Here is a 54,527-nt window from a genome sequence, read left to right as displayed (position 1 = left end):
TACGGCAAGTTCAAGTACCACGAGCAGAAGAAGGCTGCCGAAGCGAAATCGAAGCAGAAGGTCATCGAGGTCAAGGAAATCAAGTTCCGGCCGGGTACCGACGAAGGCGACTACAACATCAAGATGCGCAACATCCGGCGTTTTCTTGACGAGGGCGACAAGTGCAAGATCACGCTGCGCTTCCGGGGGCGCGAGATCACGCACCAGGAACTCGGTCTGGCGCTGTTGCAGCGCATTCGTGAGGATCTCGGCGACGCGATCGTGGTCGAGCAGTTTCCGAAGCTCGAGGGCCGGCAGATGATCATGATGATCGCGCCGGGCCGCAAGAAGGCGGGTGGCGCGGCAAAACCGGCGGCTGAGTCGACAACCGCACCCGCCGCGGCCTGAGCTGAAGAGATAGAAGGATTCGAAGGGATTTCGCCCTTGTCAGCACTCCAAGGTGCAGGCAAGGGCGGGATAAAGAAGTGTCTCGGGGCCAACAAGCCCGTGGAATATCCGCGGCGCCTCACGAGCACAAACTAAAGGAGCATTCACATGCCCAAAATGAAGACCAAGAGCAGCGCGAAAAAGCGTTTCCGCGTTCGTCCCGGTGGCACCGTCAAGCGCGGTCAAGCCTTCAAGCGTCACATCCTGACCAAGAAGACCACCAAGAACAAGCGTCACCTGCGTGGTGCAACGGCAGTGCACGAGACCAACATGGTTTCGATGGCCGCCATGTTGCCCGGCAGCGGCATTTAATCCAGACGAACAAGGAGTACACACATGCCTCGCGTCAAACGTGGTGTAACGGCTCGCGCCCGCCACAAGAAGGTTCTCGCACTCGCCAAGGGTTTCCGCGGTCGCCGCGGCAATGTCTTCCGCATCGCCAAGCAGGCGGTGATGAAGGCAGGCCAATACGCCTACCGTGATCGCCGCACCAAGAAGCGCGTGTTCCGCCAACTGTGGATTGCCCGTATCAATGCCGCTTCGCGCGAACTGGGCCTGACCTACAGCCAGTTCGCCAACGGCATCCGCAAGGCCGGTATCGAGATCGACCGCAAGGTCCTGGCCGATATCGCCGTGCACGACAAGGCCGCTTTTGCCGGCATCGTGGAGCAGGTCAAGGCCAAGCTGGCTGCTTGATCCTGCACAGCGGGTTGCCGTCTTCCGGGACAGCGGCCTGCGCCCACGGCACAAGGGCTGGCGCTTGAAAGGGCTCCAGCCCTTTTTTCTTTCACCTCGAAGTATTCCCCATGAACGAGTTGGACTCCCTGGTCGACACCGCACGTGCTGCCTTCGCGAAGGCGAAGGCCCCGGCCGAACTCGAGAACGCCAAGGCGCAGTTCCTCGGCAAGGCCGGCCGCATCACCGAGTTGATGAAGGGCATGGCCGCGCTCTCCGTCGACGAGAAGAAGTCGCGCGGCGCGGCGATCAACGTTGCCAAGCAGGCCATCGAGGCCGCGCTCACCGAGCGCCGCCAGCAGCTGGCCGACGAGGAACTCGCCGTCCAATTGCGTGCCGAGGCGCTCGATGTCACATTGCCCGGCCGCCAGCGTGCGCCCGGCGGCCTGCATCCGGTGAGCCGCACGATGGAGCGCATCGAGGCGATCTTCTCGAGCATGGGCTTCGATGTCGCGGACGGTCCCGAGATCGAGAGCGACTGGCACAGTTTCACCTCGCTCAACAACCCGCCGAACCATCCCGCGCGCTCCATGCAGGACACTTTCTACGTCGACATCAACGGCGAAGACGGCATCCCGTACAACCTGCGCCCTCACACCAGCCCGATGCAGGTGCGCTATGCGCATCAGCACGTCAAGAAGTACGCGGCCGAGTTCGAAGCCGCGGCGGCCGACACCACCGGCACGGTCAAGGCGCCCGAGATCCGCGTGATCGCGCCGGGCCGTACCTACCGCGTCGACAGCGACGCCACGCACTCGCCGATGTTCCACCAGTGCGAGGGCCTCTGGCTCGGCGAGAACGTGAGCTTCAAGGACCTCAAGGTCGTGTTCACCGACTTCTGCCGCACCTTCTTCGAGACCGACGACCTGGTGCTGCGCTTTCGTCCGAGCTTCTTCCCGTTCACCGAACCGAGCGCGGAGATCGACATCCAGTTCCAGACCGGCCCCCTGGCCGGCCGCTGGCTCGAGGTCTCGGGCGCGGGCCAGGTGCATCCGAACGTGGTGCGCAACATGGGCCTGGACCCCGAACGCTACATCGGCTTCGCCTTCGGCATGGGCCCGGACCGGCTCACGATGCTGCGCTACGGCGTCAACGATCTGCGCCTGTTCTTCGATGGCGACCTGCGCTTCCTGAGCCAATTCCAGTAAACAGAGAACGAGAACGACGAGATGCAATTTCCAGAGTCCTGGTTGCGCGAGTTCTGCAACCCGCCGCTTTCCAGCGCAGAACTGGCGGAGACGCTCACGATGGGCGGGCTCGAGGTCGAGGAGCGCCGGCCGGTGGCGCCGCCCTTCACCAAGATCGTGGTCGGCGAGATCAAGGAAGCGGGTCCCCATCCCAACGCCGACCGGCTGCGCGTGTGCCAGGTCGACGCGGGGCAGGGCAGCTTGCTCAACGTCGTGTGCGGTGCGCCCAACGCGCGCGCCGGCATCAAGGTGCCGCTGGCGCTGGTCGGCGCGGAGCTGCCGCCGGGCGATGACGGCCAACCTTTCCTGATCAAGCTGGGCAAGCTGCGCGGCGTCGAAAGCCAGGGCATGCTGTGCTCGGCGCGCGAGCTCAAGCTCAGCGAAGACCACGGCGGCCTGCTCGAACTTCCGGCCGATGCGACCGTAGGCGCCGACGTGCGCGAGGTGCTGAAGCTCGACGATTCGCTGCTGACGCTCAAGCTCACGCCCAACCTGGCGCACGGACTGAGCGTCTACGGCATCGCGCGCGAGCTCGCGGCGTTGACCGGTGCACCGCTCAAGACACCTGCCATCGCCCCGGTGGCGGTGGCATTGAAGGACAAGCTGCCGGTCCAGGTCGCAGCCCCCGATCTGTGCGGCCGCTTCTCGGGCCGCATCGTCCGCGGTGTCGATACGAAGGCCGCCACGCCGGCGTGGATGGTCGATCAACTTGCGCGCTGCGGTCAGCGCAGCGTGTCGCCGCTGGTCGACATCTCGAACTACGTGATGTTCGAGTACGGGCAGCCGTCCCATATCTTCGACCTCGACAAGATCCACGGCGGCCTCACGGTGCGCTGGGGCAAGCCGGGCGAACAGCTCAAGCTGCTCAACGGCAACACGGTCATGGTCGACGAGAAGGTCGGTGTGATCGCCGACGAGCGCGGCGAGGTCGAATCGCTGGCCGGCATCATGGGCGGCGATGCGACGGCGGTGTCCGACGACACCCGTAACATCTATGTCGAGGCGGCCTTCTGGTGGCCCGAGTCCATCCAGGGCCGTTCGCGCCGCTTCAATTTCAACACCGACGCGGGGCACCGCTTCGAACGGGGCGTCGACCCGAGCCGCACGGTGCAGATCATCGAGCGCATCACGCAGCTGATCGTTGACATCTGCGGCGGCCAGGCCGGCGCCATCGACGACCAGACACTGCGCCTGCCGGAAGCCAAGCCCGTCACGCTGCGCGTGGCGCGTGCTGCGCGCGTGATCGGCATGCCGCTCACCCAGGCCCAGTGCGGCGACGCGCTGCGCCGGCTCGGCCTGCCCATGGAAGAGGGCGAAGGCACGCTGGTCGTCACGCCGCCGCCGCACCGCTTCGACCTGCAGATCGAAGAAGACCTGATCGAAGAGGTTGCCCGCCTGGTCGGCTACAACAACCTGCCGACCATGGCCCCGCTGGCACCGATCACCGCGCGCGTGCGGCCCGAGGTCCAGCGCAGCCGCTTCGCCGTGCGCCATCGCCTGGCCGCGCTCGGCTACCAGGAAACCATCAACTTCAGCTTCGTCGAGGCGCACTGGGAGCAGGAGCTCGCCGGCAACGCCAACCCGATCAAGCTGCTGAACCCGATCGCGAGCCAGATGAGCGTGATGCGCTCGTCGCTGATCGGCTCGCTGCTCCAGGCGCTGAAGTTCAACCTCGATCGCCGGGCGCCGCGCGTGCGCGTGTTCGAGCTGGGCCGCGTGTTCCTGCGCGACGACGCGGTCGTCACCACCGACAGCACCGTGAAGGGCATCCACCAGCCCATGCGCGTGGCAGGCCTGGCCTGGGGCGATGCCGAGGCCGCGCGCTGGGACGGCAAGGCGCAGCGCGTCGACTTCTACGACATCAAGGGCGACGTCGAAGCGCTGCTCGCGCCCCTTGTGCCGAGCTTCGAGGCGACCGAGCATCCCGCGCTGCATCCGGGCCGCGCGGCCCGCGTGCTGCTCGACGGCCGTGCGATCGGCGTGGTGGGCGAACTTCACCCGCGCTGGCGCCAGACATGGGAGTTCGCCCAGGCGCCCGTGCTATTCGAGCTCGAACTCGATGCCGTCATCGCGCGGCCGCTGCCCGAAGCCCAACTGGTGCCCAAGCACCAGGCGGTGGAACGCGACATCGCCGTCGTGGTGGCCGAAGCGATCACGCACGATGCGCTGATGCGCACCATCCGCGCGGCCGCCGATCCCGGCTTGCTGCGCGACGCCGTGCTGTTCGACATCTACCGGCCGCCCGTGGCGCGCGACGGCACTGTCGCCCCTGGAGGCCTGGCGCAGGGCGAGAAGAGCATGGCCGTGCGCCTGAGCTTCAATAGCGACAGCGCCACTCTGACCGACGAGCAGGTCGAAGCGGCGGTGGCCACGATCCTCGAGCAACTCAGCGCGCGGCTTGGCGCGCATCTGCGGGTATGAACGCCATGGAATTCACGCTCGAAGTCCTCGAAACGCCCGCGCTCACCAAGGCGCACCTGGCCGACCTGCTGTTCGAGCAGATCGGCCTCAACAAGCGCGAATCCAAGGACATGGTCGAAGCCTTCTTCGACCTGATCGCGGCCAGCCTGATCGAAGGCACGGACGTCAAGATCTCGGGCTTCGGCAATTTCCAGATCCGCGTCAAGGCGCCACGGCCCGGCCGCAATCCGCGTACCGGCGAGGCCATTCCGATCGGCGAGCGCCGCGTCGCCACCTTTCACGCCAGTGCCAAGCTGAAGGAACAAATTCACGGCAGCATCGGCGAAGAGGGGCCGCAAGAGGTGGAGTGGAGTCTCGGCGCCGAATAGTGCTTGGTCGCGCGCGGTGCGTGGAGTAATCTCTAAGGTTTCCCTCGCACCGTCTTGATTTCAATGGAGAAAACGCTCCCACCGATTCCCGTCAAACGCTACTTCACGATCGGTGAGGTCGGCGAGTTGTGCGGCGTCAAGCCGCACGTGCTGCGCTACTGGGAGCAGGAGTTCACGCAGTTGCGCCCGATGAAGCGGCGCGGCAATCGACGCTACTACCAGCACCACGAGGTGCTGATGATCCGCCGCATCCGCGACCTGCTCTACGACCAGGGCTTCACCATCAGCGGGGCGCGCAACAAGCTGCAGGAAATGGTCCAGTCGGAGCGCGACCGCCGCAAGGCTGGCGAAGTGCCGCTCGAAGGCATGGAGGCGGTCGAGATCGATCAGGAAGAGTTCGAAGCCGCACTCAAGGAAGGCACGGATATGCCGCAAGGCGCAGACCGGACCATCGATCCGTCGCAGCTGCTCCACCTGCGGCGCGAACTGTACGAAATTCGCGAACTGCTGACACCAGGTCACTGAAAACGCACGGCTATAATCGAACGCTTCGGTGTGTGGCGCAGCCTGGTAGCGCACTTGCATGGGGTGCAAGGGGTCGAAGGTTCGAATCCTTTCACACCGACCAACAAAACGTCCAAGGGCGTCCGGTTTCATCCACCGGACGCCCTTTTTCATTGGGGGACTGGGCGAATCGCGTCCGGAGGCATACACTGGAATCCGATGGCTGCCAGCGCCAAGTGGGGGTACAAGAGGGGGTAAAAACCGCCTGAGCCCCACGCACGGCAATTTTGTACCCCCACCCCCGGAGGTAGCCCAATGCCGTTGACCGATGCCCAGTGCCGCAATGCGATTTGCCCGCCGGAACGGAAGCAGGCGCGCTACGCCGACTCAGGTGGCCTCTACCTGGAAGTCTCTGCGTTGGGCTCCCGTCGCTGGTTCTGGAAGTTCAGGATCCAAGGGGTTGAGAAGAAATTCTCCTTGGGGCCGTATCCCGGCGTAGGCCTCGCCGCGGCGCGTAAGGCGCGTGACGCGGCCAAGGCGCAGAAGGCGGCCGGAATCAACCCCATTCAGGCGAGGCAGGTCGTCAAGCTCAAGGCGGCCGCGAACACCGGCGATACCTTTCGAGAGACGGCACTCGAGTGGTTCGACAAGCACCATGCGCGCTGGAGCGGCCACTACGCCACACGCGAGAAACGGAATCTGGAAAAGGATCTGTTTCCGTATTTTGGGGCGCGCCGGATCAGCGAGATCGAATCGATCGAACTGCTGGCGGCCCTGCGCCGAGTCGAGGAGCGCGGGGCTCTTGACGTGGCCGGCCGCGTGCTGATGACAGCGCGCGCCGTGTGGCGCTACGCAGTGGCTACCGCACGGGCGCCGCGCGATGTCACGGCTGACCTCAAGGGCGCACTTACTCCCCGCAAGAAGCGGCACTTCGCGGCCATCACGGATCCGGCTCAACTGGGCGCGTTGATCCGCGTCATCCGCGGCTATCAGGGTGGCGCCATCGTGCGTACGGCGCTGCAACTGGCACCCATGCTCTTCCAACGCCCCAACGAACTGCGCGGGGCGGCCTGGGCCGAGATCGAACTCGATCAAGCGCTCTGGACGGTGCCTGCAGTGCGGATGAAGCGGCGCATCGAGGGCAAGGAACGCGGCGATCCGCACCTGGTGCCCCTTCCCAGGCAGGCCGTGGAGTTGCTGCGCAAGCTCCACCCCATTACGGGTCATGGTGCGCTTGTCTTTCCGGGCGAGCGTAGTCATGAGCGGCCTATTTCGGACAACACCTTGCGTGCGGCGCTGCTGACCTTGGGGTACGGCCCGACCGTGCAGACGGTTCATGGCTTCCGGGCGACAGCCCGGACCTTGTTGGCCGAAACGCTGGAGATCGACCCGCTGGTGATCGAGGCCCAGTTGGCGCACGCCGTCAAGGACGCCAATGGGCGGGCCTACAACCGTACGCAGTACCTCAAGCAGCGCACCGTGATGCTCCAGCGGTGGGCAGACTATCTGGACGTGCTGGCTACCAAGGCGGATTCTCCACTGGCTGAATTGAAAACGGCCGCATGAGAACGGCTCCCCTCGGGTGTTAGCACGGCATCTTGCTGGCGTCGTTCTTGCCACCCCGCCCTTCAATGCGATACGGCGTCACGAAGCTCGCCGAGATCAGCCGGGCGTCCAAACCCAGCGCAAGGGAATATCTGCAAAACGGGCCCGAGCCTTGCATGACCTGAAGCCATGAAGCAACTCGGCCTTGGCCTGAACCTGTCGACGAAGAAGACGCGCAAGCGCGAGTTCCTCGAAGAGATGGAGCGCGTGGTGCCGTGGGCAGCGCTGGTGCAGATCGTCGAGCCGCACTGCCCGCGCGCGAAGACCGGCCGTCCGCCGTTCGCGGTGGAGACGCTAATGGAACTTCTCGGATTGGCGGAGGGCACGCCGCCTCTCCACGAGGCAGGCCACCGTTCCGCGACGCTCATTGGAGATGAGTTCCGGCGAGCTGAGGCTGCATGGAGATGGGCCAGAGCGCTTGCTTACGGTTCTGCGCAAAATTCGGACACCTTGGACAGGATTGTCGCGCTAGCGACCGAGAGCATCGAGATTGCCGCGCGCTTAGACATCAAGGAATCGGCTGCCGGCGCGGCGCTCGCGCGCTCGATTGCGTCCGCCGCGCGGAAGCGCTGGGATGAGGCGCGCACGGCGGCACGCGAGGCGTGGCAAGTCTTCGAGCAGATCGAGGACGAGTGGGGAGGGTTTCTCGCGCGCCGGGAAGGTCTGCGCGCGCTGATCGGCGGGGGTATTGAGCCGGGAACCATCAGCGCGGCGGATTTCGACGAGTTGAGCCTAGAGGCCTCCAAAGCTTTGCCATAGACAAGGCCCCCGGACTTCGCCCCCTCATCAAGTACGAAATTGCGCTGGCCGCCGTTTACTTCGACACCAAACTCGCGATCGAATGCGCGCCCGACGCTCGCGACGACGCAAGCTCCAAGAACACCCGGTCATCGGGGAGATGGCTGAGCGGCTGCTCAAGAGCCTCCGCACGTAGATGTTGTCATCGACGACCGAGAGACTCGGTATCGTCGATATCTCGGTCTTGAGCGGTGCTCCGCGACTTGCACCTCGCTCTTCAGGGATGCTGTACCTTTGACGTGGCGGGCGGGATTCCAAGCGATCGCCGCATCCATGCTGACATGGGCCGGTCGGGGGCCAGTACCTGCTCCATGGTGGCCTGGGCCTGGTCGATCTGCCGGGCGGTGCGAGCGGCTTCGGTGGCGAGGCGATGGGCTTCCAGCACGTCGAGGCCCGTGAGTTCGTAGCCTTGCCCCATGGACATCCAGTGCAGTGCTGCCAGTGCGGCTTGCATGGCAAAGCCGGGTTGCTTGACCAGGTGGTCGCGCGCGGCACGCGTCAGGGTCTTGGGGTCGCAGGGCGAGGCCCACGCCAGGGCGGTCGCCCGGTTGAACAGTTTCAGGGTCTTGGCAGTGGCGAACCACTTGCCGGGCTCACCGGGTGTCGACGCGACGAGGTGGCCCAGCAGTCTGTCGTGTGCCAGTTCGGGGTACTTCTTCGCCAGCACCCTGAAGGTCGATAGGTTGGAGTTGGCTTGGTTGGCCAGCAGCGCGTATCGATTGAAAGCTTCTGCGCGCCGGCCCGCCTTCAGCAATGCGTCCTCGGCGAAACGCGCCACGGTTTCCTCGCCGGTGGTGCTGCCCGCTCGATCGCGCACGTAGGCGATGGCCTCGTCGACCTGGCCGCGCGCGACGAGCACGCGGGCGCCCCAGACCAGGTATTGCCAGATCGGGCGGGGATCCATCGCCAGCAGTTCCAGCAGTTCGTCGTGGCGGCCAGCCTTGAACAGCGCGCTGTAGCACGGGGTCGTGCCCGCGAAGAAGGCGTAGGTGCCGCGATGGCGTTCGCGCAGCACGCTGCGCTGGATGGGCAGCAACTGGTCGGCCCAGCTCGATGCGAGTTCGGGTGTCGCGCAGAGATCGCCCCAGTGGTCGCCCAGGCACTCGATGTAGGGTGGGTCGTCCTCCTGGATGGCCTCGAAGAGGCGGTCGAGCCACTTCTGGCGTACGGCGGTGTCCACCGGCGCGCCGCCGATGAGCGGCACCAATTCCTGGACGGCAGCGCAGGTGGTGTTGCCTAAGGCACCGGTGGAACTGTCGACCTGATTCAGGGCCGGGGATAGTTTCTCCAGAAACAGGACGGCGCCCTCGGCCGCGGTGGCCGGATCTTGTCGGGCGACCGTACTGCCGAAGCGACGACTTTGGGGTCTTGCTGGAATCGATTCAGCAGAAAGGCATCCGGGCGCAGGACCTCGATGCCCAGGTCGGCGAGCTTGCGGACACCGAAGTCGCGGATGTTCCGGGTGACGAGGCTGACGACCTGGGCGCCGGGATAGAAGTCGCCGGCCAGGATGGCCCCGGCGCAGGCGGCGACGTGGATGTCCTTGGTGGACCGCATCGCGGGGGCAACGCTGGCGAACTGTGCCTGGACTTGCTGCGTCGGGACCTCTGCTTGTGGCAATGCGGCCCGCATGAGTTGTTCGTGGCGACGCGCCGATTCCGCATCCGGCTTGCGGCCGGTGTCGACGAGCGCACGACTCAGCTCGTCGAGGATCAGTGGGCTCCAGTGCAGGCGGATGAGCCCCAGGTAGTCCAGGTGGATCAACAGGCCGCGGGTGGTCGCGCCGAACAGGGTGTCGGCGTCGGCGACGACAGGGATCACGAATCTCAGCTCGCGAAGATTTCGCTGTCGAGGTCGGCGCCGAGCTGGCCCAGGGCCTTGCGGCGTCGAGTCTGCTCTTGGCGGTGCCAGGCCAGGACGGCGGATTTGAGGACGCGTCGCTGGTTGCCCACCTGCTGGTGCAGGGGGATAGCGCCGGCTTCGATGCGGGCCACGATGTAGGGGCGAGAGACACCGACCAGGTCGGCCGCTTCCTGGGTGGTCAGAACCGGGTCGGTCGCTGGTGCGGACCTGGGGGCGGAGGCCTTGCGGGTGCTGCCGCTGATCGCCGGGTGCTGGAAGAGCCGCGCGAAGTCGCCCTTGATCAGCCGCGTTGCCTGGGGTGTCAGCTTGACATGGCGCCGCACAACCTCGACCAAAGGATCGAGGTCGATGTTCACCGACAGTGCCGGGGCGGCGTTGCGCGTAGCGGCCTCGATGGACTTGTGGGCGGTCTTCATGGTACCGAGTGTATCAGCCTTACTCGAAATACTCGAATTCCACGAAACAGCGATCCAGGTTGGCGCTGGGTGAGTGGCGCGTGGTGGCGGATACGGTGTTGCTGCTGATGCCCGATCTCGGTGGGCCAGGGCGTGTCCCCGCGGTGCGGGGGCCGGGCTGTTGCGCTGCGCGTCGAGCCACCGGCGATGCCGGCATCTCGACCCTGACGGGCTGCCATTCCTCACGCAACACGGCCAGGCCGGCGCAGCCGGCTGAAGCACGCGGCGGCCCTTTCCCGTGCCCGGGGATCGCGGGCCCTGATTCCTTCACGCTGCGCGTGAACGAGGCCCGCTTGGCGAACTGGCCGGCTTGCAGGTCGCTGCGCTCGCTGCGGCGCCGGCCAGATCGCCACCCCGGTCACCCGCCATGCCCGGTGCCGGGCCGCTGAATGCCGCAGGCAAGGAAGTGCTCGCAGCGGCTCGACCGCCGCGCCAGTCGCTCGCCTTCGGCTCCCTTGGTGGCACGTCGGCCGCGGAGGCGCCGCTGCTCGTGGGCGTTCGGTCGCCTTCGCTGCAACCGCTGCGCCAGGCAAGCTGGCACATCGGCCGCGACGCTGCGTCGACCACGGGGGGGCAGCCCGTGCGCCAGTCGTCCCACCGCGCTCCCCCCACAAGCCCCCGTCAACGGGGTGAGGGGGACTTGTGGGGGGATCTTCAAGCGGTGGGCCGGGAAACCGGCTCACTGCTTCGGCTGCGAAGAACCCCACCCATCCCCAACCCCTTCCCATGAGGGAAGGGGCCATGCCCACCCCCCGCCCGCCCGTGGGCGGGAGCGAGGGAGTCCGAGCGAGAGGATCAGTTTTCAGGGAACCCGGATCGGGGCCCGGCTGATGGCTCTCGATTGGAGAACACCATGGCAAACGTCCAAGTCATCCAGCGACACGCGCACCTGGCAGGCGCCGTCAAGCTCGAATTCGTCAACGGCCGCGAGGGCAAGATCGCCAAGGCGGTGCTGACCGCGATCAGCAACACGCGGCGCGGTTCGGGCGAGACGCGCGAGGAGGAGTCCACCGCGATTCAGTGGACGCTGTGGGGCAAGCAGGCCGAGAACGCGGCCGAGTACCTGGGCAAGGGCTCGCACGTCAACATCGTGGGCCGCCTGCGCAACAACAACTTCGAGAAGGACGGCGAAACCGTCTACGGCATGGCGTTCACGGCCGAGGAAATCGACTACCTCGACAGCCGCGCCGAATCCGAGGCGCGCCGCAACGGTGGCCACGGCGCCGAAGGCAGCGCGAGCAGCGGCGAGCAAGCCGCGTCGGCCGGCACCACCACCCGCAAGCCGCACAACGCGCGCCAGCCGGTGCACGCCGCCGCCTGAACCCGCATCGGGCGGGCGCCATGGTGGTCCGAAGGTGCCGTTCATCGTTCCGGGCAATCAGCTCTACCTGCCAGACCTCGGTCTCGACCTGCGTGAATACTTTCGCCGGCGCGCTCCAGCTGCGGAAGCGCTGAGTCCTTCCGCACAGGCCATGCTGATCACGGCACTGCTTCACCAGCCGTGGGAACCCGAGTGGCAACCTTCCAAGGTGGCAATAGCCTTGGGCTACACGCCCATGACGCTGTCGCGCGTGGTGAAGGAGCTGACCGCGGCCGGGCTCGCGAGCGTGCACGCTGTGGGCCGCGTGCGCCTGCTGCGCATGGAAGGCCCTCCAGAGCAGGTCTGGGAGCGGGCGAAACCTGTACTGCGAACACCCGTCAGGCAAACGGTGTGGGTTGCCCCCGAAAGCGTCCTTGCCAACGTGCATGGCCGTTTGGCCGGGTTGAGCGCGCTCGCACGGTACTCGATGCTGGCCGAGCCCAAATGGCCGGTGTATGCGATGACGGGCTCCGATTGGAAGGCAACCACGGAGGCAGGCATTCGGGAGCTGCCTGAACCCGTCGCCGGCGCGCAGGAATGGCAGTTGTGGAGCTACAGCCCGGCGTTGCTGCCGAACGCCGCCACGGTAGACCCGCTTTCCCTGACGCTCAGCCTGCGGGACAACACCGATGACCGGATCCAGCTTGCGCTGGACGAACTGAAAGGACACCTACCATGGTGAGAGGGCTAGACGTTTTCAAGGAATGGTTCGCGGCCTACGCCGACCAGTACGTTCTGCCAAGGTGGACGCCAAGGATGTGCGCAAGCACCTCAACGATGTGCTGCGCCTCTCGCAACTGCTGGCGCCCGCCACACGCATTGCGCTCGACAGGAAGGTCGGGGAGGACATGGCGCGGTTCCTGACCGCGGTGGCCGCCGACACCACCATCGATCCGAAGGCGCTGCAACTCGGCGCTGTCACCGTCGCCGAACTGGTCGGACGGATCGCCCAAGCTTATGAAATTGAACTGCCGGCACAGGCGGTGAAGTGAGAAGGGGGAGGTGGCATGGCCTTGTTCAAGGACTGGTGCGCCGGTACCGCAGACAGACAAGAAGAAGACCATCCGCACGTATATGGCGGGCCCTGCTGCGGGGGCGGCGCGCCGCGGAGCGCAGCAGCAGCGATCGGCGCGGCCCTCCTCCGCCGACCATCCCATGGGGGCAGGAGGAGTTCAAACCAAAAGCTGCAAAAAATTCAATCTAAGTTGAAAACCGACAGCCGTCACTTAATCCCGGCGTAGTACTGATGCGTCATGCTTCAGACTGACAGTCGTTCGGCGCTGGTGCTGGTAGAGGTGGCTTCGGCGCCCGACCGAATTGGGCGGCATCCTCGATGCCGGCGGCTGTCTCAATTTTCGGGGCCGCGGCGGGCAGTTAGAGGTACAGCGCCACCACCTCGACCACTTCGCTCTCCCACACCACAGGTATTGCCAACAGCGCCCAGGACCCGATCGCCGTCGCGGCAGCAGCGGGAGCGCCTGGTTCGGAGGCCGGCCAGTCATTGATCGCCGGCACCCCGCTGAGCCAGGCCCTGGCGATCGATCCCATCGGCGCTGACAAGGGCAGCGTCGCTTCGATCAGCGAGGCACCACCATGGAGTTCACTGAAGGCGTAGACGCGCTGCAGCAAGCCGCCTGGCGCAGCGGGAACCCAGCGCTCGATGCGGCGCGCCAGCGGCAACGTCGCACCGGCAAGGAAGGTCACGACATGGCTGTCATCGAGCCGCGAACCAACTGGGATTGCCAGACCCCGCAGAAGGCCTGCATCGGCCGCCTCATGCGCGCGCAGGAACCGTCCGGTGGTAGGCAGGTTTTCCATGAACACCGCTTCGCCGCGTTGCCAGGCCAGCCCCGGCAGGCCCACGCCGCGCGGCAGGTAGGTCTCGAGCGAGGCTGATTCGAAGGCTTGAGCGTTCGTGCCAAAGGCACCATCGACAAGTCTCATGTCGCTGGTGATGCGTGCGTCGTGATGCCAGAGTTCCAAACAGCTGGCTGCGGCGGCCTCGTGTCCGCAGAAGATCACGAGCACCGAAGTGAGGCGGTCATGCACAAAAAGCGGCAGCGCGATGGCGCAGTCCAGGCCGGCGTCGCGGGCGGCCGAAATGCGGCGGAAGTTCGAGCCTTCGAACTGACGCAGAAGGATCGGTCTGCCTTCGTCCCAGGCGCGACCCGGCAAACCTTCCCCTGGGCCGAAGCACATCTCCCGGCTGATGGCCGCGAATCGCCTGGCGGCACCGAATGCGCCGCTTCCGAACTCGAGCAGGGAGCCGTCGTCGCTCGGCAACCAGACTTCTGCGGCCTTGATGAATGTTGAAGTCATGCTGCGACCTGCATACGAACAATCCAAAGCAAGTTGCAAGCCATGGTTACCGGGTGGCGGGTCTTCGCACCACAACTGTCGAGGCCGAATCCATGCATCCGTCGCTATGATCCGGCGGCGGCAAGGCACGAACGACCGCATTGTGAAGACCTTGGGTCCACGCACGCAGATTGTTCGGCGAGCCTCCAAGCCGTGCACCGAGCCACTCACTTGAAATCATGTTTTCTGCTGACCTGCGCCGCCGCGGCTTCCTTCTGAACACCACGGCGCTCGGCGCCACGTCCGCGCTCGCCTCCCTGTCGTCGTACGCTCACGCCGCGGCCGCCAAGGCCGGCAAACCCTCGAGCCGCATGCCGGTCATCTTCATTGGCCATGGCAGTCCCATGAACGCCATCCGCGAGAACGCGTTCACCCGCCGCCTGATCGACTGGGGCAGGGCGCTGCCGCGACCGACCGCGATCCTGAGCATCTCCGCGCACTGGCTCAGCTCGGGGGCGACGGGCGTTGGCATCCAGGAGAAGCCAAAGACAATTCACGACTTCGGCGGTTTTCCTCAAGCGCTCTTCGACATCGAGTACCCGGCGCCGGGCCATCCGGCCATTGCCCAGGAGGCGGCGAGCCTCATGAAGCAGGTCAAGGTCATCCCCACGCAGGAGTGGGGCCTCGACCACGGCAGCTGGACCGTCCTGAAATACCTGCACCCGAAGGCTGACGTGCCGGTCTTCCAGATGTCCATCGACTATGACAAGCCGGCGGCCTTCCACTATGCGGTGGGTCGCGACCTGGCCGCCCTCCGCGACAAGGGCGTCTTGGTGCTGGGAAGCGGCAACGTCGTGCACAACCTGCGCGCGACCGACCGCGGCACGCCCGATGGCCTCAGGGCAAGCCGGCCCTGGGCGCAGTCGTTCGACGATGCAGTGAAGGCGGCCCTCCTGGGCCGCGACGACCAGGCCCTCCTCAATTACGGGAAACTGGAAGGCGCGTCCATTGCCGTCGCCACGCCCGACCACTACTACCCCTTCCTGTACGCGCTGGGCGCTGCCAGCGCCAACGAGCGCGCGCAGACCATCTATGAAGGGTTCCAGTCGGGGACCTTGAGCATGCGCTGCCTGCAGTTCGGTTAAGGCTGCCCTGCGATCCCCGGAATTCCCGGCGCACCCATGTAGCAGGTGAGGCCATCGGCGTCGCAGCCGACCAGATACACCTTCTTGGGGCCCTCGTCCCCTTGCAGATCCCGTTCAGACGAGAACACCCGTTCGAACAGAAGCTTCATCTTCTTGGGCATGCCGTCGTTCACGAAGTAGCCATGGCCCCCCTTTCCAACTTCGCCGTTCGTGAAGTTGACGTACCGCATGTGTGGAGCTCGAAGCAGTTCGCTCCCTGGAGCGGCGCCGAGCTTGAACTGACTCTTGTCGGCAATGAAGGCTCCGGCCAACACGGTGTCGTTCTTGTTGAAGGTGACAAAGACCTGCCCCTTGGGCCGCACGTTCGCAAGCCAGTCGCGATGCCCGCTCGAGCGAACGCAAGGCGCCAAGAGTGCGACGTTCTGCGCGGCCGCCACGGATTCCGTGGCGCCCGCGACGTCGAGCGAGTACTGAAGGAAGTGCGCGCCGAGGCTGTGTGCAGCGATGGTGAACGGCTGACGATTGATGAACAGCCTGGCTGCGGCGACCATGCGGAAGAATCGCGCGAGAGCTTCCCCGGAATTGATGGCGTTGGTCTTGGCCCTCTGGTACCGCAGGATCTTCGACTTGATCCGTGACGGCTTCTGCTTGCCGACGGCCACGCCGGAAAGGTCGTCCTCATCGCCGTCTTCTGTGTCGGGCTCGACCTCCGGGAGCTTGTCGCCGTTGGAGAGGTAGCCCTCCGACGGCCAGGAAAAGCCGACGACTTCGACGTTGTACATTGCCTCCAGCGTTGCGCATCGCGCGAAGCACTTGGCTGGCGTGTTGTTGTTGCCATGGAGATAGACCAGAACGGGGCGACTTCCCTCGAACAATGGCCGAAGGGCGCCCATGGAGTCCTGGTTGTCGACTTCGTTGTCCACGCCGGAGACGCTCCAGCCTTTGCTGGTCTTCTTGACCGTAGCCAACCCGAGGCGATCCGACTGCTCGATGAAGCTGGTGCTGAAAACAGCTTCGTCCGTGCCAGTGGTCAACAAGCGATTCGTGAAGATCAGCATGGGTCCTCCAGTTGTTTTGGGGCGCATTCTGCACCTGCACGCAGGTGCGTTCAAAGAAAAAAAGCCCCGCAAGCGGGGCTGGATTGCGAAGCCGCCGCGGCTTGCTACTGGAGCTTGTAGAACCCGATCTTCTTGCTGATCTCCACCTGGCGCGCGTTGCGGGCCCAGAGTTCGACAGTGTTGATCGATGTGCCCTCGGCGTACTGCTGGCCGAAGGTGTTGTCGCAATGCTTGTCGCTGCTGCCTTGGGTCGAGCAGAACACCATCGCCTTGCGCGCCGAACTCGCTACGCCGGTGCTGTCGTTGAAGCGCGCGCCCGGCTGGCCGGCAGTGGTGCTGCCGAAGGGCGCACGACCGTACACGGCCAACGAGATCGGCGCCAGCGCGCCCTGCGGCACGGTCCAGGCGTCCAGCTGGCCGTCGGCGCTGAAGTCGACGTTGTTCGGATCGTTCTGGCTGGGCGCGCCGTAGATGCTGGCGCCGTCGGTCGCGATGTCTGTTTCAGCGAGCAACCCGGCACGCATCGTCGCGGTGATGTTCACAAAGGCGAGCTGCCGGATTTCGGCGACCGACTGCGCGCGGGCCAGGGTGCGGTACTTCTGCGTTGCGACGCTGGCGTTGCTGGTGTCGAAGAACTCCAGCGTCCACACGCTCTGGTTTTGCAGCGCCGCGATCTGCGCGTCGGTGTACTGCGTGCCCACGAAATAGAGGCTGAGCTCCTTGTCGGCCGGGTTGCCGGCAGTGGCCGTGTTCTGGTAGGCGCCGGCGAGCCGTACGATCGGGCTGCCGCTCGGCGTCACGCCGTCGTCCTTCATCACCACCAGGTACGACAAGCCCGACTGCGGCACGAAGGTGCGCACCACGCCGTCAGGCGCGGTCACCAGCACCTTGCTGAAGATCGGGTTGCCGCTGCCGTCGGTCTTGTTGTCGATGTTGATGTTGTAGCCGGTGGTGTAGGAGTTGAAGTTCGGCGTGTTGATCAGGTCGCGGTGCTCCGAGAAGGGGCGCACGCTGGCGCTGTGGTCGTTGCCGTTGCCCGCGAGCTTGAGCGTGCCGCCGACATTGCGCGCAATGATGGTGTCGTTGTCGGCGTTGCCGGCCGTGTCGGTCCAGCGGTAGCTGAGCACCAGGTCGCCGTTGGCGCGCACGAACTCGAAGTTGCCGCGGTCCCACACCAGGCCGGTGGGGCCGGGCCGGAACAGGCTGTTGAATGCGCCCCGGTTGCTGGCAGTGCGGCCCACGGTGTTGCCGTTGTTGTAGTAGGTGGACGGATCGTCACCGACAAACAGCGTGCGGCAGGCCGGCGCAATCACGTCGGCCGGACCGCCCGTGACGGCGGCCGTGTCGTTCGGCGCGTTGACCCGCTGCGACAGCGGCAGCGCATAGCAAGCCGTGAGGCGCGTGAAGAGGTCCGCGACCGTCGCCGGCGAGGGCGTGTTGGTCAGCGCGCTGGCCGTGACGGTGGGCAGCACGGGCGTGATGGCGCTGCTGGTGCTGTAGCTGATGGACAGCGGCGCGCTGCCGTCGTCCGCGGGCGTGGCCTTGACGGTGATTTCGATGTTGGCGGCGGTGCCGTCGGGCAGCACGCTGACCGAGATCGAATCGAGCACCTTGTCCTGGCCGGTGCCGTCGGCCGCGAAGCTGCCCGAGATCGGGTCGATCGCCGCCAGGCCCAGAGCCGACAACAGCGGGGTGATGGCCGCCACCAGCTCGTCGGTCTGCTTCTTGATGGTGTCGGCTGTCACGGCGCTGGGATTGGTCTGGATCGCGCCGGCCAGGCTGGCCGGGTTGCCGTCGGGCGAGAGCTCGGCCACGATGATGGTGGTCAGCGGCGTCACGTTGGCAGTGCCCCCGGCCGCGCTGGCCGTGGTGCTGTAGAAGGTCTGGTCATCGCGCACGGCCCTGATGACCAGCGGCGCCTTGGTGCTGGCCGGCAAGGTGCAGGCATAGGCGCCGGCGCTGTCGGTCTGGGTCGTGCAGACCGTGCTGCCGGTCTGGTCGACCACGGTGATCGTGGCGCCGCTGAACGCCGCGCCGGTGGCGGCCACGCCGCTGAGCTTGGCGGCCGTCGTGGTGCCGCCGGTGTCGGTGCTGCCCGTACTGCCGGCGGCGGTCGGGAATCCACCTCCGCCTCCTCCGCCGCCTCCGCAGGCGGCCAGCGAGAGCACCAGTGCCGCGGCCCAGCCGGCACGGATCTTGGGGGAAATGGATGTCATGAAAAGAACTCCTCGTGGTTTTGGGTTGTTGACAGGTGGTTGCATGAAAAGAAGCGACGCGAGTGTCGAGGCAGGGTCGGCGAGAGCGCATCCCATGAACGAGTGAGGCGAGGGCGGCCTGCGGCGGGTTCTGTGGCTTTATGCTCACCGCCATGCAAACAGAGGGATCCGAGGCGGAGACGCCGAGCCGTTGGAACGTGCTGGTGGTCGAGGACGATCGCAATGCGCGCGCGTTCTTCGAGGCCAGCGTGCGGCGCAGCCCCCAGCTGCGCTGGCTGGACGGCCTGGGCACGGTGCGCGAAGCGCTGGCCTGGCTGGCCGACGCCGACGAGATTCCCGACGTGCTGCTGGCCGACCTGGGCCTGCCCGACGGCAGCGGGCTGGATGTGATCCGCGCTGCGGTGGCGCGCTTTCCGGAATGCGAGCCGCTGGTGATTTCCGTGTTCGGCGACGAGGACAACGTGCTCGCCAGCATCGAGGCCGGGGCCGTGGGCTACATCCATAAAGATGCCGCGCCCGAGGACATCGCTCACACCATCCTGGAGATGAAGGCGGGCGCCTCGCCGATCTCGCCGATGATCGCGCGTCGCGTGCTCGCCAAGTACCGCAGTATGCGGCTCGAGCGCGGGCCCGCACCTGCGGTGGCTCCGGAAGCGCCGTCGCTGCTCTCGGTGCGCGAGCAGGAGGTGCTGGCGCTGATCGCGCGCGGCTTTTCCTACGCCGAGATCGCGCGACTCAAGACGCTGAGCGTGCACACGGTACAAACGCACATCAAGAACCTCTACGGCAAGCTGGCGGTGCACTCCAAGAACGAGGCGGTGTTCGAGGCGACGCGGCTCGGCCTCTTGCCATGACCGGCACTGCGCGCCGGCTGATGGCGCTGCTGCTGCTGGCGCTGGCCGCCTGGGCGGCGGCGCCCGGCGCGCGGGCCGAAGTGCTCGAACTGCGCCAGGCGCGCGTCAATGTGATGCAGCCCGACGAACCACCGGGTTGGCGCGACACGGTGCTGCCCTATCACTGGGACCGCGTGCACCGCAACGTGCCCGGACACGCGAGCTTCGAGATTCCGTTCACCTTCGCCGACGCGCCCTCCGAGCCCTACGGCCTGTTCTTCCCGGTCGTGGGCAATGCGGCCGAGATCTGGCTCAACGACAAGTTGCTGGCGCGCTTCGGCGACGTCGCAACGCCGAACCGCGACGACTACGCCAAGGCGCCGCGCTACGTGGCGGTGCCGCCGGCGATGCTGCAGAAAGAGAACCTGCTGCGGGTGCACATCCGGGCCGACGGCGGGCGGCGCGGCGGCCTGTCGGCCATCCGTCTCGGGCCTTCCCATGAAATGCGCGACAACGTTTTTTCCCACGCCTACGCGTGGCGGGTGACCGGCTCGCTGCTGCTGGGCATGTTCAGCCTCCTGGTCGCCTTCATCGCGTTCACCTGCTGGGCGACGCAGCGCCAGCTCGCGCCCGACGGCCGGCTGCACCGCGACAGCGTCTACTTTTGGGCCGGCGTGGCCGAGCTGTGCTGGACGCTGCGTGTGGGCGACGCGGTGATCCAAGAGCCGCCGCTGGCCTGGCCGCTGTGGGGCGTGGTGCTGACGGCGTCCTACGCGGGCTGGATCTGCGGCGTGCTGCTGTTCTGCCACCACGTTGCGGGGTGGCGTGCGCACCGCTCGATGCGATGGATGCAGGTCGCGACGGCGGCGTTGTTCGCCAGTGGGGTGCTGGCTTCCTGGCTGTCGTTCGCGCAGCACCAGCCCGTGTTCCTCACCGCCTGGCTCGGCTTCGCGAGTTTGAGTTCGGCGCTTTACGCCTGCTTCTATTTCGTGGCCACGCTGCGCCATCCGACCACGGCCCGCTGGCTGGTGGCGGGCGCCGGCATGCTCAACGTGGCGGTGGGCGTGCGCGACTGGGTGATGATTCGCCTCAGCGACAGCTTCGGCGTCATCACCTGGAACCGCTACGTCTCGGTGGTGTTCGGCCTGGCACTGCTCTACATCGTGCTGCTGCGCTTCCGCGAGGCCAGCGGCCAGGCGCGCGAGTTGCTGGGCACGCTCGCCGCCCGAGTGGCACAGCGCGAGCAGGAACTGGCCAGCACCTATGGCCGGCTCGAGCAGGCGGCGCGCGAGCAGGCCCGCACGCACGAGCGCGAACGCATCCTGCGCGACATGCACGACGGCGTCGGCTCGCACATCAGCGCGGCCATTCGCCAGCTGCAGACGGGGGAGGGCAGCCAGCCGGAGCTGCTGCGCACGCTGCGCGATTCCCTGGACCAACTCAAGCTCACCATCGATTCGATTCACCTGCCCGACGGCGACGTGGGCGCGCTGCTGGCGGCCCTGCGCTACCGCCTGGCGCCGCGCTTCGACGCCTCGGGCATCGCCCTGGAGTGGGCGGTCGACGAACTGGTGCCGGTCGAGCGCCTCGACGCCCAGGCCATGCGCCACCTGCAGTTCCTGCTGTTCGAGGCGATCTCCAACGTGCTGCAGCATGCGCAGGCCACGGTGCTGCGCATCGAGGCAGCGATGGTGGGCACGGCGGTCCGGCTCAGCGTGATCGACGACGGCCGCGGCTACGACGCCTCGCGCGCGCCGCGGTCGCTCCGCGAGCGCGCCCAGGCGATGGGAGTCCGGCTCGTGCTCGAAAGCCGACCGGGTCGCACGGTCGTTCAGCTCGATATGGCGTGACTAGCGGGAGTGGTCAAGGCCGGAGGGAACTTTGATGGAGCGTTGATGCTTTGCTGAAGCGCTCCGCAGCGTACGGCGTTGGGACCTTAGCTGCGCCAAGGCGGCACCGGCTTGAATCGCTGCTGCAGGAACGACAGGAACAGCTTCACCCTGGCGGACATGCCAAGGCGCTGCGCCACCAGCGCCACCACGTCGGCGGCCGGCAGGCTCCAGTCCTCCAGTACCCGAACCAGATGCCCAGAGGCCAGGCTCTCGGCGATGTCCCATTCCGAGCGCATGATCAGGCCCTTGCCCTTCAGCGCCCACTGCCGCACGACGTCGCCGTCGTTGCTGCTCAGGGTCGCGGCCACCCGCACCGCGACTTCACTGCGCTTCTTCTTGAAGTGCCACAGCGTCACGTCTTCCTGGTTTTCGCGCAGCGCGATGCAGTCGTGCCCGGCCAACTCCTGCGGCGTGCGCGGCGCAGGGCGGCGGGCGAGGTAGCCGGGCGCGGCGCAGACGAAGCGCGCATTGGGCGCGATGGGGTAGGCGACCATGCTCGAATTCGCGAGGTTGCCGATGTGCACGATCAGGTCGAAGCGGTTCGCGTCGGTCGTCGACACCACGTCGCTGAGCGTCAGGGAAACCTTCAGCCCCGGGTGCCGCGTATGAAAGTCGGCGATGGCGGCTGCCAGGTGATGCCGGCCGAAGCCCAAGGGGCCGCACACGTTCAGCGTCCCCGCGACCTCGCCCGAACGGGCGCGCAGGTTGTCGATCAGGCCATCCAGTTCGGCGAGCAGGCTCACGGCCCCCGCATGGAAGAGCTCGCCCTCGTCGGTGAGGCTGAAGCGGCGCGTGCTGCGATGGACCAGGTGCAAGCCCAGGCGGCTTTCGAGTTGCCGCAGCCGCTGCGAGACGGACGAGGCCGTCACGTCCATGCGCCGCGCGGCTTCCGCGAGGGAGCCGCTTTCGGTGATGGCGACGAAGAAGCGCAGGTCGGTGATGTCGTGCGACATCCTTCGATACTAATAGTCCACGTTGCTGCCGAGTCCCCGCTTCGCGGCCGCGCGCACGGCGAGATCGGCCACGGCCAGATCCTGCAGCGCCACGCCCGTTCCGTCGAAGAGCGTGATCTCGTCCGCCGTGCGGCGGCCGTCGCACAGGCCTTCGATGACCGCGCCTATGCTGCCGCGGAAGCTCCGATCCGTGATCAGGCCCGCGTCGTAGGCATGCTGGCATTCGCCGATGCTGATGGCCTGTGCGGTCTCGTCGACGAACAGGGCCGCCGTCGCCACCAGCGCCGGATCCAGCTCCTGCTTGCCCCGGGTGTCGGCGCCCATCGCGTTGATGTGGGTGCCGGGGCGCACCCAGGATTTCTCGACCAGGGCCTTCTGCGAGGGCGTCACGGTGATCAGGATGTCGGCGTGGGCGGCCACGGCCTGGGCGCCGCTTTCCGGGACGAACTCCAGGCCGAGTTGCTCCACGATGCGGCCGAAGGCTGTCAGGTTCTCGGCCGAGCGATTCCACGCATGGACCCGGCGGATGGCACGCACGGCCAGTGTCGCGCGCAGCTGGTATTGCGACTGCGCGCCCGCGCCGATGATGCCGAGCACGCCGCTGTCGGGACGCGACAGGTGCTTGGTCGCGATGGCGCTGGCCGCGCCGGTGCGCACGCCGGTCAGGTAGTTCGCGCTGACGAGTGCGCAAGCGCGGCCGGTGTCCGCGTCGAAGAGCAAGGTCGAAGACTGATGGTTGCTCAGGCCCTTGCCCATGTTGTGCGGCCAGTACCCGCCCGCCTTGAGGCCGAGAATGGGTGCGCTGCTATCGCAGCCGGCCTTGACGCCGAAGACGGCGTCCTGGTAGCCCACGCCCTCGCGAACCACCGGGTAGTTGCGCGCCTCCTGGGCTGCCATTGCGGCGAAGCATTGTTCGACCGCCGCAATGGCGTCCTCGACGCTCACCAGCGCGCGGGCTTCCTGCTCCGAGATGATCAACATCGTGTCTTCCTGTTTGCGCTTCACCAGCCGCTGAAGCGCTGCCAGGTCGCAGTGATCTCGTGGCCGGCGCCGAGCACCTTGTAGTGCTCGTACTGCGCCGCAGTGGGGCAGGCGTGGTTGGGCACGATGCGTACCTGCGCGCCGACCGGCAGATGCAGCGCGCCCTCGATCTTGCCGGAGCGGTGCGCCATGATCCCGTGCTCCTGGTTGGCGCCCACGAGGATGAGGTCGTCCAGCGGCCGCCCGTCGAGGTCGCAGACCAGCCCGTAGCCCTGGTCGACCGGCTGCCTGGCCGTGCCGCGGTCGCGCGACATCGCCATCCATCCGGCGTCGAGGATCGTCCAGCCTTTTTCGCGCTGGTGGCCGATCACCGTGGCCAGCACCGACAGGGCGATGTCGTCCACCCGGCAGACGTTCAGGCCGGCCATCACGAGATCGAAGAACACGAACACGCCGGCGCGCACTTCGGTGACGCCTTCCAGCTGCTCGGCGAAGAGCGCGGTCGGTGTCGAGCCGACGCTGACCACGGGGCATGCGATGCCCGCCGCGCGCAGGCGCTGCGCCGCGTGCACGGCCGCCGCACGCTCCTGCTCGGCCATCGCGCAGATCGCGTCGGTGGATGTGCAGTCGTAGGAGCTTCCGGCGTGCGTGAGGATGCCCTGCACCGGAATGCCGGCGCCTTCGAGGAATTGCGCGATCTCGAGAAGATCGCCGCTATCGGGATTCACGCCCGAGCGGTGGCCGTCCGAGTCGATCTCGATCAGCACGTCGAAATGCCGCTGGGCCGCCTTCGCGCGCCCGGCGAGCATGCGTGCCGCCTCGATGCTGTCCAGGATCAGCGTGAGCCGCACGCCCTGGTCCTGGAGCCTCATCACATGGTCGAGCTTGTTCGGCGCGATGCAGACGGCGTAGAGGATGTCCGTGACGCCGTGCGCCGCGAAGTAGTCGGCCTCGCGCAGCGTCGAAACCGTGATCGGCCCTTGCGGCGATTCCATGATCCGGCGCGTCACCTCGATCGACTTGTTGGTCTTGACGTGGGGACGGAACGAGACGCCGAGGCGGCGCGCCTGGCGGCGCATGCGCTCGATGTTGCGGTCCATGCGCGCCTCGTCGAGCAGCAGCGCGGGCGTCTCCAGTTGTTCGAGAAATTGATTCGTCATTTCAGTGGGCCTCCCGCGCCAGCACGCGTCCGGGGCGCGCGCCGGTCGGGCGGCCGCCTTGCCAGACCATCGTGCCGTTGACGATCACCGCGTCGATGCCGCGTGCCGGGGCGATCGGCGTTTCGTAGGTCGCGGCTTCGTCCACGCTGTCGGCGTCGAACAGGGTCAGGTCGGCGTACGCGCCTTCCTTCAGCACGCCGCGGTCCTTGAGGCCGAAGTTCTTCGCCGTGAGCCCGGTCATCTTGTAGACGGCCGTCTCCAGCGGGAACAGCCCGAGCAGCCGGCCGTAGTGGCCCAGCACGCGCGGGAAGCTGCCCCACAGACGCGGATGCGGCGAGGCGTCGTGCGGCAGGCCGTCGGAGCCGATCATGGTCTTGTCGAACTTCAGGATGCGCTGCACGTCGCTCTCGTCGAGCCGGAAGTAGATGCCGCCGGCGGGGCTGAGCCGGCGGATCGCTTCTTCCTCGCTGACGCCCAGCTTCTTCGCAATGACGTCGAGGTCCTGGCCCGCATGTTCGGGCATGGGCTTCGACCAGCTCACGATCACGCGCGACGAGGTCGCTGCGCGGTCGGCCGAGAGGATGGTGGAGCCGGCCGTGTACGGGTAGCAGTCCAGGCAGATCGGCTGGGTGGCCATGTTCTTCTCGATGAAGGACAGCGCCTCCTGCGAACGGCCGTGGTTCGCGGGCCCGACCACCTTCATGTGCGAGATCACCACCTGCACGCCGACCTCGCGGCCGACGCGGAAGGTTTCTTCGAGCGAGTCGATCACCTGGTCTGCTTCGTTGCGCATGTGCGTGCAGTACACGCCGTCGAAGTCCTTGAGCGGGCGGCAGGTCTCGATCACTTCCTCGGTCGGCGCGGCGACCGCGGGCTCATAGAACAAGCCGGTGGAGACGCCGATGGCGCCGGCTTCCAGCGCTTCCTGTACCAGCGCGCGCATGCTGGCGATTTGTTCTTCGGTGGCAGGCAGGCCCAGGTCGTCCAGCGTCGCGACGCGCAAGGTGGTGTGGCCCACCAGCAGCGCGCAGTTGGTCGCCGCGGGCTTGGCGCGCAGTGTCTCGATGTACGACGCGAAGGTGGGGAAGGCGAACCAGCCGCCTTCCTCGTCGAGCAGATTCAATGGCGGCGTGACCGGCTGCGTGATTCCGCCCGGCATCGGCGCCAGCGAGATGCCGCAATTGCCCGCGATCACGGTAGTGATGCCCTGGCTGACCTTGGGCGCCATGTCGGGGTTGGAGAGCATGAGGCGGTCGTCGTGCGTGTGCGCATCGATGAAGCCTGGCGCCGCGATGCGGCCGCCCTGGTCGATCTCGACGTCGCCGTGCATCGCCGACAGATCGCCGATGCGCGCGATGCGGTCGCCGCGAATGCCGATGTCGCCGGCGAAGCGGGGCGCGCCGGTGCCGTCGACGACGCTGGCGTTGCGGATCAGAAGGTCGAATTTTTCCTGCATCGGATATCTCGAGTTGAAAAGGGTCACAGCAATGCGCCGCGCGCAGCGATCGGCCAGAGGGCTTCGACCCGCTCGCCGCGCACGCAGATCAGTTCGTCATAGAGATTGACGGTCGGGTCGCAGTGGCCGGGCACCAGCATCAGCGGGTCACCCAGCGAAAGCGCGGCTCCGTTGGGGGTGGCCAGCACGCCATGCTCATCCGAGGCTTTCACATAGCGCAGGTCGGCACGCTGCCACACGGTCGGCAGGCCCGAGTCCACGCTGGATGCCTTCAGGCCGGCGTCGACCACGGCGCGCTCGGGCGTCGCGCGGCTCATGACCGTGGTGCGCACGAACAGCGCATGCTCGAAAGCGATGTCGTTCTCGCCGCGCTGGTTGTCGCCATAGTCGCGATCCATGAAGACATAGGAGCCGGCCTGGATCTCGTTGCAGACGCCGGAATCGCGTTCGTGCAGGAAGCTGCCGGTACCCGCGCCCGTTACACGCTCGACGGCAATGCCGCAGGCCTCGATGGCCGCGCGGGTGGTGCGCGCGGCCTCCACGGCGCCGGCGATGGCCGCGGCCCGCTCCTGCGGCGCGCGCATGTGCTGGGCCGGGCCGTGGTAGCAGTGCAGGCCCATGAAACGCAGCGGCGTGCCGGCAACGATCTGCCGCGCCAGCCGCACGGCCTCGTCGCCGGGGGCGACGCCGCAGCGGTCCGCGCCTACATTGACCTCGACATAGACATCGAGCGCCACGCCGTGCGCCTGCGCAACGGTGGCCAACGCCTGCACCTGTTGCGGATGATCAACGAGCACGCCCACGCGCGCCTTGCGCGCCAAGGCTGCCAGATGACGCAACTTGGTGTCGCCCATCACCTGGTTGGTGACCAGCACATCCTCGATGCCGGCCTCCACGAACACCGCCGCCTCGCTGACCTTCTGGCAGCAGATGCCGGCGGCGCCCAAAGCCATTTGGCGCAGTGCGATCTCGGGGGTCTTGTGGCACTTGGCGTGGGCACGAAGACGCACGTTCGTGCCGCGCAGCGCCTCGGCCATGCGCGCGAGGTTGCGCTCGAATGCATCGAGGTCGAGCACCAGCGCGGGCGTGTCGATGGCGCTGAGCTGATCGCCGGGCCTTGCAGCTTTCCAGGGGGTCATGGTGTATCAGCCCGACCGTCAGTCGATCTTCGCGCCCGAGTCCTTGATGATCTTGGCCCACTTGACCGTCTCGCGGCGCGAGAGTTCGAGAAACTGCTCCGGCGTGCTGGGGTCGGTCTCGGCACCCAGCATCTTGAAGCGCTCGCGCACCGCCGGGTTGGCCAGCGCGGTACGGATTTCGGCATTGAGGCGGGTCACGATGTCCTTGGGCATACGAGCCGGCCCAACGATGCCGCCCCAGGCCGCAACCTCGAAGCCCGGCACGCCGGATTCGGCAATGGTGGGAATGTCCGGGTAGGTGGGCGAGCGCTGGGTGGACGAGATTCCCAGCGCTCTCACGCGGCCGGCCTGGGCCGGCGGACCGGACACCGGCGTGTTGATCATCATGAGCTGAACGCCGCCGCCGATCAGGTCGGTGAGGGCTGCCGTCCCGGCCTTGTAGGGCACATGCAGCATGTGGGTGCCGGTCATGGACTTGAAGAGCTCCACTCCCAGATGGGCGGTGGTGCCGTTGCCGTCGGATGCAAAAGCCAGCTTGCCCGGGTTCTTCTTCGCATAGGCGATCAGCTCGGGCACGCTTTTGACCGGCAGCTCGTTGCTGACGATCATCAGATTGGACAGGCGCAGCGTGTTGGCGACCAGCGTCAGGTCCTTCTCCACGTCGTACGGCACATTGCTCAGCAGCGAGCGGTTGGTGGCCAGCGACACGACGTTGCCGTAGGCCAGCGTGTAGCCGTCGGCCGGGGAGCGGACCAGGTCCATGGTGCCGATCGTGTAGGAGCCACCGGGCTTGTTGTCGACCACGATGGGCACGCCCATCTGCTGCGACAACTGCGTGGCCAGTGCGCGCATCAGCGCGTCGGGTGCACCGCCGGGAGCCGACGGCACGATCAGGCGGATCGGCTTGTCAGGATAGGCCGCCAGGGCCGGCATCGAAATGGCCGCCAGCGTGGCAAGAACAAGAGAGGGCAGCAGAGAACGCAGACGCATGGCACGGACCTCCGGCAGTGTGGAATCGATAAGCCGGAAAGCACGGCCTGGAGGCAAGTCTAGGTTTGCGTATTCAAAAAATAAACTACCTGAAACTACATCTATCCTTCAATTTTTCTTACGAGCTAACCCTGTTGTCCAGGAGGACGATCGCCTCGCCGACGAGCTTGCCGTCCGCGGTGATCCTCGGATTGCTCAGCAGCGTGCCATCCGAGCTCAGCTGATAGCCCGTTGCGAACACCGAGTTCTGCACGTTCCCGCCGATCGCCCATGCGACCTCCGGCCCGACGGCCACGACGATGTCGCAATGGCTCGGCAACTCGGGATTGTTCGAGGCATTGAGGTAGTCGTCGTAGCTCGCCGGCTTCTCGCGCCAGCTTCCGATGATGTCGCCCACCTGGGGTTTTGCCTTGTCGAGCCGCACGCCCCAGAAGGGCGCTGCCAGGTCGCCGCTCGCGTTCTTCTTGATCGCATCCCATATGTACGCGGCATGGCCGATCGACTGCTGGAAGGACTTGTACTCGTCGAACTCCCTGGCCGCCGTCCTCACCATCAGCGAGATCGCCACCGCCGACCAGGGCTGCGTGGCGGTCTTGCCTGTGAACGGCTTGCCGAACGCTTTCCACATCTCGCCGATGAAGCCGCTGAAGGGCTCCTTCGCTTCCTTGCCGGCGCCTCTGTCGAAGCGCAGCCATTGCTCGACGGCCGCGGCAACGAGCGCCTCCCGCGCCGGAGAGGCCGGGTCGCGCAAGGTGGGCTGCTCGGGCGGCTGCCAGTCGAATTTGGTGATCGGCAATGCGGCCTTGACGAAGCCCTCGGTCGATTTCCCATCGACGGCGGTGCGGACGTGATGCCAGCCCTCCGGTCCGTCTTCCAGGTCATCGACGGCCTGCCCGAGGAAGATGGGGCCGATCAGCGTGTCGGGCTCGACGCTGGCCTCGGACCGCACATTGATCGCTTCGACGTTGACGAGTTTCTGCATCGGAAGCTCCTTGTCTCCATGGCCAGGCGAGTTGACCACGAAGCCGCGGGCGTAGCCAGTCGCAAATGGCTGACAAGCAGCTCGGCGTCAGCGATGGGGCGACCTCGCCGCCTTCGCGAGTGCCATGACAGGGCGGATGGAAAAAACCAGTTGAACGCTTGCGGATCTCAAAGCCTGCCGCCCAGCTCACCCTGTCTGAAGCGCCGCACGTCGCGCGCAGGCGGCGCGCCGAACATCCGGCTGTACTCGCGGCTGAACTGCGACGGGCTTTCGTAGCCGACCTTGTAGCCGGCCTCCGCGGCGTCCACCATGTCGCTGAAGAGCAGACGGCGCGCTTCCTGCAGGCGCAACTGCTTCTGGTACTGCAGCGGGCTCATCGCGGTCACGGCCTTGAAATGATGGTGCAGGGACGACACGCTCATGTGCGCGGCCCGTGCCATGTCCTCCAGCTTCAGTGGCGCCGTGCTGTGTTCCCGCAGCCATGCAATGGCGCGGCAGATGCGTTGGCTCTGGCTGCCCGCGACCGCCAGTTGTCCGAGCCGCCAGCCGTTCTCGGCCTTCAGCAGGCGGTAGTAGATTTCCCGGATGACCAGCGGCGCGAGGGCAGGGACGTCCTCGCGCGTGTCGAGCAGGCGGATCAGGCGCACCACCGCGTCGAGGAGTTCGATGGAGGTCTCGCCGGTGAAGATGCCTCGCGCCGCTGCCTTCGGCGACTTGAGGTGGTCCGCCTCCAGCATCATCGTCGCGATCTCCGCCGGATCGATGTCGAGGCGCAGGGCCAGGTAGGGCGCTTCGGGGGTCGCATCGATGACCTGTCCGGTCACCGGGAGGTTCTGCGACACCACGAGATGGCTGGACGAGTCGTAGACGAACAGCTCGTCGCCGAGCATGACGCGCTTGCTCCCCTGCGCAATGAGGCAGAAGGCGGGTTCGTAGGCGCCATGAAGCGGTTCCCCGACGCGCGTGGATCGGAACACCGCCAGGCCGGGAACGGCGGTGGGGTTGGTGCCCTCCGCGACGGCAAAGCGCTCGATCAGCGCGGCGAGTTCGGCGCGCCGGAGGACCAGTTGCAGTTGCTGGTCCGGACGTTCGCGTGCGGTGGCGGCAGTGGAGACGGTGGTCATGTCCATAGCTTAGGCAAGCCTGCTGCGTTTGTCTCGCGCGGCCGGCAGGGTTTGGACGATCGGGCAAGAACTCGCGGCGATCCTGCAAGTCCGGGAGGCCGTTGCCACGCAACTAAGATGCCGCATGGATCGCTGGACCGAGATCGAGTTGTTCGTACAAACCGCGGAGCAGGGCAGCCTGTCGCGCGCTGCCGAGGCCGTGGGCCTGTCGAACGCCGCCGCCAGCCGGCACCTGGCCTCGCTGGAAGCGCGGCTGGGCGTGCGGCTCGTGCAGCGCAACACCCGCCGCCTCTCGCTGACCGAGGCGGGCGAGAGCTACTACCACCGCTGCAAGACCATCCTGGCCGATCTGCGCGATGCCGATTCGGCGGTCAATGCCCAGGCGCTCGATCCGATGGGCACGCTGCGCATCAGCGCATCGCTGTCCTTCTGCATGCACCACATCGCGCCGCTGCTGCGCGCCTACACCGAGCGCTATCCCAAGGTCGCGGTCCAGGTGGTCGCGGCCAACCGCTACTACGACCTGATCGACAACAACATCGACGTCGCGATCCGCACGCGCGAGTACGAGAACGACTCCAACATCACCATCCGCAGCCTGGCCGAGACGCGGCGCATCCTCGCCGCCTCGCCGGGCTACCTCGATCGGCGCGGCACGCCGCAGAGCGTGGACGAGCTGGCCGCGCACGACCTGCTGATCTACACCTACAGCCACAACCCCGACGAGCTGGCCTTCCGCCGCGGCAGCGAGCGGCGCGTGATCAAGGTCAAGGGCCTGCTCGAGGCGAACGACGGCCAGGTGCTGCGCGCGGCGGCGCTCGACGGGCTCGGCATCCTGGTGCAGCCCAAGTACATCCTCTATGACGACATCGTGGCCGGCCGCCTGGTGCCGGTGCTCGACGAGTGGGACTTGCCGCGCCTGCGCATCAACATCGCCTTCCAGAGCCGGCGCCACATGTCGGCGAAGGTGCGCACCTTCATCGACTTCCTGGTCGAGCACTTCGAGCGCATGGACTACCAGCGCAAGTGGACCAGCTAGGCCGGCGGCTCGCCGTCGAAGGCGCGCTGCAGCAGCGCGCGGATCGCCTCGCGCTCGACCGGGCGCGGATTCCAGTACGGGTTGGCCGCCGCGATGTCCGCCGCGCGGTCGAGGTCGCTGTGCTTCATTCCGATGTCCTTGAGCGCGACCGGCGCGCCGTTGTCGCGCGCCAGCTCGAAGAGCCCTTGCGCCGCGTTCTCTCGGCCCAGGGCCCGCGCAATGCGCTCAATCGCGCGCGGCGCCGCGGCCGCGTTGTAGGCGATCGCATGCGGCAGCACCACCGTGTGCACCTCGGCATGCGGCAGGTTGAAGCTGCCGCCCAGCGTGTGGCACAGCTTGTGGTGCAGCGCCATGCCGACGTTGCCCAGCACGCTGCCGCACAGCCACGCGCCGTAGAGCGCATCGGAGCGTGCCTTGATGTCCTCGGGCTGGCGCCGGATCGCCGGCAGCGCACGCGCGATCGCGGCAATGCCTTCCTCGGCCATCAGGTCCATCACCGGGTTGCTGTCCTGCGCATACAAGCCCTCGGCCGCATGCGCGATCGCATTGATGCCGCTGGTGACGCTCAAACCCACGGGCAGGCTGCGCGAGAGCTCGGGGTCGTAGATCACGGTGCGCGGCAGCACACGGGGATCCTTGCCGGTCTTCTTGAGGCCCGCTTCGGTCAGGCCGTAGATGGGCGTCATCTCGCTGCCCGCGTAGGTGGTGGGAATCGCCAGGATGGGCAGACCCGAATCCAATGCAATGGCCTTGCCCAGGCCGGTGGTGGAGCCACCGCCGATGGCCACGGCGCAGTCGGCATCGAGCTCACGCGCGATCTCGCGAGCCTCGCGCGCGGTCTCGATCGGCACGTGCATCGCGGCGCGGTCGAAGATGCCGGCGGCCTGGGCGCCCAGCAACTCGGCCACGCGCTCGGCCTGGGCGCGCTGCTCGGGCGTGCACAGCACCAGCGCGCGGCGCGCGCCCAGCGCGTCGATCTCGCGCGCCAGGTGGGCGAGGCTGCCGGCGCCGAAGACCACGCGCTGCGGCTGGCTGGTGTAGACAAAGGCCAAGGGTTTCATGCGGGGATGGTAGGCCGAACGCCCCGCGGGAGGTGGCGTGCCGGCGCAAAACAGTTTTCCGCCAAGCTCCTTTCTTGCGTGGCGCCGCAATGCCATAGTCCGGCCCGAACGTTCAAGGAGACCCGCGTGCGCAACCTCGATGAAGACACCATCACCCAAGCCGTACTGGCACGTCACACGGGTGCCGCCGACCCGCGGCTGCGCGAAGTGATGACCAGCCTGGTGCAGCACCTTCATGCCTTTGCGCGCGACATCCGGCTGACCGAGGCCGAGTGGTTTGCGGGCATCAAGTTTCTGACCGAAGTCGGCCACATCACCGACGACAAGCGGCAGGAGTTCATCCTGCTGTCGGACACGCTGGGGCTGTCGATGCTGGTGACGGCGCTCAACAACCGCAAGCCGCGCGAATGCACCGAATCCACCGTGTTCGGACCCTTTCACGTCGAAGGCTCGCCCGAGTATCCGCTCGGGGCCGACGTGGCCAATGGCGCGCGGGGCGAGCCCTGCTTCGTGCGCGGCCGCGTCCTCGGACTCGACGGCGCACCGGTGCCGAATGCGCAGCTGCAGGTCTGGCAAGCCGATGCCGACGGGCTCTACGACGTGCAGTATTCCGGCGAGCACGGCCACCGCGCCCGCGGCACCCTGCATGCCGATGCCGAGGGGCACTTCCATTTCAAGTCGATACGCGCCGAGGCCTATCCGATCCCGCACGACGGGCCGGTCGGCCGCATGCTCGATGCGCTGGGGCGCCATCCGTGGCGGCCCGCCCACCTGCACTTCATGATCACCGCGCCGGGTTTCGAGCGCCTGATCACGCACGTGTTCCGCGACGGCGACAGCTACCTCGACTCCGACGCCGTCTTCGGCGTGCGCCGGTCGCTGATCGCCGACTGGCTGGAGCATCCGCCCGGCACCACGCCCGACGGCGGGATCAGCGAGGTGCCGTACTACACCCTGGACTTCGATTTCATCCTGAATCCCGTAGCGGCCGCATGAAGACGGCTTCGCTGTTCAAATCCAGCTTCCACAACCAGCAGGAAAAATCATCGTGAGCACATTGGATATCGTCGGCCTCTGCGGCAGCCTGCGCGCCGACTCGGTCAACCGGATGGCGCTGAACCTGGCCGCATCGCTGATGCCGGACAGCATGCGCATGGACGCCATCGAATGGCGCGAGATACCGCCCTTCGACGGCGACGTACTGGCCAGGGGCCTTCCGCCGGCCGTGCTGGCGCTGCGCGAACGCATCCGCCGCGCCGACGGCGTGCTCATCGCCACACCCGAATACAACTTCTCGATACCGGGCGTGTTCAAGAACGTGCTCGACTGGGTGAGCCGCGGCGAGGACCAGCCCTTCGCGCACAAGCCGGTGGCCATTCTTTCGGCCTCGCCCGGCCCGGTCGGCGGCGCGCGCGTTCAGTACGACCTGCGCCGCGTGATGCTGTTCATGAATGCCATGGTGCTGGCGAAGCCCGAGGTGTTCATCGGCGGCGCGGGCGCCAAGTTCGACGCGGCAGGCCAGTGCACCGACGAGACGACCCGCAAGTTCGTCGGCGACCAGATGCGCGCCTTCGACAAGTGGATCAGTGCAGTAAAGCGCATGAGCTGACGTCGGTCGCGTCCAGCACGATGGGCGCGGAGGGCGCGGCGCGGTAGCGCTCCAGGGCCTTGGCCTCGATGCAGTCGAAGTAGTTCTCGCAGGTTTCCGTCAGGTCGCCATCGAGGGTTGGAGACAGGCCGCGCAATGCGGCTTCAGAGATGTGGGCAATGATGCGGGGGCCTTCGAGGCCGTCGGGATAGATGGCGAACCGGACGGTTCGGGTTTCGGTGCAATGGATTGCTTCGCAGTTCATGAAAGTCTCTGGGCTCTCTTTTTCGTGTGCATGGATTTCATGCCGTTGCGATTGCAAAACCGCGCGGCATACTTCGCCACCTGGAGAAAGAAAGCGCCTACAGAGAGTCCCTGTTGCCCATGAACGATCCCTTCAATTTGCAGCGTTTCGTCGACGCCCAGGACGCCGTGATCGACCGCGTCCGGGACGAGCTGCGCGACAGCAAAAAGCGCAGCCACTGGATGTGGTTCGTCTTTCCGCAATTGGCGGGCCTCGGCCGCAGCGAGATGGCGCGCCACTACGCGATCGCATCGCTGGACGAAGCGCACGCCTACCTCGCGCACCCGCTGCTCGGGCCGCGCCTGCGCGAATGCAGCGCGCTGGTGCTGGCCGTGCAGGGGCGCGCGATCGGCGAGATCTTCGGCGCGCCGGACGATCTCAAGTTCTGGTCGTCGATGACGCTGTTTCTCCAGGCCGACCCGTCGCAGGCGGTGTTCCGCGACTGCCTGCACAAGTACTTCGATGGCCGGTCCGATCAGGGGACCTTGTCCCTGATCGAGAGCGGCCATGGCGGCTGATCCTTCGATGCGGCGGGCGCAAGGCGGCTGGGGCAGGGTGGGCGCGTGGCTCGTTTCGATCGTGCTCGCGCTTCTCGTCACGGGCTGTGCCGGACTTCCGGCGATCGTCGAGCGTCCGCCGTCCTTCGCCCTGGCCGATACGGCGGACACGGCGCTCGCGCGCATGGCCGCCAAGGGCGCGCCCGACGCGCAACTGAGCGGCTTCCGGCTGTTGCCGATGCCGGCGTATTCGATGCATGCACGCCTCGAACTCGCGCGCCGCGCGCAACGCAGCATCGACATCCAGTACTACCTGGTGCAGAACGACGAGACCGGCCGCTACCTGCTGCGCACCCTGCGCGACGCGGCCGAGCGCGGCGTGCGCGTGCGTGTTCTCATCGACGACCTCTACACCGCCGGCGCCGACGAGCTGCTGGCCGGCCTGGGCGCCCATGCGAACGTGGAGGTGCGCCTGTTCAATCCCTTCCCGGCAGGACGCGACCGCCTCGGCACGCGGCTTGCGGCCTCGCTGTTCGACATCGACCGCATCCATCGGCGCATGCACAACAAGCTCTTCGTCGCCGACAACGCGATGGCGGTGGTCGGCGGGCGCAACATCGCCAACGAATACTTCCTGCGTGACGCCGGATCGAACTTCATCGACATCGATACGCTGGTGACGGGCGCGGTGGTCCCGAGGCTCTCCTCGCTGTTCGACGTCTACTGGAACAGCCCTTACGTGTACCCCGTCCAGTCGCTGGCGGCCGTCGGCGGCTCGCTGCGGCAACTGCGCGAGCGCTTCGAGGAGATGACCTGGGACGCCGCCATCTGGATGCCCTCGGCACCGATCGAGCGCGACTTGCTGGGCTATCGGGCGCTGGGCGAGGATTTCGAGGAGGGCGAGCTCTCGCTGATCTGGGCGCGGGCCGAGGCCTACGCCGACGCGCCGCACAAGGCACTGGGCCCGCGCGAGGACCGGCCGCGCGTGACGGCCGATGCGCCCGAGGGCGTGCTGTACAACGTGCGCCGCCTGGTTCGCTCGGCCGAGCGCGAGGCGCTGATCACCACGCCCTACCTGATCCCGGGGCGCGGCGGCATGGAGTCGGTGCGCCTGTTGCGCGAGCGCGGCGTGCGCTTCACGCTCGTGACCAACTCGCTCGCGGCCACCGACGAATCGCTGGTGCACCTGGGCTACCGCCGCTACCGGCCCGAACTGGTCAAGGTCGGCGTGCAACTCTACGAACTGAGCCCCAAGCGGGTCGAGCAGACCAAGCGCTTCGGCGTCTTCGGCTCGGCCGCCGGGCGCCTGCACGGCAAGTCGGCGGTGGTCGACGGCAAGGCGGTGTTCCTCGGCTCGCTGAATTTCGATCCGCGCTCCGATCTGCACAACACCGAACTCGGCCTGTTCATCTACAGCCCGCAGATTGCGGCGCAGCTCACCAGCCTGATCGGCTTCATCACCATGGACGCGGCCTACCGCGTCCGGATGGGGGACAGCGGCAAGATCGAATGGGTGAGTCCGTCGGAAGACGGCGGCCCCGATCTCGTCTTCCACGAGGAGCCCGAAACCGACTTCGGCTCGCGCCTGAAGCTGGAGTTTTTCGCGCCGCTGGTGCCGGAGAGCTTGCTCTAGGGCATCAAGCGTCCGCTGAGGTAGGGCTCGGGATCGACCGCCACGCCCTGCTTGCGGATCTCGAAATGCAGCTTCACGCGGTCGGCGCCGCTCATGCCCATCTCGGCGATTCTCTGGCCCTGGCGCACCACGTCCTTTTCCTTTACCAGGATGTTCTGAGCGTGCGCGTAGGCGGTGAGGTAGGTTTCGTTGTGTTTCACGATCACCATGTTGCCGTAGCCGCGCAGTTCGCTGCCGACATAGACGACGCGGCCGTCGGCGGAGGCGAGCACCGCATCGCCCATGCTGCCGGCGATGTCCAGGCCCTTGTTGCGCTTGCCGTCGAAGCGCGAGAGCGTCGGGCCCGCCGCCGGCCGGATGAAGGCGGCCTGGGCTTGTGGGGCCGGATTGCTGGGAATGGCGGTGGGCTGGCCGGCGCGCGGCGTGGGCAGCGGTGTCGTCGAGCAGGCGGCGAGGCCGGCGATTGCAAGAGCGACGAGGCCGGTGCGGAGAGCGAGGGTCTTGGATGGCATGGCTTTTTTTGGAACGGATTCGGCGCCAAGGGTTCCACGGGGATCCGGGCCGAGGCGCATTTTTAGCATGCTGCGCGCGCCGAGGGCGAGGCCGGCGCCTGGAGCGACGGCTGGCGCGCCAGCACCGCCGCGCGCGCGCCGGCATCGACGATGCGGCCGGCTTCCATCAGCACGACGGTGTCGAAACGCTCGAGCAGGCTCAGCCGATGGACCGATGCGATCACGCAGGCCTCGGGGAAAGCCGCCGCAATGCGCTCCAGCACGCGGCCTTCGGTCGCTGCATCCAGCGCGCTGGTCGGTTCGTCGAGCAGCAGCAGCGAGCTGCCTTTCGCGGCCAGCACGCCGCGCGCAAGGCACAGGCGCTGCCGCTGCCCGCCTGAAAGATTGAAGCCGCGTTCGGACAGCGGCGTGTCCAGATCGCCGCGCGTGGCCGCGAGCACTTCGTCGAAGGTGCTGGCATGCAGCGCGGCCCGGATCGCATCGTCATCGAGCGGCTGGCCGAAGCCCAGGTTCTCGCGCACGCTGGCCTCGAAGACCTCGGTTTCCTGCGGGATCAGGGTCGCGATGCTGCGCAGCCGCGGCCAGGCCGTGGGCTCGCCGTCGATTGCCAGCGTGCCGCCTTGCGGCGCATACAGCCCGGCCAGCACGCGCAGCAGCGTGCTCTTGCCGCCGCCGCTGGGCCCGACGAGCGCAACGCGCTGGCCGCGCCGCAGCATGAGCGCGAGCGCGTGCAGGCCGCTCGGCACATGCTCGGTGACCGCCTCGGTGCCGCGCGGCCGGTAGTTCCAGACCAGTCCGTCGACCTGCAGCGTGCGCCAGGCTGCATCGCGATCGATGCGTTCCTGCGCCAGGTCGTCCGCGCGCGACGGCGCCTGCCAGATCGGCGCCGCGCTGCCGTAGTCGGTGTGCATGCGCGCGAAGAAGCTGAAGTTGGCCGCCATCGAGGTCACGACGCTCGCGGCCTGCTGCGCGTACTGGTAGATCATGAACACCGCACCCAGCATCACCGTCTGGCCCGGCGTGCGCGACTGCCAGACGTAGACCACGACCAGGCCCCAGGTCAGCGCCAGCCCCATGACATCGACCGAGAACCACTTGCCCTCGTTGAGCACCACCGTGCGCTTGAGCGGGGCCGAGATCGCAGCCATGCGCCGGCCCAGCAGCAGGCGCGAGGCGGCCGAGAGTCGGAGGCCGATCACGGTCGAGGCATTGGCCAGGAAGTCGAGCAGCGCCGCGACGTAGCGCCGGTCGGCATCGTTCTCGGCGCGGGCCAGCCGCATCAGTGCGCGGTCGAAGCGCACGATGACGATCGCGATCACCACGTAGCCCGCGATCGCCATCGCGCCGCTGGTGCGCGAGAGCAGCGTGAGCGCGATCAAGGGCCCGATGAAGTTGACGATGTTCGTGAGGTAGATGAACTGGTTCTGCGCGAAGTCCGACAAGGCGCGGCTCGCCTGGTGCACGCGGTGCTGCAGCTCGCCCGAATGGTGGCCGTCGTGCCAGGCGAGCGACGCGGCGGCGATGCGCGCATAGAGCACATCGGCCAGCGCCTCGCGCACGCGCAGGCCCACGTTGCGCTCGAGGATGCGCCCCGGGCCGTGGACAACCCACGACAGCACGTAGATCCCCGCCAGCGCCGCGATCCAGCGTCCGGAGCGCGCGATGTCGCCGGTCTGCAGCGCATTGATGGCCTGCGCCGCGAGCCACGGCATCGTGAGCCGCAGCAGTTGGGAGCTGGTGAGCAGCGCGGTCGCGCCGAGCAGCTGCCCGCGCTTGCCCTCGGCATGGCGCCACAGCGCGCCGTAGAGCTCGCCCATGGCGCCCATCGCATGGCCCGGTGCAGCTGCGACGCTCATGCCAGGCGGCCGCCGCTACTTCAGCGGGATCGGCGTGCCCCGGTCGATCGGCACCGCGGTCACGCTGTTCTTCGGCGAACCGTCGATCAGCAAGTCGGAGTAGGTGAGGTAGACCAGGGTGTTGCGCGCCGGATCGACCATGCGCACCACGCGCAGCCGCTTGAACAGGATCGACAGCCGTTCGCTGTAGACCTCTTCGCGCTTCGGCAAAGGCTGGGTCACGCGCACCGGGCCGACCTGGCGGCAGGCGATGGAGGCCTCGGCCTTGTCCTCGGCCAGGCCGAAGGCACCCGAGAGCCCGCCGGTCTTGGCGCGCGAGACATAGCAGGTCACGCCGCTCACCTTGGGGTCGTCGTAGGCCTCGACCACGATCTTGTGGTCCGGCCCGATCAGCTTGAAGGCGGTGTCGACCTCGCCGACCGGTTCGGCCAGCGCACTCGCGGCCAGCGCGGCGCAGCACAACAGTGCGAGAAGAGGATGCTTCATACGATGTCGAGCGTGTGAACGCGGTCGAAGCTGCCGCGCCGCCGGTCTTCGAAGTAGTGCTCCAGCGCCGCGCGAACGGTGCGGAAGGCGATCTCCTCCCAGGGAATCTCTTCCTCGGTGAAGAGCCTGGCCTCGAGGGTCTCGTGGCCCGGATCGAACTTCTCGCTCAGGAGCCGTGCGCGATAGAAGAGATGCACCTGGCCCACGCGCACCACGCTCATCACCGCGAACAGGCCTTCCATCTCGTACTCGGCGCCGGCTTCCTCGTCGGTCTCGCGCGCCGCGCCCTGCTCGGTGGTCTCGCCCAGTTCCATGAAGCCGGCCGGCAGCGTCCACTTGCCCCAGCGCGGCTCGATGTTGCGCTTGCACAGCAGCACGCGTTCGCCCAGCACGGGAATGGTACCGACCACGTTCAGCGGGTTCTCGTAGTGCACCGTATGGCACGCCGGACAGATGGCGCGCTCCTTGGTGTCGCCGTCGTCGGGCAGGCGGTAGACCACCGCGGTCCCGCAGTTCTTGCAATGCTTGATGGGGACGCGCAGGAGCATCTTCAGCCCGCGCGCCGGGCCGCCCCAAGGGCGGGCTGCGCGCCCTCGGGGGGCAGCGAATACACGAAGTGATGAGCGTGGGGGCCCATTGCTTCAGATGACTTTGACAGTCAGGGTCGGCAGGCCGGTGACCTCGCCGACCATCGTGTCGCCGGCCACCACCGCGGCCACGCCTTCGGGCGTGCCGGTGAAGATCAGATCGCCGGGCGCGAGCTCCCAGGCGGCCGACAGGTGCTCGATGGTCTCGGCGATGCTCCAGATCAGCTTGCTCACGTTGCTGCGCTGGCGGTCCTTGCCGCCGACCTGCACCGAGATCTCGGCCTTCTCGACATCGCCGGCCTGCGCCACCGGCACGATCGGGCCGATCGGCGCGCTCTGCTCGAAGCTCTTGCCGATGTCCCAGGGGCGGCCCTGCTTCTTCATCTCGCCCTGCAGGTCGCGGCGCGTCATGTCCAGGCCGACCGCGTAGCCGAAGATGTGCTTGTGGGCATCGGCCGCCAGGATGTTCTTTCCGCCGGTGCCGATGGCCGCCACCAGCTCGATCTCGTGGTGCAGGTTCTTGGTGAGAGTCGGGTAGGCCATGGTGCCGGTCTCGCCGGCGGCGACCACCACCACGGCGTCGGCCGGCTTCATGAAGAAGAAGGGCGGCTCGCGGCCGGTAAAGCCCATTTCCTTCGCATGCTCTTCGTAGTTGCGGCCCACGCAGTAGATGCGGTGCACGGGGAAGCGGCCTGCCTGGCCGACCACGGGAATGGAGACCACCGGCGGCGGCGTGAAAACGTATTCGGAAGCCATGGGAAAAACGTCCTTTTCAGCGAAAGCGGCAGTGTGCCAGAGGGCCGGGCGCGCTGCCCGGGTTTGGCACCCCCCCGGGGCCGGGGCTATGCTTCACACCATGATGAAGCTTCATTCCTACTTCCGCTCCTCGGCCTCGTTCCGGGTACGAATCGCGCTGAACCTCAAGGGCCTCGACTACGACTACATCCCGGTGCACATCGCGCGCGGCGAGCACAAGACCGGGCCCTTCTCCGCCATCTCGGCCGACATGCTGGTCCCGCTGCTCGAAGACGAGGGCGAGCGCTTTTCGCAGTCGATGGCGATCATCGAATACCTGGACGAAGTGCATCCCGAACCGGCGCTGCTGCCGCACGATCCGGTGGGCCGCGCGCGCGTGCGGGCGCTGGCGCAGTCGATCGCCTGCGAGATCCATCCGCTCAACAACCTGCGCGTGCTCAAGTACCTGGTGCGCGAGCTCAAGCTCGACGAGGCGGGCAAGAACGCGTGGTATCGCCACTGGGTGCGCGAGGGCATGCTGGCCTTCGAACGCCAGCTCGCGCAGCATCCCGCCGGCCTCTATTGCTGGGGCAGCGCGCCCACGCTGGCCGACTGCTGCCTGGTGCCGCAGGTCTTCAACGGCCAGCGCTTCGACTGCGACTTCAGCGGCCTGCCGCGTACCATGGCGGCCTTCGAGGCCTGCATGCAGCTCGATGCCTTCCAGCGCGCCCAGCCCTCGCGCTGCCCCGACGCAGAAGCATGAACGCTGCCGACTGGCTGGTGCCCGACTGGCCAGCGCCGGCTGGCGTGCATGCGCTGTGCACCACGCGCCGAGGCGGAGTCTCTGGCGGCAACTACCGCGGACTGAACCTCGGGGATCACGTCGGCGATGCACCGGCCGATGTGGCAGCCAACCGGGCGCTTCTGCGCCAGGCCATCGGCGCGCGGGCCGTGTTTCTCCGGCAGGTGCATGGCACGCAGCTGCTGCCGCTCGATGCGTCCACGCCGGATGGCGAGGCCGCCGACGCCTGCACCACCAGCGCCAGCGGCGTGGCCTGCACGATCATGGTCGCCGATTGCCTGCCGGTGCTGTTCACCGACGAACAAGGCCGACGCGTGGCCGCCGCGCATGCGGGTTGGCGCGGCTTGGCGGCCGGGGTGCTCGAACGGACGGTGGAGAGCTTCGGCGCGGACGACCGGCTCATGGCCTGGCTCGGGCCCTGCATCGGGCCCGATGCCTTCGAGGTCGGCGACGAGGTGAAGGCGGCCTTTGATGCCGGCGCCCCTGAAGCCGCTCGATGCTTCAAGTCGGCTGGACAACCCGGCAAATGGCTGGCCGACCTGGCCGGCCTGGCCCGCCAGCGCCTGCGTGCGGCCGGCGTGACGCAGCTTCACGGCAACGACAGCTCCGAGGCTTGGTGCACGGTGCACAACCCGTTACTCTTTTTCTCGCACCGGCGGGACCGCGTCAGCGGGCGTTTCGCGGCCTGCATCTGGCGCGGCTGAAGCGTTCGCGCCAGCTCGGATCGCGGCTTCGCGTTCGGCCGCTTCGCGTTCGCGCAGCGCCCGCCGCCGTGCCGGCGTGGCCATCAGGTAAACCACCAGTGCCACCGGCGCCAAGCCGTAGAGTAGAAAGGTGAAGACCGCGCCGAGCACGGTGCCGGTGGTGTTGGTGGCTTCTGCGACCGCCATCATCAGGGCGACATACAGCCAGGCGATGACGACGAGGTGCATAGACGATTGTTTCAGGAAGGTATAGCGGGGCTTGCTGGTCGGGCCCCTGCGAATGCAGCATACTCAAAACCCGTTGCCATGAGGCGAATCAGGCGAGGAACCAGGAGACGTCATGAGACCAGAACAACAGGCCGCGGCAGCCGATAGTTTCGCGCCCTTCCAGCAGGCGCTGACCCAAGGATGGGAGAAGGCGCTCGAATCCTTCCAGTCGCTCGGCGCCGGCGGCAACGCGGGCGCCCCGTGGGAGATGCCGAAGTTCTCGCTGTCCACCGAGAAACTGCAGCAGTTGCAGCAGCAGTACGTCGAAGAGGCCACCGAGCTGTGGCGCCAGGACCTCGCGGCCCGCGCCGGCGGCGACAGGCGCTTTGCGGGCGAGGCCTGGGGCAGCAATCCGGTCTCGGCCTTTTCGGCGGCGGTCTACCTGCTCAACACGCGCACGCTGCTCGGCATGGCCGAGGCCGTCGAAGCCGACGAGAAAACCCGCTCCCGCCTTCGCTTCGCGGTCGAGCAGTGGACGGCCGCCTCGGCGCCCAGCAACTACTTCGCTTTCAACGCCGAGGCGATGAAGAAAGCCCTCGACACGCAGGGCGAGAGCATCGCCAAGGGCATCCGGAATCTCCTGCACGACGTGCAGCAGGGCCACCTGAGCATGACCGACGAAAGCGCTTTCGAGGTCGGCCGCAACGTGGCGACCACCGAGGGCTCCGTGGTGTTCGAGAACGAGCTGTTCCAGCTGCTCGAATACAAGCCGCTCACCGCCAAGGTCTACGAGCGGCCGCTGCTCCTGGTGCCGCCTTGCATCAACAAGTTCTACATCCTCGACCTGCAGCCTGAGAACTCGCTGATCCGCTATGCGGTGGAGCAGGGCCACCGCGTGTTCGTCGTGAGCTGGCGCAATCCCGATGCATCGATGGCCCAGTACACCTGGGACCGCTACATCGAGGACGCCGCGATCAAGGCGATCCAGGTCACGCGGGAGATCACCGGCCAGGACAAGAAGGGTGGGCAGATCGACACGCTGGGCTTCTGCGTCGGCGGCACCATCCTCTCGACCGCGCTGGCGGTGCTGGCGGCGCGCGGCGAGCAGCCGGCGGCGTCCGTAACGCTCCTGACCACCTTGCTCGACTTCGTCGACACCGGCGTGCTCGACATCTTCATCGACGAGGGCTTCGTGCAGTTCCGCGAGATGCAGATGGGCCAGGGCGGCCTTCTGCAGGGCGGTGAGCTCGCCTCGACCTTCAGCTTCCTCAGGCCCAACGACCTGGTGTGGAACTATGTGGTCGGCAACTACCTGAAGGGCGAGACCCCGCCGCCCTTCGACCTGCTCTACTGGAACAGCGACGCCACCAACCTGCCGGGCCCGATGTACTGCTGGTACCTGCGCAACACCTATCACGAGAACAAGCTGGCCCAGCCCGGCGCGCTCACCGTGGCCGGCGAGAAGATCGACCTCGGTCGCATCGAGGCGCCGGTCTACATCTATGGCTCGCGCGAAGACCACATCGTGCCGATCGGCGGCGCCTACGCCTCGACGCAGGTGCTGTCGGGCAAGAAGCGCTTCGTGATGGGCGCCTCGGGCCACATCGCCGGCGTGATCAACCCGCCGGCCAAGAAGAAGCGCAGCCACTGGATCCGCGCCGACGGCAAGCTGCCGAAGACGCAGGCCGAGTGGCTGGCCGGCGCGACCGAGCATCCCGGCAGCTGGTGGACCGACTGGTCCACCTGGCTCAAGACCCATGCGGGCAAGCAGATCCCTGCCCCCAAGACCTACGGCAAGGGCAGCGCCTACAAGGCGATCGAGCCGGCGCCCGGTCGCTACGTCAAGGCAAAGGCCTGAACTTCACTTTTTTTCAATAGCAGCCTCGGAGAGCACACCATGGAAGACATCGTCATCGTTTCAGCCGCACGTACCGCTGTCGGCAAGTTCGGCGGATCGCTGGCCGGGATTCCGGCCACCGAACTCGGCGCCATCGTCATCAAGGAGGTGCTGGCGCGCGCCAAGGTCGGCAGCGACCAGATCGGCGAAGTCATCATGGGCCAGGTGCTGGCGGCGGGTGCCGGCCAGAACCCGGCGCGCCAGGCGCTCGTGAAAAGCGGCATCACCAAGGAGACGCCGGCGCTCACCATCAATGCCGTGTGCGGTTCGGGCCTCAAGGCCGTGATGCTGGCGGCGCAGGCGGTGGCCACCGGCGACAGCGAGATCGTCGTCGCGGGTGGGCAGGAGAGCATGAGCCTGGCGCCCCACGTGCTGCCCAACTCGCGCAACGGCCAGCGCATGGGCGACTGGAAGCTGGTCGACACGATGATCATCGACGGCCTGTGGGACGTCTACAACCAGTACCACATGGGCATCACGGCCGAGAACGTGGCCAAGAAGTACGACATCAGCCGCGCCGCGCAGGACGAGCTCGCGCTCGGCAGCCAGACCAAGGCGGCCGCCGCGCAGGATGCCGGCAAGTTCAAGGACGAGATCGTCGCCGTCAACATCCCGCAGAAGAAGGGCGATCCGCTGGTCTTCAACCAGGACGAGTTCATCAATCGCAAGACCAGCGCCGAGGGCCTGGCCGGCCTGCGCCCGGCCTTCGACAAGGCCGGCGGCGTGACCGCGGGCAATGCCTCGGGCCTGAACGACGGCGCCGCCGCCGTGTTGGTGATGACCGCCAAGAAGGCGGCCGCGCTGGGCCTGAAACCGCTCGGCCGCATCGCGAGCTACGCGAGCACCGGCCTCGACCCGGCCTTCATGGGCATGGGCCCGGTGCCTGCTTCGACCAAGGCGCTGCAGCGCGCCGGCTGGAAGCCGCAGGACCTCGACGTGCTCGAGATCAACGAGGCCTTCGCCGCGCAGGCCTGCGCCGTCAACCGCGAGATGGGCTGGGATGTGAACAAGGTCAACGTGAACGGCGGCGCCATCGCCATTGGCCACCCGATCGGTGCCTCCGGCTGCCGCATCCTGGTGACGCTGCTGCACGAGATGCAGCGCCAGAACGCGAAGAAGGGCATCGCCTCGCTGTGCATCGGTGGCGGCATGGGGGTGGCGCTCACGATCGAACGCTGAAGCGTCCATCACCATCCCTGAAAGCGCCGCGCAACACGCGGCGCTTTCACTTGCGATCCGCTGGCGCCGGGAGCAAACTGAGGAGACGGCCGGGCCGAGCATGCCGAGCCGCTGTTCGAACCAGGGCCCGTGGCTTCGCACAAGGAGCATGCCATGTCCATTCCTTCGCATCTGTCCGACTACCTCGAACAGCGCGGCACACGCTACGAGGTTTGCATGCATGAGCACAGCCGCACCAGCGCGGAGACGGCTCACAACGCCCATGTTCCTCCGGGTCAACTGGCCAAATCGGTCATCCTCGAGGACGAAACGGGCTGCGTGATGGCCGTCGTTCCCGCCGACAAGATGGTCATGCTGGGCGAGTTCTCCCGCATACTCGGCCGCCACAGGCTGAGGCTGGCCGACGAAGCCCGCGTTGCGACGCTGTTCGAGGACTGCGAACCCGGTGCGATACCGCCGATCGGCATGGCCTGGGGTATCCAGACCATCGTCGACGACGAACTCGAGACCAGCGACGTCGTCTACATGGAAGGCGGCGATCACGAGCGGCTGCTGCGGATGTCGCGCGAGCAGTTTCACGAGCTGATGCGCGCTCAGCCGCACGGGAATTTCTGCAAGTCGCCGACGCATTGAGTGCGATGTCGGAAGCCGTCATTGGCTGGCAATGGTCACTGCGACCTTCCGGTTCTACGAGGAGCTGAACGACTTTCTGGCACGCGAGCGGCGCGGGCACGAATTCTCCTGCACGTGCGCGCGGGCGGCGACCGCCAAGCACATGATCGAGGCGCTCGGTGTGCCGCACACCGAGGTCGAGCTGGTGCTGGTCAACGGCGAGTCGGCCGGATTCGGGGCGTTGCTGAGCGATGGCGATCGGGTCGCCGTGTTCCCGAAGTTCGAAGCGCTCGATGTCACGCCGCTGCTGCGCGTTCGCGAGCATGCGCTGCGCGTCACGCGCTTCGTCGCCGATGCGCATCTGGGCGGGCTCGCTCACCTGCTGCGCATGACCGGGTTCGATACCCTGTACGACAACCATTTCCGCGACGAAGAGATCGAGCGTATCGCTGTAGCGCAGGGGCGCATCGTGCTGACGCGGGATCGGGAGCTGCTCAAGCGCCGTGGGATCACGCATGGCTGCTACGTGCATGCCTTGCGATCGGCCGAGCAGTTGCGCGAGATCTTCGATCGACTCGACCTGGCGCGTGGTGCGCGGCCGTTCACGCTGTGTCTGAACTGCAACACGCCCTTGCATGGGATCGACAAGGCGCTGGTCACGTCGACGCTGCCACCGGCGGTGCGCGCGCGCTACCAACGTTTCAGCGTATGCGATGTTTGCCGTCGCGTGTTCTGGGAGGGTTCGCACTGGCAGCGCATGCGCGTTATGGTGGATGGGTTGCTGGCGGAGTGATGGCGACAGCGCTCGGAACGTCACGGACCTCGTAGCCACCGGATAGGGCCTTTCGTGACCATGATCGGCAGCCCGCCGACTGGCTCGATGGCTGTGGTCGGGCACTGGCCTTGCGTACCGTCAGTTATTGCACTGAAAACGAGGGGACCCCGGGACAACTATTCGCTCGGGATGCGGATGTTGGGGAACGCATCTGCGACTTCGTTGCGACCGACGTCGGCGTCGTACCAGCAAATCGTCCCCTCTTTCTCGTCGCGAGTCTGCTTGTGCGTACCGTCGCAGAAGGGCTGGGTCGCCGACAGGCCACAGCCGCAGATGAATTTCGTCTCGCCGCCAATGGTCACTGGATAGGGTTTGCTGCGCGTGCGCATCACCAGCCTTGTCATGATTGCCTCCGACGGGTTAGAAGCAGCAAAAGGATCAACTCGAGTGAACCGAGTCGACAATTCAGTATAGTCCGCGCTGCCCGGGACAAGCGCCTGATACTCACCGCTCAAGCTCCGAAGATCGCGTCCTACTTGGGACGATGGAGTAAAGGCCCAGCAGCAACTCGGACTTATCAGCGCAGTCTGATCGAGCATCAACGCGCACTAAACATGGCTGCCGACAAAGGGGCCTGCGCGACTTGACCTTGGAGGTCATTGCGGCGCCGCGCGCCGCGCGCGAGAGTGGCCCCATGACATCCGCTCTTCCCGTCCCTCGCTCCGGCTGGCCCACGCTGCTGCTGCTCTTGAGCGGCACCTTCATGGTGGTGCTCGACTTCTTCATCGTCAACGTCGCGCTGCCCTCGATCCAGCACGACCTGAAGGCCAGCGACAGCGCCGTGCAGCTGGTGGTCGCAGGCTACGGCCTCGCGAACGCGGCCGGGCTCATCACCGGCGGGCGGCTCGGCGATCTGTTCGGACGCCGCCGCATGTTCATGCTGGGCCTGCTGCTGTTCACGCTTGCCTCGGCCGCCTGTGGCCTGGCGCAGGGCACGACGACGCTCATTGCGGCGCGCATCGTGCAGGGCTTGGCCGGCGCCTTGCTGCAGCCGCAAGTGCTGGCGATGCTGGGCTTGGTCTTCACCGGCGAGGCGCGCGCCAAGGCTTTCGGCGCCTACGGCGTCGCGCTGGGCCTGGCTGCGGCGCTCGGCCAGCTGGTGGGCGGGCTGCTGATCCATGCCGACTTCGCGCAGCTGGGCTGGCGGATGTGCTTCCTGATCAACTTGCCGATCGGCCTGGCCGGGTTGCTGTTCGGCCTGCGCTTTATTCCGCCTTTCGCGCCCGAGGCGCGCAGCCGGCTCGACGTGCCCGGCGCGCTGTGGGTCGCGCTGGCACTGGCCGCGGTGCTGTGGCCGCTGGTCGAAGGCCGGCAGCAGGGCTGGCCCTTGTGGAGCGTGCTCACGCTGATCGTCGCGCTGCCGCTGATCGCCGGGCTGGCGCTGCATCAACGCCGGCTGGAGCAGCGTGGCGGCAATCCGCTGATCGCGCCGGCGCTGTTCCGCCTGCCGGCTTTCGTTATCGGGCTGGGCGTGACGCTCGCGTTCTTTGCCGGCAATGCATCGTTCTACTTCGTGCTCGCGCTCTACCTGCAGCAGATCCTCGGGCTCGAGGCGCTGGCCTCGGGCCTGGTCTTCACGGTGCTTGCGGTGGGCTTCTTCGCGACCTCGATGACGGCGAAGAAGCTGGCCGCTCGGCTCGGTCCGCAAACGATCGCGATCGGCGCCTTGCTGCTGGCCGCGGGACACGGGCTGATGATCGCGGTCGTGCTGACGCACCCCGGCAGCGGGGCGGTGGCCTGGCTGCTGCCGGTGTTGTGCCTGCAGGGGGCAGGGCTCGGCATGATCATCGCGCCGCTGATGTCGGCGGTGCTGGCCAGCGTGCCCGCGGCCCATGCGGGCGTGGCGGCCGGCGTGGCTTCCACCGTGCAGCAGGTCGGCAACTCGCTCGGCGTGGCGCTGATCGGCATCCTGTTCTACGCGGGCTGGACGGAGCCGCGGCTCGCCTTCGTCGCCTCGACGGTCTACCTGCTGCTGCTCGCGCTGGCGGTGGCGGCGCTGTTCCAGCGGCTGCAGTGTGCGCCTCAGCCGGCAGAGGCGTCTTGCGCCGCGTAGTGCGCGCAGAGGGTATCGACCAGGGCCTGCGCATAGGTGGGAAGTGTGGCGCGGTCGCGGACCAGCAGGTAGCGCTCGCGCACGCACCACGGATCGCTGAGTTCGATCAACGCGAGCCGCATGCTCTCGAGATTGCGGCGCGCGGCCGACTCGGGCACCACGCCGATGCCCACGCCGCTGCCGATCATGCGGCACATGGCATCGAAGCCGCCGAGCTGGATGCGCAGCTTCTGGCTCTTGCCCAGGCTTTCAGTGATCTGCGCCAGGAAGGCGTGCAGCGTGCTGCCCTGCTGCATGCCGACGGCGTCCTCGTCCAGCGTCTCGGCAAAGGCGATGCGGCGGCGCCGCGCGAAGCGGTGCTTGCGCGAGGTCACGAGCACCAGCCGGTCGGTACTGAAGTGGATCGCCTCCAGCCCCAGCGTGTCGACGCGCCCGGCGACGATGCCGATGTCGGCGCGGCCGTCGAGCACGCCGTGCGGGATCTGGGTGTTCGGTTTTTCCTGAAGGTCGATGTTGATCCGCGGGTGCCGGGCCAGGAAGCCGGGCAGGATCTCGGGCATGAAATCGCTGACCGCCGTGGTGTTGGCGAACACCCGCAGATGACCGCGCAGGCCCCCGCCGTACTCGGCCAGTTCGGAACGCAGCTGCCCAGCCTGGTGCAGCATCAGCCGCGCGTGGTGGAGAAAGGCCTCGCCCGGCGGCAGCAGGCGCACGCCGCGCGCTTCGCGCGACAGCAGCGCCAGCCCGGACTGCGCCTCCAGCGCCTTGATGCGCGCGCTGGCTGCGGCCAGCGACAGGTGCTGGCGTTCGGCCGCGCGCGTGAGGCTGCCCAGCTCCGCCGCGGCGACGAAAAGACGCAGGTCGGTCAGGTCGAAATGCATGGGTGCATCCTAGCAAGCCTTCGGAAATCCTGAAGGCTCGGTCTCGAAATCGAAGATTGCGCGCAGGTGCCGCCATGGCCACCATGCGGGTCGGGGCGTGGCTTGAACGCCCAAACGCAACGGAGACACAAATGAGCTTTCGCGCACTCGCGCTTCTTCTGGCTGCTGCTGCCGCGCTATGGCCGGTCGGGCACGCGGCCGCACAAACCGGCTATCCCTCGCGCCCGATCACGCTGGTCGTGCCGCAGGCGGCCGGCGGCACCAACGACATCGTCGGCCGCCTGGTCGGCCAGAAGATCGCCGAGGTGCTGGGCGCCAGCGTGGTGGTGGACAACCGGCCCGGCGCCGGCGGCAACATCGGCACACAGCTGGTGGCCAAGGCGCCGAAGGACGGCTACACGCTGCTCATGACCATCAGCAGCAGCCAGGCCATCAACCCCGCGCTCTACAAGAGCCCGGGCTTCGATCCGGTCAAGGATTTCCGCCCCGTGGGCCTGATCGGCGCAGTGCCCAACGTGCTGCTGGTCAACCCGTCGTTCCCGGCCAGGTCGCTCGGCGAGCTGCTTGCGCTCGCGAAGCGCAAGGACGCGGCCTACCAGTACGCCTCGGCCGGCAACGGCACGCTCAACCACCTGCTCGGCGAGATGCTCAACAGCATGGCGGGCATCCAGCTGCAGCACGTGCCTTACAAGGGCGTGGCGCCCGCCATCAACGACGTGCTCGGCGGCCAGCTGCCGATCGTGTTCGCGAGCCTGCCCTCGGCGCTGCCGCACATCAAGGCCGGCAAGCTGCGCGCGTTGGCGGTGAGCGGCGACAAGCGCTCGCCGGTGCTGCCGGACGTGCCCGCCATCGCCGAATCGGTGCCGGGCTACAACGGCACGCTGTGGATCGGCCTGTTCGCACCGGCCGGCGTGCCGCAGGACGTGCTCGCCAAACTGCGGGACGCGACGCAGAAGGCCATGGTCGCGCCGGACCTGCGCGAAAAGCTCGACCAGCAGGGCGTCGAGATCGCGGCGCCGACCTCGCCCGAGCAGTTCACGAAGCTGCTGCAGGACGACATCGCCAAGTGGGCGCGGATCGTCAAGGCTTCCGGCGCCGCCGTGGATTGAACGCATGACCCTCTCTCAACACCCTTCAGTGATCGATGCCGAGGCATTGGCCCGCCTGCAGGCCTGGCAGGGCCGCAGCGAAACGCTGGCCGACGAGGTCACGGCCGCGCCGGTGCGCGCGCTGGCGGCCACGCTGGACCGCGACGATCCTGCCCCCGGGCAGGGCACGCGGCTGCCCGAGCTCTGGCACTGGCTCTACTTCCTGCCGCACCACCGTCAATCCGAGATCGGCCCCGACGGCCACGCCAAGCGCGGCGGCTTCCTGCCGCCGGTGCCGCTGCCGCGCCGCATGTGGGCCGGCGGCCGACTGGCGTGGGAGGCAGGCAATCCGCTCGTGGTCGGCGATGCGGTCGAACGTACATCGACCATCGCTTCGGTCTCGCACAAGGCAGGCCGCAGCGGCGAGCTGGTCTTCGTGTTGGTGCGCCACGAGGTCCGCAATGCGCGCGGCCTGGTGCTGACCGAGGAGCACGACATCGTCTACCGTGCAGCGCCGGCCGCGGGCGAAGCCGCGCCGCCGCCCATCCCGGCACCGAAGGACGCGGCATTCAGCCGCGAGATCGTGCCCGACGACGTGCTGCTGTTCCGTTATTCGGCGCTCACCTTCAACGGCCACCGCATCCACTACGACCGGCGCTACGTGACCGAGGTCGAGGGCTACCCGGGCCTGATCGTGCACGGCCCGCTGATCGCCACGCTGCTGGTCGACCTGCTGCGGCGCGAGAAGCCGCAGGCCACGTTGTCGAAGTTCGAGTTCCGCGCGGTGCGACCCACCTTCGACACCGCTTCCTTCCGCGCGCATGGCCGCGCCGAGGCCGACGGCAAGAGCTTCCGGCTGTGGGCCGAAGACGCCGACGGCTGGCTCGCGATGCAAGCCACCGCCACCCTGTCCTGAGAGCCCCATGAAAACCCAGATCCCCACCCCCGATGCGCATCAGGAGATGCGCGATGCCCTGCGCGCGCTCTGCGGCAGTTTCGATTCCGCCTACTGGCAGAAGGTCGATCACGAGCGCGGCTACCCCGAAGCCTTCGTGAACGCGCTGACCGAGGCCGGCTGGCTCGCCGCGCTGATCCCCGCCGACTACGGCGGCTCCGGCCTGGGCCTGGCCGAAGCCTCGGTGATCATGGAAGAGATCAACTTCGCCGGCGGCAACGCGGGCTCTTGCCACGGCCAGATGTACAACATGGGCACGCTGCTGCGCCACGGCAGCGAGGCGCAGAAGCGCCAGTACCTGCCGAAGATCGCGACCGGCGAACTGCGCCTGCAGACCATGGCCGTGACCGAGCCCACCACCGGCACCGACACCACGCAACTCAAGACCACCGCGGTGAGGCAGGGCGACCGCTACGTGGTCAACGGCCAGAAGGTGTGGATCTCGCGCATCCAGCATTCCGATCTGATGATCCTCTTGGCGCGCACCACGCCGCTCGCGGAGGTGAAGAAGAAGTCGGAAGGCATGTCGATCTTCATCGTCGACCTGAAGCAGGCCATCGGCCGCGGCATGACCGTGCGGCCGATCCTCAACATGGTCAATCACGAGACCAACGAGGTCTTCTTCGACAACCTCGAGATCCCGGCCGAGAACCTGATCGGCGAGGAGGGCAGGGGCTTCAAGTACATCCTCGATGGGCTCAATGCCGAGCGCACGCTGATCGCGGCCGAGTGCATCGGCGATGCCTGGTGGTTCATCGATCGCGCGCGCCGCTACGCGAGCGACCGGCAGGTGTTCGGCCGCGCGATCGGCCAGAACCAGGGCATCCAGTTCCCGATCGCCGACAACTACATCGAGACCGAGGCGGCGAACCTCATGCGCTTCAAGGCCTGCGCGCTGTTCGACGCCGGCCAACCCTGCGGCGCCGAGGCCAACATGGCCAAGTACCTCGCGGCCAAGGCCTCGTGGGAGGCAGCCAACACCTGTCTGCAGACCCACGGCGGCTTCGGCTTCGCCTGCGAATACGACGTCGAGCGCAAGTTCCGCGAGACGCGGCTCTACCAGGTGGCGCCGATCTCGACCAACCTCATCTATTCCTATGTGGCCGAGCACCTGCTGGGCTTGCCGCGCTCCTTCTGATCGGAGATCCGTCATGACACGACCTTTGGACGGCATCACCGTCGTCTCGCTCGAACACGCGATCGCGGCACCTTTCTGCACCCGCCAGCTGGCCGATCTCGGCGCTCGCGTGATCAAGGTGGAGCGGCCCGGCGGCGGCGACTTCGCGCGCGCCTACGACCAGCGCGTGGCCGGCGAGGCCTCGCACTTCATCTGGGTCAACCGCTCGAAGGAAAGTCTCACGCTCGACCTCAAGCAGCCGGCCGCGCAGGCCGTGCTGCAGGAGCTCGTCGCCGGCGCCGACGTGCTGGTGCAGAACCTCGCGCCCGGCGCCGCCGCACGCATGGGGCTCGGCGCGGAGGTGCTGCAGGCGAAGCATCCGTCGCTGATCGTCTGCGACATCTCGGGCTACGGCGAGGACGGGCCCTACCGCGACAAGAAGGCCTACGACCTGCTGATCCAGAGCGAGGCGGGCTTCCTGTCGATCACCGGCACCGCCGATGCGCCCTGCAAGTCGGGCAACTCGATCGCCGACATCGCGGCCGGCATGTATGCCTACACCGGCATCCTCGCTGCGCTGCTGCAGCGGGGCAAGACCGGCAAGGGTTCGCACATCGATGTCTCGATGCTGGAGTCGCTGGCCGAATGGATGGGCTACCCGATGTACTACGCCTACGACGGCGCGCCGCCGCCGCCGCGCAGCGCGGCCTCGCACGCCACCATCTACCCCTACGGCCCCTTCGCCGCGGGCGATGGCGGCACCGTGATGCTGGGCCTGCAGAACGAACGCGAATGGCGGGCCTTTTGCGAAGGCGTGCTGATGCAGGCCGGGCTCGCGACCGATCCGCGCTTCGACAGCAACGCCAAGCGCAATGCGAACCGCGAGGTCTTGCAGGCCCTGATCCTCGAGACCTTCGCCGCGCTGAGTACGGCGCAGGTGCTCGAACGCCTCGACGCGGCGCAGATCGCCAATGCGCGCATGAACGACATGGCGGGCCTCTGGCAGCACCCGCAGCTGCAGGCGCGCGAGCGCTGGCGCGAGGTCGAGTCGCCGGCCGGTGCCATTCCCGCGTTGCTGCCACCGGGCCGGCAGAGCGCCTTCGACTACCGCATGGATGCGATTCCGGCAGTCGGCGAGCACACCGAATCCATCCTGCGTTCGATGGGCCGCAGCGAGGCCGACATCCACGCACTGCGCGCCGCGGAGGCCATCTGACATGAGCACCGAATCCCTCGCACGCTTCGCCGCCGGGCTGCGCTTTACCGACATTCCGGCGCCCGTGATTCGCCGCACCGAAGACCTGCTGGTCGATTGGTTCGGCTCCGCGATCGCAGGGCACGGCGCACGGCCGGTCGAGACCATTGCCGCCTTCGCGCGCGAGATGGGGCCCGTGGGTGGCCGCAGCGAAGTGCTGGTGGGCCGCACGCGCACGAGCCCGTACTTCGCGGCCCTGGTCAATGCCGCGGCCTCGCACGTGGCCGAGCAGGACGACGTGCACAACGGCTCTGTGTTCCATCCGGCGACGGTGGTCTTCCCGGTCGCGCTGGCCTGGGCGCAGGCGCTGGGTGCCAGCGGCGAACGACTGCTCGCGGCGGCGGTCGCGGGCTACGAGGTCGGCATCCGCGTGGGCGAGTTCCTCGGGCGTTCGCACTACAAGGTGTTCCACACGACCGGCACGGCCGGCACCCTTGCGGCGGCGGCCACGACCGGCCATCTGCTGGGGCTCGACGCGGCACGCATGCAGCATGCCTTCGGCTCGGCCGGCACGCAGTCGGCCGGGCTCTGGGAGTTCCTGCGCACCGCGGCCGATTCGAAGCAACTGCACACCGCGCATGCGGCCGCGGCCGGGCTGATGGCGGCGACGCTGGCGCGCGACGGCTTCACCGGGGCGCAGCAGATCCTCGAAGGCCCGCAGGGCATGGCCGCGGGCATGTCGCAGGATGCCGATC

Annotated in this window: 55 protein-coding genes, 1 tRNA gene and 1 pseudogene (2 of these 57 running past the window's edge); 33 read left to right on the top strand and 24 right to left on the bottom strand. The window is 67.3% G+C overall.

The window, feature by feature from the left end:
* The 10 genes and pseudogenes from infC to ACSQ89_RS18450 all read left to right on the top strand — a co-directional run.
* Window positions 1–387, top strand: the 3' portion of a protein-coding gene (gene infC, locus ACSQ89_RS18495; protein ID WP_244503985.1) for a translation initiation factor IF-3. The gene continues 150 nt to the left of window position 1, outside the view; 387 of the gene's 537 nt are visible here — the last part of the coding sequence; the start codon falls outside the window, past its left edge; it ends in the stop codon at window positions 385–387.
* Window positions 388–534: 147 nt separating this feature from the next.
* Window positions 535–738: a 50S ribosomal protein L35 gene (gene rpmI / locus ACSQ89_RS18490; RefSeq protein ID WP_028253491.1), complete on the top strand. Its 204-nt coding sequence runs from the start codon at window positions 535–537 to the stop codon at window positions 736–738.
* A gap of 24 nt (window positions 739–762) precedes the next feature.
* Window positions 763–1,122 (top strand): 50S ribosomal protein L20, encoded by a 360-nt coding sequence (rplT, locus tag ACSQ89_RS18485; RefSeq protein WP_028253492.1) that lies wholly within the window; start codon window positions 763–765, stop codon window positions 1,120–1,122.
* Window positions 1,123–1,232: 110 nt separating this feature from the next.
* Window positions 1,233–2,309: a phenylalanine--tRNA ligase subunit alpha gene (gene pheS / locus ACSQ89_RS18480; RefSeq protein WP_436294546.1), complete on the top strand. Its 1,077-nt coding sequence runs from the start codon at window positions 1,233–1,235 to the stop codon at window positions 2,307–2,309.
* 21 nt (window positions 2,310–2,330) lie between these two features.
* On the top strand, window positions 2,331–4,769 hold the full coding sequence (pheT, locus tag ACSQ89_RS18475) for a phenylalanine--tRNA ligase subunit beta (protein ID WP_436294545.1): 2,439 nt from the start codon (window positions 2,331–2,333) through the stop codon (window positions 4,767–4,769).
* Window positions 4,766–5,137, top strand: coding sequence for an integration host factor subunit alpha (locus ACSQ89_RS18470; protein WP_093109753.1), 372 nt, complete (start codon window positions 4,766–4,768; stop codon window positions 5,135–5,137). Before pheT ends, ACSQ89_RS18470 begins: the two co-directional genes overlap by 4 nt.
* Window positions 5,138–5,200: 63 nt before the next feature.
* Window positions 5,201–5,662: a MerR family transcriptional regulator gene (locus ACSQ89_RS18465; protein ID WP_093109752.1), complete on the top strand. Its 462-nt coding sequence runs from the start codon at window positions 5,201–5,203 to the stop codon at window positions 5,660–5,662.
* A 26-nt stretch (window positions 5,663–5,688) separates the two neighbouring features.
* Window positions 5,689–5,765: transfer RNA gene (locus tag ACSQ89_RS18460), tRNA-Pro, on the top strand.
* A 191-nt stretch (window positions 5,766–5,956) separates the two neighbouring features.
* Window positions 5,957–7,207: a tyrosine-type recombinase/integrase gene (locus ACSQ89_RS18455; RefSeq protein ID WP_436296327.1), complete on the top strand. Its 1,251-nt coding sequence runs from the start codon at window positions 5,957–5,959 to the stop codon at window positions 7,205–7,207.
* Window positions 7,208–7,375: 168 nt separating this feature from the next.
* Window positions 7,376–7,541 (top strand): annotated as a pseudogene (locus ACSQ89_RS18450) (IS5/IS1182 family transposase); the annotation flags it as partial.
* Between the two features lie 720 nt (window positions 7,542–8,261).
* Here the strand turns inward: ACSQ89_RS18450 and ACSQ89_RS18445 are convergent.
* From ACSQ89_RS18445 to ACSQ89_RS18435, 3 genes are all read right to left on the bottom strand, one after another.
* Window positions 8,262–9,248 (bottom strand): hypothetical protein, encoded by a 987-nt coding sequence (locus ACSQ89_RS18445; protein ID WP_436294543.1) that lies wholly within the window; start codon window positions 9,246–9,248, stop codon window positions 8,262–8,264.
* A gap of 62 nt (window positions 9,249–9,310) precedes the next feature.
* Complete coding sequence (locus tag ACSQ89_RS18440) at window positions 9,311–9,865, bottom strand: PIN domain-containing protein (RefSeq protein ID WP_436294542.1); 555 nt, start codon at window positions 9,863–9,865, stop codon at window positions 9,311–9,313.
* A gap of 5 nt (window positions 9,866–9,870) precedes the next feature.
* Entirely contained in the window at window positions 9,871–10,323 is a 453-nt protein-coding gene (locus ACSQ89_RS18435) for an excisionase family DNA-binding protein (protein WP_436294541.1), read from the bottom strand.
* Window positions 10,324–11,215: 892 nt separating this feature from the next.
* Here ACSQ89_RS18435 and ACSQ89_RS18430 point away from each other — a divergent pair.
* From ACSQ89_RS18430 to ACSQ89_RS18420, 3 genes are all read left to right on the top strand, one after another.
* A complete protein-coding gene (locus ACSQ89_RS18430; RefSeq protein WP_436294540.1) occupies window positions 11,216–11,683 on the top strand; it encodes a single-stranded DNA-binding protein in 468 nt (155 codons plus the stop codon).
* A gap of 34 nt (window positions 11,684–11,717) precedes the next feature.
* Complete coding sequence (locus ACSQ89_RS18425) at window positions 11,718–12,404, top strand: hypothetical protein (protein WP_436294539.1); 687 nt, start codon at window positions 11,718–11,720, stop codon at window positions 12,402–12,404.
* 61 nt (window positions 12,405–12,465) lie between these two features.
* Complete coding sequence (locus ACSQ89_RS18420; protein WP_436294538.1) at window positions 12,466–12,714, top strand: hypothetical protein; 249 nt, start codon at window positions 12,466–12,468, stop codon at window positions 12,712–12,714.
* 382 nt (window positions 12,715–13,096) lie between these two features.
* On the opposite strand, the gene ACSQ89_RS18415 is transcribed toward ACSQ89_RS18420, so the two are convergent.
* Window positions 13,097–14,182, bottom strand: coding sequence for a GAF domain-containing protein (locus ACSQ89_RS18415; protein WP_436294537.1), 1,086 nt, complete (start codon window positions 14,180–14,182; stop codon window positions 13,097–13,099).
* Between the two features lie 77 nt (window positions 14,183–14,259).
* Between ACSQ89_RS18415 and ygiD the strand changes: the two genes are divergently transcribed.
* Window positions 14,260–15,165 carry a 4,5-DOPA dioxygenase extradiol gene (gene ygiD / locus ACSQ89_RS18410; protein WP_436294582.1) on the top strand — a complete coding sequence of 302 codons (906 nt, stop codon included), beginning with the start codon at window positions 14,260–14,262 and terminating at the stop codon, window positions 15,163–15,165.
* Here ygiD and ACSQ89_RS18405 read toward each other — a convergent pair.
* Window positions 15,162–16,223 carry an alpha/beta hydrolase gene (locus ACSQ89_RS18405; RefSeq protein WP_436294536.1) on the bottom strand — a complete coding sequence of 354 codons (1,062 nt, stop codon included), beginning with the start codon at window positions 16,221–16,223 and terminating at the stop codon, window positions 15,162–15,164. The genes ygiD and ACSQ89_RS18405 overlap by 4 nt on opposite strands.
* A 104-nt stretch (window positions 16,224–16,327) precedes the next feature.
* Window positions 16,328–18,439: a carboxypeptidase regulatory-like domain-containing protein gene (locus ACSQ89_RS18400; protein WP_436294535.1), complete on the bottom strand. Its 2,112-nt coding sequence runs from the start codon at window positions 18,437–18,439 to the stop codon at window positions 16,328–16,330.
* Window positions 18,440–18,591: 152 nt separating this feature from the next.
* Here ACSQ89_RS18400 and ACSQ89_RS18395 point away from each other — a divergent pair, with 152 nt between their 5' ends.
* Window positions 18,592–19,293 carry a response regulator transcription factor gene (locus ACSQ89_RS18395; protein ID WP_244504141.1) on the top strand — a complete coding sequence of 234 codons (702 nt, stop codon included), beginning with the start codon at window positions 18,592–18,594 and terminating at the stop codon, window positions 19,291–19,293.
* On the top strand, window positions 19,290–21,122 hold the full coding sequence (locus ACSQ89_RS18390; RefSeq protein ID WP_436294534.1) for a histidine kinase: 1,833 nt from the start codon (window positions 19,290–19,292) through the stop codon (window positions 21,120–21,122). The genes ACSQ89_RS18395 and ACSQ89_RS18390 overlap by 4 nt, the downstream gene beginning before the upstream one ends.
* A gap of 86 nt (window positions 21,123–21,208) precedes the next feature.
* Here the strand turns inward: ACSQ89_RS18390 and ACSQ89_RS18385 are convergent, their stop codons facing one another.
* From ACSQ89_RS18385 to ACSQ89_RS18350, 8 genes are all read right to left on the bottom strand, one after another.
* Window positions 21,209–22,117 (bottom strand): LysR family transcriptional regulator, encoded by a 909-nt coding sequence (locus tag ACSQ89_RS18385; protein ID WP_436296326.1) that lies wholly within the window; start codon window positions 22,115–22,117, stop codon window positions 21,209–21,211.
* 9 nt (window positions 22,118–22,126) lie between these two features.
* Complete coding sequence (locus tag ACSQ89_RS18380; RefSeq protein ID WP_436294532.1) at window positions 22,127–23,098, bottom strand: ornithine cyclodeaminase family protein; 972 nt, start codon at window positions 23,096–23,098, stop codon at window positions 22,127–22,129.
* A 20-nt stretch (window positions 23,099–23,118) separates the two neighbouring features.
* A complete protein-coding gene (locus tag ACSQ89_RS18375; protein WP_436294531.1) occupies window positions 23,119–24,258 on the bottom strand; it encodes a DSD1 family PLP-dependent enzyme in 1,140 nt (379 codons plus the stop codon).
* Window position 24,259: 1 nt separating this feature from the next.
* Window positions 24,260–25,714 (bottom strand): N-acyl-D-amino-acid deacylase family protein, encoded by a 1,455-nt coding sequence (locus ACSQ89_RS18370; RefSeq protein WP_436294530.1) that lies wholly within the window; start codon window positions 25,712–25,714, stop codon window positions 24,260–24,262.
* A gap of 23 nt (window positions 25,715–25,737) precedes the next feature.
* On the bottom strand, window positions 25,738–26,853 hold the full coding sequence (locus tag ACSQ89_RS18365; protein WP_436294529.1) for a DSD1 family PLP-dependent enzyme: 1,116 nt from the start codon (window positions 26,851–26,853) through the stop codon (window positions 25,738–25,740).
* An 18-nt stretch (window positions 26,854–26,871) separates the two neighbouring features.
* Entirely contained in the window at window positions 26,872–27,843 is a 972-nt protein-coding gene (locus ACSQ89_RS18360) for a Bug family tripartite tricarboxylate transporter substrate binding protein (RefSeq protein ID WP_436294528.1), read from the bottom strand.
* 118 nt (window positions 27,844–27,961) lie between these two features.
* Window positions 27,962–28,825, bottom strand: a complete 864-nt coding sequence (locus ACSQ89_RS18355; protein WP_436294527.1) for a DUF2272 domain-containing protein — start codon at window positions 28,823–28,825, stop codon at window positions 27,962–27,964.
* Window positions 28,826–28,992: 167 nt separating this feature from the next.
* A complete protein-coding gene (locus ACSQ89_RS18350; RefSeq protein ID WP_170855813.1) occupies window positions 28,993–29,955 on the bottom strand; it encodes an AraC family transcriptional regulator in 963 nt (320 codons plus the stop codon).
* Window positions 29,956–30,073: 118 nt separating this feature from the next.
* Here ACSQ89_RS18350 and ACSQ89_RS18345 point away from each other — a divergent pair, with 118 nt between their 5' ends.
* A complete protein-coding gene (locus ACSQ89_RS18345) occupies window positions 30,074–30,988 on the top strand; it encodes a LysR family transcriptional regulator (protein ID WP_093112268.1) in 915 nt (304 codons plus the stop codon).
* Here the strand turns inward: ACSQ89_RS18345 and ACSQ89_RS18340 are convergent.
* Window positions 30,985–32,049, bottom strand: a complete 1,065-nt coding sequence (locus tag ACSQ89_RS18340; protein ID WP_436294526.1) for a maleylacetate reductase — start codon at window positions 32,047–32,049, stop codon at window positions 30,985–30,987. The two genes, ACSQ89_RS18345 and ACSQ89_RS18340, sit on opposite strands and share 4 nt — an antisense overlap.
* 126 nt (window positions 32,050–32,175) lie before the next feature.
* On the opposite strand from ACSQ89_RS18340, the gene ACSQ89_RS18335 reads away from it, so the two are divergent.
* Complete coding sequence (locus ACSQ89_RS18335; RefSeq protein ID WP_093111973.1) at window positions 32,176–33,045, top strand: intradiol ring-cleavage dioxygenase; 870 nt, start codon at window positions 32,176–32,178, stop codon at window positions 33,043–33,045.
* A gap of 52 nt (window positions 33,046–33,097) precedes the next feature.
* A complete protein-coding gene (locus ACSQ89_RS18330) occupies window positions 33,098–33,658 on the top strand; it encodes an NADPH-dependent FMN reductase (RefSeq protein WP_244504133.1) in 561 nt (186 codons plus the stop codon).
* Here the strand turns inward: ACSQ89_RS18330 and ACSQ89_RS18325 are convergent.
* Window positions 33,633–33,902, bottom strand: coding sequence for a hypothetical protein (locus ACSQ89_RS18325; RefSeq protein WP_436294525.1), 270 nt, complete (start codon window positions 33,900–33,902; stop codon window positions 33,633–33,635). The two genes, ACSQ89_RS18330 and ACSQ89_RS18325, sit on opposite strands and share 26 nt — an antisense overlap.
* Window positions 33,903–34,021: 119 nt before the next feature.
* Between ACSQ89_RS18325 and ACSQ89_RS18320 the strand changes: the two genes are divergently transcribed.
* Entirely contained in the window at window positions 34,022–34,459 is a 438-nt protein-coding gene (locus tag ACSQ89_RS18320; RefSeq protein WP_093111977.1) for a DUF1810 domain-containing protein, read from the top strand.
* A complete protein-coding gene (locus tag ACSQ89_RS18315; RefSeq protein WP_093111979.1) occupies window positions 34,449–36,071 on the top strand; it encodes a phospholipase D family protein in 1,623 nt (540 codons plus the stop codon). The genes ACSQ89_RS18320 and ACSQ89_RS18315 overlap by 11 nt, the downstream gene beginning before the upstream one ends.
* Here the strand turns inward: ACSQ89_RS18315 and ACSQ89_RS18310 are convergent.
* The 5 genes from ACSQ89_RS18310 to ACSQ89_RS18290 all read right to left on the bottom strand — a co-directional run bounded on the left by ACSQ89_RS18310 (window position 36,068) and on the right by ACSQ89_RS18290 (window position 40,268).
* Window positions 36,068–36,583 carry a murein hydrolase activator EnvC family protein gene (locus ACSQ89_RS18310; protein WP_436294524.1) on the bottom strand — a complete coding sequence of 172 codons (516 nt, stop codon included), beginning with the start codon at window positions 36,581–36,583 and terminating at the stop codon, window positions 36,068–36,070. The genes ACSQ89_RS18315 and ACSQ89_RS18310 overlap by 4 nt on opposite strands.
* 62 nt (window positions 36,584–36,645) lie before the next feature.
* Complete coding sequence (locus tag ACSQ89_RS18305) at window positions 36,646–38,439, bottom strand: ATP-binding cassette domain-containing protein (protein WP_244504134.1); 1,794 nt, start codon at window positions 38,437–38,439, stop codon at window positions 36,646–36,648.
* 15 nt (window positions 38,440–38,454) lie between these two features.
* Window positions 38,455–38,925 carry a CreA family protein gene (locus tag ACSQ89_RS18300; protein ID WP_093111983.1) on the bottom strand — a complete coding sequence of 157 codons (471 nt, stop codon included), beginning with the start codon at window positions 38,923–38,925 and terminating at the stop codon, window positions 38,455–38,457.
* Complete coding sequence (locus ACSQ89_RS18295) at window positions 38,922–39,473, bottom strand: NUDIX hydrolase (RefSeq protein WP_093111985.1); 552 nt, start codon at window positions 39,471–39,473, stop codon at window positions 38,922–38,924. The genes ACSQ89_RS18300 and ACSQ89_RS18295 overlap by 4 nt, the downstream gene beginning before the upstream one ends.
* A 93-nt stretch (window positions 39,474–39,566) precedes the next feature.
* On the bottom strand, window positions 39,567–40,268 hold the full coding sequence (locus ACSQ89_RS18290; RefSeq protein WP_436294523.1) for a fumarylacetoacetate hydrolase family protein: 702 nt from the start codon (window positions 40,266–40,268) through the stop codon (window positions 39,567–39,569).
* A 103-nt stretch (window positions 40,269–40,371) separates the two neighbouring features.
* Between ACSQ89_RS18290 and maiA the strand changes: the two genes are divergently transcribed.
* Window positions 40,372–41,010, top strand: a complete 639-nt coding sequence (gene maiA / locus ACSQ89_RS18285) for a maleylacetoacetate isomerase (RefSeq protein WP_093112022.1) — start codon at window positions 40,372–40,374, stop codon at window positions 41,008–41,010.
* A complete protein-coding gene (gene pgeF / locus ACSQ89_RS18280) occupies window positions 41,007–41,753 on the top strand; it encodes a peptidoglycan editing factor PgeF (RefSeq protein ID WP_093111989.1) in 747 nt (248 codons plus the stop codon). Before maiA ends, pgeF begins: the two co-directional genes overlap by 4 nt.
* Here the strand turns inward: pgeF and ACSQ89_RS18275 are convergent.
* Complete coding sequence (locus tag ACSQ89_RS18275) at window positions 41,685–41,981, bottom strand: hypothetical protein (RefSeq protein WP_093111991.1); 297 nt, start codon at window positions 41,979–41,981, stop codon at window positions 41,685–41,687. The two genes, pgeF and ACSQ89_RS18275, sit on opposite strands and share 69 nt — an antisense overlap.
* Window positions 41,982–42,093: 112 nt before the next feature.
* Here ACSQ89_RS18275 and phaC point away from each other — a divergent pair, with 112 nt between their 5' ends.
* The 4 genes from phaC to ACSQ89_RS18255 all read left to right on the top strand — a co-directional run bounded on the left by phaC (window position 42,094) and on the right by ACSQ89_RS18255 (window position 46,441).
* On the top strand, window positions 42,094–43,818 hold the full coding sequence (phaC, locus tag ACSQ89_RS18270; protein ID WP_436294522.1) for a class I poly(R)-hydroxyalkanoic acid synthase: 1,725 nt from the start codon (window positions 42,094–42,096) through the stop codon (window positions 43,816–43,818).
* Between the two features lie 39 nt (window positions 43,819–43,857).
* A complete protein-coding gene (locus ACSQ89_RS18265) occupies window positions 43,858–45,036 on the top strand; it encodes an acetyl-CoA C-acetyltransferase (protein WP_093111995.1) in 1,179 nt (392 codons plus the stop codon).
* Between the two features lie 153 nt (window positions 45,037–45,189).
* Window positions 45,190–45,669, top strand: a complete 480-nt coding sequence (locus tag ACSQ89_RS18260) for an aminoacyl-tRNA deacylase (RefSeq protein WP_436294521.1) — start codon at window positions 45,190–45,192, stop codon at window positions 45,667–45,669.
* A 31-nt stretch (window positions 45,670–45,700) separates the two neighbouring features.
* Window positions 45,701–46,441 carry a Mut7-C RNAse domain-containing protein gene (locus ACSQ89_RS18255; protein WP_436294520.1) on the top strand — a complete coding sequence of 247 codons (741 nt, stop codon included), beginning with the start codon at window positions 45,701–45,703 and terminating at the stop codon, window positions 46,439–46,441.
* 158 nt (window positions 46,442–46,599) lie between these two features.
* On the opposite strand, the gene ACSQ89_RS18250 is transcribed toward ACSQ89_RS18255, so the two are convergent.
* On the bottom strand, window positions 46,600–46,827 hold the full coding sequence (locus ACSQ89_RS18250; RefSeq protein WP_093112001.1) for a CDGSH iron-sulfur domain-containing protein: 228 nt from the start codon (window positions 46,825–46,827) through the stop codon (window positions 46,600–46,602).
* 290 nt (window positions 46,828–47,117) lie between these two features.
* Between ACSQ89_RS18250 and ACSQ89_RS18245 the strand changes: the two genes are divergently transcribed.
* Window positions 47,118–48,536 (top strand): MFS transporter, encoded by a 1,419-nt coding sequence (locus ACSQ89_RS18245; protein ID WP_436296325.1) that lies wholly within the window; start codon window positions 47,118–47,120, stop codon window positions 48,534–48,536.
* Here the strand turns inward: ACSQ89_RS18245 and ACSQ89_RS18240 are convergent.
* Complete coding sequence (locus tag ACSQ89_RS18240) at window positions 48,506–49,417, bottom strand: LysR substrate-binding domain-containing protein (protein WP_093112002.1); 912 nt, start codon at window positions 49,415–49,417, stop codon at window positions 48,506–48,508. The genes ACSQ89_RS18245 and ACSQ89_RS18240 overlap by 31 nt on opposite strands.
* Window positions 49,418–49,548: 131 nt before the next feature.
* Here ACSQ89_RS18240 and ACSQ89_RS18235 point away from each other — a divergent pair, with 131 nt between their 5' ends.
* The 5 genes in view from ACSQ89_RS18235 to ACSQ89_RS18215 are tightly spaced (at most 13 nt apart) and all read left to right on the top strand, a layout consistent with a single transcriptional unit that may run on beyond the window.
* The gene (locus ACSQ89_RS18235) at window positions 49,549–50,526 is read left to right on the top strand and encodes a tripartite tricarboxylate transporter substrate binding protein (protein ID WP_436296324.1); all 978 of its coding nucleotides are present in this window, start codon (window positions 49,549–49,551) and stop codon (window positions 50,524–50,526) included.
* Window positions 50,527–50,530: 4 nt separating this feature from the next.
* The gene (locus ACSQ89_RS18230; RefSeq protein WP_436294516.1) at window positions 50,531–51,421 is read left to right on the top strand and encodes an FAS1-like dehydratase domain-containing protein; all 891 of its coding nucleotides are present in this window, start codon (window positions 50,531–50,533) and stop codon (window positions 51,419–51,421) included.
* Window positions 51,422–51,428: 7 nt separating this feature from the next.
* Window positions 51,429–52,598: an acyl-CoA dehydrogenase family protein gene (locus ACSQ89_RS18225; RefSeq protein ID WP_436294515.1), complete on the top strand. Its 1,170-nt coding sequence runs from the start codon at window positions 51,429–51,431 to the stop codon at window positions 52,596–52,598.
* A 13-nt stretch (window positions 52,599–52,611) separates the two neighbouring features.
* The gene (locus tag ACSQ89_RS18220; protein ID WP_093112010.1) at window positions 52,612–53,793 is read left to right on the top strand and encodes a CaiB/BaiF CoA transferase family protein; all 1,182 of its coding nucleotides are present in this window, start codon (window positions 52,612–52,614) and stop codon (window positions 53,791–53,793) included.
* A 1-nt stretch (window position 53,794) separates the two neighbouring features.
* A protein-coding gene (locus ACSQ89_RS18215) for an MmgE/PrpD family protein (RefSeq protein ID WP_436294514.1) crosses the window boundary here: on the top strand, window positions 53,795–54,527 show its 5' portion. Its footprint extends 623 nt past the window's final position; only the first 733 of its 1,356 coding nucleotides appear in the window; it begins with the start codon at window positions 53,795–53,797; its stop codon lies off the right edge, out of view.

This window comes from Variovorax sp. LjRoot175, assembly GCF_964253805.1.
In the GTDB taxonomy this organism is placed as follows: domain Bacteria; phylum Pseudomonadota; class Gammaproteobacteria; order Burkholderiales; family Burkholderiaceae_C; genus Variovorax.
Note: the sequence above shows the minus strand (reverse complement) of the source record. Positions and strands in the feature narration are given on the sequence as shown.

Bases quoted from the DNA above. Each gene is read 5' to 3' on its own strand.
- ACSQ89_RS18345 (WP_093112268.1), top strand. From the start codon at position 30,074: ATGGATCGCTGGACCGAGATCGAGTTGTTCGTACAAACCGCGGAGCAG.
- ACSQ89_RS18260 (WP_436294521.1), top strand. From the start codon at position 45,190: ATGTCCATTCCTTCGCATCTGTCCGACTACCTCGAACAGCGCGGCACA.
- rpmI (WP_028253491.1), top strand. From the start codon at position 535: ATGCCCAAAATGAAGACCAAGAGCAGCGCGAAAAAGCGTTTCCGCGTT.
- ACSQ89_RS18465 (WP_093109752.1), top strand. From the start codon at position 5,201: ATGGAGAAAACGCTCCCACCGATTCCCGTCAAACGCTACTTCACGATC.
- ACSQ89_RS18220 (WP_093112010.1), top strand. From the start codon at position 52,612: ATGACACGACCTTTGGACGGCATCACCGTCGTCTCGCTCGAACACGCG.
- ACSQ89_RS18435 (WP_436294541.1), bottom strand. From the start codon at position 10,323: ATGAAGACCGCCCACAAGTCCATCGAGGCCGCTACGCGCAACGCCGCC.
- ACSQ89_RS18365 (WP_436294529.1), bottom strand. From the start codon at position 26,853: ATGACCCCCTGGAAAGCTGCAAGGCCCGGCGATCAGCTCAGCGCCATC.
- ACSQ89_RS18225 (WP_436294515.1), top strand. From the start codon at position 51,429: ATGAAAACCCAGATCCCCACCCCCGATGCGCATCAGGAGATGCGCGAT.
- ACSQ89_RS18245 (WP_436296325.1), top strand. From the start codon at position 47,118: ATGACATCCGCTCTTCCCGTCCCTCGCTCCGGCTGGCCCACGCTGCTG.
- ACSQ89_RS18315 (WP_093111979.1), top strand. From the start codon at position 34,449: ATGGCGGCTGATCCTTCGATGCGGCGGGCGCAAGGCGGCTGGGGCAGG.
- maiA (WP_093112022.1), top strand. From the start codon at position 40,372: ATGAAGCTTCATTCCTACTTCCGCTCCTCGGCCTCGTTCCGGGTACGA.
- ACSQ89_RS18395 (WP_244504141.1), top strand. From the start codon at position 18,592: ATGCAAACAGAGGGATCCGAGGCGGAGACGCCGAGCCGTTGGAACGTG.
- ACSQ89_RS18290 (WP_436294523.1), bottom strand. From the start codon at position 40,268: ATGGCTTCCGAATACGTTTTCACGCCGCCGCCGGTGGTCTCCATTCCC.
- pheS (WP_436294546.1), top strand. From the start codon at position 1,233: ATGAACGAGTTGGACTCCCTGGTCGACACCGCACGTGCTGCCTTCGCG.
- ACSQ89_RS18230 (WP_436294516.1), top strand. From the start codon at position 50,531: ATGACCCTCTCTCAACACCCTTCAGTGATCGATGCCGAGGCATTGGCC.
- ACSQ89_RS18430 (WP_436294540.1), top strand. From the start codon at position 11,216: ATGGCAAACGTCCAAGTCATCCAGCGACACGCGCACCTGGCAGGCGCC.
- rplT (WP_028253492.1), top strand. From the start codon at position 763: ATGCCTCGCGTCAAACGTGGTGTAACGGCTCGCGCCCGCCACAAGAAG.
- ACSQ89_RS18235 (WP_436296324.1), top strand. From the start codon at position 49,549: ATGAGCTTTCGCGCACTCGCGCTTCTTCTGGCTGCTGCTGCCGCGCTA.
- ACSQ89_RS18375 (WP_436294531.1), bottom strand. From the start codon at position 24,258: ATGACGAATCAATTTCTCGAACAACTGGAGACGCCCGCGCTGCTGCTC.
- ACSQ89_RS18455 (WP_436296327.1), top strand. From the start codon at position 5,957: ATGCCGTTGACCGATGCCCAGTGCCGCAATGCGATTTGCCCGCCGGAA.
- ACSQ89_RS18305 (WP_244504134.1), bottom strand. From the start codon at position 38,439: ATGAGCGTCGCAGCTGCACCGGGCCATGCGATGGGCGCCATGGGCGAG.
- ACSQ89_RS18470 (WP_093109753.1), top strand. From the start codon at position 4,766: ATGAACGCCATGGAATTCACGCTCGAAGTCCTCGAAACGCCCGCGCTC.
- ACSQ89_RS18325 (WP_436294525.1), bottom strand. From the start codon at position 33,902: ATGAACTGCGAAGCAATCCATTGCACCGAAACCCGAACCGTCCGGTTC.
- ACSQ89_RS18350 (WP_170855813.1), bottom strand. From the start codon at position 29,955: ATGGACATGACCACCGTCTCCACTGCCGCCACCGCACGCGAACGTCCG.
- ACSQ89_RS18295 (WP_093111985.1), bottom strand. From the start codon at position 39,473: ATGCTCCTGCGCGTCCCCATCAAGCATTGCAAGAACTGCGGGACCGCG.
- phaC (WP_436294522.1), top strand. From the start codon at position 42,094: ATGAGACCAGAACAACAGGCCGCGGCAGCCGATAGTTTCGCGCCCTTC.
- ACSQ89_RS18400 (WP_436294535.1), bottom strand. From the start codon at position 18,439: ATGACATCCATTTCCCCCAAGATCCGTGCCGGCTGGGCCGCGGCACTG.
- pgeF (WP_093111989.1), top strand. From the start codon at position 41,007: ATGAACGCTGCCGACTGGCTGGTGCCCGACTGGCCAGCGCCGGCTGGC.
- ACSQ89_RS18340 (WP_436294526.1), bottom strand. From the start codon at position 32,049: ATGAAACCCTTGGCCTTTGTCTACACCAGCCAGCCGCAGCGCGTGGTC.
- pheT (WP_436294545.1), top strand. From the start codon at position 2,331: ATGCAATTTCCAGAGTCCTGGTTGCGCGAGTTCTGCAACCCGCCGCTT.
- ACSQ89_RS18415 (WP_436294537.1), bottom strand. From the start codon at position 14,182: ATGCGGTCGTTCGTGCCTTGCCGCCGCCGGATCATAGCGACGGATGCA.
- ACSQ89_RS18250 (WP_093112001.1), bottom strand. From the start codon at position 46,827: ATGACAAGGCTGGTGATGCGCACGCGCAGCAAACCCTATCCAGTGACC.
- ACSQ89_RS18320 (WP_093111977.1), top strand. From the start codon at position 34,022: ATGAACGATCCCTTCAATTTGCAGCGTTTCGTCGACGCCCAGGACGCC.
- ACSQ89_RS18265 (WP_093111995.1), top strand. From the start codon at position 43,858: ATGGAAGACATCGTCATCGTTTCAGCCGCACGTACCGCTGTCGGCAAG.
- ACSQ89_RS18255 (WP_436294520.1), top strand. From the start codon at position 45,701: ATGGTCACTGCGACCTTCCGGTTCTACGAGGAGCTGAACGACTTTCTG.
- ACSQ89_RS18300 (WP_093111983.1), bottom strand. From the start codon at position 38,925: ATGAAGCATCCTCTTCTCGCACTGTTGTGCTGCGCCGCGCTGGCCGCG.
- ACSQ89_RS18405 (WP_436294536.1), bottom strand. From the start codon at position 16,223: ATGCTGATCTTCACGAATCGCTTGTTGACCACTGGCACGGACGAAGCT.
- ACSQ89_RS18310 (WP_436294524.1), bottom strand. From the start codon at position 36,583: ATGCCATCCAAGACCCTCGCTCTCCGCACCGGCCTCGTCGCTCTTGCA.
- ACSQ89_RS18385 (WP_436296326.1), bottom strand. From the start codon at position 22,117: ATGTCGCACGACATCACCGACCTGCGCTTCTTCGTCGCCATCACCGAA.
- ACSQ89_RS18275 (WP_093111991.1), bottom strand. From the start codon at position 41,981: ATGCACCTCGTCGTCATCGCCTGGCTGTATGTCGCCCTGATGATGGCG.
- ACSQ89_RS18370 (WP_436294530.1), bottom strand. From the start codon at position 25,714: ATGCAGGAAAAATTCGACCTTCTGATCCGCAACGCCAGCGTCGTCGAC.
- ygiD (WP_436294582.1), top strand. From the start codon at position 14,260: ATGTTTTCTGCTGACCTGCGCCGCCGCGGCTTCCTTCTGAACACCACG.
- ACSQ89_RS18360 (WP_436294528.1), bottom strand. From the start codon at position 27,843: ATGCGTCTGCGTTCTCTGCTGCCCTCTCTTGTTCTTGCCACGCTGGCG.
- ACSQ89_RS18355 (WP_436294527.1), bottom strand. From the start codon at position 28,825: ATGCAGAAACTCGTCAACGTCGAAGCGATCAATGTGCGGTCCGAGGCC.
- ACSQ89_RS18240 (WP_093112002.1), bottom strand. From the start codon at position 49,417: ATGCATTTCGACCTGACCGACCTGCGTCTTTTCGTCGCCGCGGCGGAG.
- ACSQ89_RS18380 (WP_436294532.1), bottom strand. From the start codon at position 23,098: ATGTTGATCATCTCGGAGCAGGAAGCCCGCGCGCTGGTGAGCGTCGAG.
- ACSQ89_RS18390 (WP_436294534.1), top strand. From the start codon at position 19,290: ATGACCGGCACTGCGCGCCGGCTGATGGCGCTGCTGCTGCTGGCGCTG.